The organism is Amycolatopsis sp. NPDC041971 (assembly GCF_055588925.1).
On record NZ_JBVJCE010000032.1, the window covers coordinates 1 to 53,116 of the forward strand.

Annotated in this window: 56 protein-coding genes; 29 read left to right on the forward strand and 27 right to left on the reverse strand. The window is 66.7% G+C overall.

What is annotated here, in order from left to right; translation table 11 throughout:
• Positions 1–264 (forward strand): hypothetical protein (locus ACZ6DT_RS39015; RefSeq protein ID WP_465604733.1); only part of this gene is annotated, 264 nt, incomplete at its 5' end.
• A 365-nt stretch (positions 265–629) separates the two neighbouring features.
• Positions 630–938: a hypothetical protein gene (locus ACZ6DT_RS39020; protein WP_465604736.1), complete on the forward strand. Its 309-nt coding sequence runs from the start codon at positions 630–632 to the stop codon at positions 936–938.
• A 293-nt stretch (positions 939–1,231) separates the two neighbouring features.
• On the opposite strand, the gene ACZ6DT_RS39025 is transcribed toward ACZ6DT_RS39020, so the two are convergent.
• On the reverse strand, positions 1,232–1,399 hold the full coding sequence (locus ACZ6DT_RS39025; protein ID WP_465604739.1) for a hypothetical protein: 168 nt from the start codon (positions 1,397–1,399) through the stop codon (positions 1,232–1,234).
• A 325-nt stretch (positions 1,400–1,724) separates the two neighbouring features.
• Here ACZ6DT_RS39025 and ACZ6DT_RS39030 point away from each other — a divergent pair, with 325 nt between their 5' ends.
• Positions 1,725–2,225 carry a hypothetical protein gene (locus ACZ6DT_RS39030; protein ID WP_465604741.1) on the forward strand — a complete coding sequence of 167 codons (501 nt, stop codon included), beginning with the start codon at positions 1,725–1,727 and terminating at the stop codon, positions 2,223–2,225.
• A 32-nt stretch (positions 2,226–2,257) separates the two neighbouring features.
• On the opposite strand, the gene ACZ6DT_RS39035 is transcribed toward ACZ6DT_RS39030, so the two are convergent.
• Positions 2,258–2,419 carry a hypothetical protein gene (locus ACZ6DT_RS39035; RefSeq protein ID WP_465604884.1) on the reverse strand — a complete coding sequence of 54 codons (162 nt, stop codon included), beginning with the start codon at positions 2,417–2,419 and terminating at the stop codon, positions 2,258–2,260.
• Between the two features lie 59 nt (positions 2,420–2,478).
• Here ACZ6DT_RS39035 and ACZ6DT_RS39040 point away from each other — a divergent pair, with 59 nt between their 5' ends.
• Complete coding sequence (locus ACZ6DT_RS39040) at positions 2,479–2,895, forward strand: recombinase family protein (protein WP_465604881.1); 417 nt, start codon at positions 2,479–2,481, stop codon at positions 2,893–2,895.
• Between the two features lie 42 nt (positions 2,896–2,937).
• Here the strand turns inward: ACZ6DT_RS39040 and ACZ6DT_RS39045 are convergent, their stop codons facing one another.
• Positions 2,938–3,570, reverse strand: a complete 633-nt coding sequence (locus tag ACZ6DT_RS39045; protein ID WP_465604744.1) for a hypothetical protein — start codon at positions 3,568–3,570, stop codon at positions 2,938–2,940.
• Positions 3,571–4,722: 1,152 nt separating this feature from the next.
• Here ACZ6DT_RS39045 and ACZ6DT_RS39050 point away from each other — a divergent pair.
• On the forward strand, positions 4,723–5,067 hold the full coding sequence (locus ACZ6DT_RS39050; protein ID WP_465604747.1) for a hypothetical protein: 345 nt from the start codon (positions 4,723–4,725) through the stop codon (positions 5,065–5,067).
• A gap of 573 nt (positions 5,068–5,640) precedes the next feature.
• On the opposite strand, the gene ACZ6DT_RS39055 is transcribed toward ACZ6DT_RS39050, so the two are convergent.
• The 4 genes from ACZ6DT_RS39055 to ACZ6DT_RS39070 all read right to left on the reverse strand — a co-directional run bounded on the left by ACZ6DT_RS39055 (position 5,641) and on the right by ACZ6DT_RS39070 (position 7,432).
• A complete protein-coding gene (locus ACZ6DT_RS39055; RefSeq protein WP_465604749.1) occupies positions 5,641–5,895 on the reverse strand; it encodes a hypothetical protein in 255 nt (84 codons plus the stop codon).
• A gap of 1 nt (position 5,896) precedes the next feature.
• Positions 5,897–6,244 (reverse strand): DUF6247 family protein, encoded by a 348-nt coding sequence (locus ACZ6DT_RS39060; RefSeq protein ID WP_465604751.1) that lies wholly within the window; start codon positions 6,242–6,244, stop codon positions 5,897–5,899.
• Between the two features lie 97 nt (positions 6,245–6,341).
• Positions 6,342–6,578 (reverse strand): DUF397 domain-containing protein, encoded by a 237-nt coding sequence (locus ACZ6DT_RS39065; protein ID WP_465604754.1) that lies wholly within the window; start codon positions 6,576–6,578, stop codon positions 6,342–6,344.
• Complete coding sequence (locus ACZ6DT_RS39070; protein WP_465604756.1) at positions 6,578–7,432, reverse strand: helix-turn-helix domain-containing protein; 855 nt, start codon at positions 7,430–7,432, stop codon at positions 6,578–6,580. The genes ACZ6DT_RS39065 and ACZ6DT_RS39070 overlap by 1 nt, the downstream gene beginning before the upstream one ends.
• Positions 7,433–7,985: 553 nt before the next feature.
• On the opposite strand from ACZ6DT_RS39070, the gene ACZ6DT_RS39075 reads away from it, so the two are divergent.
• From ACZ6DT_RS39075 to ACZ6DT_RS39090, 4 genes are read left to right on the forward strand one after another with little or no spacing between them, the layout of a single operon-like run.
• Positions 7,986–8,273, forward strand: coding sequence for a hypothetical protein (locus ACZ6DT_RS39075; protein WP_465604759.1), 288 nt, complete (start codon positions 7,986–7,988; stop codon positions 8,271–8,273).
• Between the two features lie 11 nt (positions 8,274–8,284).
• Positions 8,285–8,458: a hypothetical protein gene (locus tag ACZ6DT_RS39080; RefSeq protein ID WP_465604762.1), complete on the forward strand. Its 174-nt coding sequence runs from the start codon at positions 8,285–8,287 to the stop codon at positions 8,456–8,458.
• Positions 8,455–8,787, forward strand: a complete 333-nt coding sequence (locus ACZ6DT_RS39085; protein WP_465604764.1) for a hypothetical protein — start codon at positions 8,455–8,457, stop codon at positions 8,785–8,787. Before ACZ6DT_RS39080 ends, ACZ6DT_RS39085 begins: the two co-directional genes overlap by 4 nt.
• 47 nt (positions 8,788–8,834) lie before the next feature.
• Positions 8,835–9,269 carry a helix-turn-helix domain-containing protein gene (locus tag ACZ6DT_RS39090; protein WP_465604767.1) on the forward strand — a complete coding sequence of 145 codons (435 nt, stop codon included), beginning with the start codon at positions 8,835–8,837 and terminating at the stop codon, positions 9,267–9,269.
• Positions 9,270–9,649: 380 nt separating this feature from the next.
• On the opposite strand, the gene ACZ6DT_RS39095 is transcribed toward ACZ6DT_RS39090, so the two are convergent.
• The gene (locus ACZ6DT_RS39095; protein WP_465604770.1) at positions 9,650–10,813 is read right to left on the reverse strand and encodes a hypothetical protein; all 1,164 of its coding nucleotides are present in this window, start codon (positions 10,811–10,813) and stop codon (positions 9,650–9,652) included.
• A gap of 8 nt (positions 10,814–10,821) precedes the next feature.
• On the reverse strand, positions 10,822–11,016 hold the full coding sequence (locus tag ACZ6DT_RS39100) for a hypothetical protein (RefSeq protein ID WP_465604772.1): 195 nt from the start codon (positions 11,014–11,016) through the stop codon (positions 10,822–10,824).
• Positions 11,017–11,785: 769 nt separating this feature from the next.
• Between ACZ6DT_RS39100 and ACZ6DT_RS39105 the strand changes: the two genes are divergently transcribed.
• Both ACZ6DT_RS39105 and ACZ6DT_RS39110 read left to right on the forward strand, forming a co-directional pair.
• The gene (locus ACZ6DT_RS39105) at positions 11,786–13,174 is read left to right on the forward strand and encodes a pentapeptide repeat-containing protein (RefSeq protein WP_465604775.1); all 1,389 of its coding nucleotides are present in this window, start codon (positions 11,786–11,788) and stop codon (positions 13,172–13,174) included.
• 503 nt (positions 13,175–13,677) lie between these two features.
• Positions 13,678–14,163, forward strand: a complete 486-nt coding sequence (locus ACZ6DT_RS39110) for a hypothetical protein (protein WP_465604778.1) — start codon at positions 13,678–13,680, stop codon at positions 14,161–14,163.
• A gap of 78 nt (positions 14,164–14,241) precedes the next feature.
• Here the strand turns inward: ACZ6DT_RS39110 and ACZ6DT_RS39115 are convergent, their stop codons facing one another.
• Together ACZ6DT_RS39115 and ACZ6DT_RS39120 are read right to left on the reverse strand one after the other, a co-directional pair.
• A complete protein-coding gene (locus ACZ6DT_RS39115; RefSeq protein WP_465604781.1) occupies positions 14,242–15,201 on the reverse strand; it encodes a sigma-70 family RNA polymerase sigma factor in 960 nt (319 codons plus the stop codon).
• A 1-nt stretch (position 15,202) separates the two neighbouring features.
• Positions 15,203–15,706, reverse strand: a complete 504-nt coding sequence (locus tag ACZ6DT_RS39120; RefSeq protein ID WP_465604784.1) for a sigma-70 family RNA polymerase sigma factor — start codon at positions 15,704–15,706, stop codon at positions 15,203–15,205.
• 632 nt (positions 15,707–16,338) lie between these two features.
• Here ACZ6DT_RS39120 and ACZ6DT_RS39125 point away from each other — a divergent pair.
• Together ACZ6DT_RS39125 and ACZ6DT_RS39130 are read left to right on the forward strand one after the other, a co-directional pair.
• Positions 16,339–16,491 (forward strand): hypothetical protein, encoded by a 153-nt coding sequence (locus tag ACZ6DT_RS39125; protein ID WP_465604787.1) that lies wholly within the window; start codon positions 16,339–16,341, stop codon positions 16,489–16,491.
• 558 nt (positions 16,492–17,049) lie between these two features.
• On the forward strand, positions 17,050–18,018 hold the full coding sequence (locus ACZ6DT_RS39130; RefSeq protein WP_465604790.1) for a tyrosine-type recombinase/integrase: 969 nt from the start codon (positions 17,050–17,052) through the stop codon (positions 18,016–18,018).
• Positions 18,019–18,022: 4 nt separating this feature from the next.
• Here the strand turns inward: ACZ6DT_RS39130 and ACZ6DT_RS39135 are convergent, their stop codons facing one another.
• Both ACZ6DT_RS39135 and ACZ6DT_RS39140 read right to left on the reverse strand, forming a co-directional pair.
• Positions 18,023–19,153, reverse strand: coding sequence for a pentapeptide repeat-containing protein (locus tag ACZ6DT_RS39135; protein ID WP_465604793.1), 1,131 nt, complete (start codon positions 19,151–19,153; stop codon positions 18,023–18,025).
• 425 nt (positions 19,154–19,578) lie between these two features.
• Positions 19,579–19,956: a hypothetical protein gene (locus tag ACZ6DT_RS39140; protein ID WP_465604796.1), complete on the reverse strand. Its 378-nt coding sequence runs from the start codon at positions 19,954–19,956 to the stop codon at positions 19,579–19,581.
• 146 nt (positions 19,957–20,102) lie between these two features.
• On the opposite strand from ACZ6DT_RS39140, the gene ACZ6DT_RS39145 reads away from it, so the two are divergent.
• Positions 20,103–21,224 carry a hypothetical protein gene (locus tag ACZ6DT_RS39145; protein WP_465604799.1) on the forward strand — a complete coding sequence of 374 codons (1,122 nt, stop codon included), beginning with the start codon at positions 20,103–20,105 and terminating at the stop codon, positions 21,222–21,224.
• 368 nt (positions 21,225–21,592) lie between these two features.
• Here the strand turns inward: ACZ6DT_RS39145 and ACZ6DT_RS39150 are convergent, their stop codons facing one another.
• The 5 genes from ACZ6DT_RS39150 to ACZ6DT_RS39170 all read right to left on the reverse strand — a co-directional run bounded on the left by ACZ6DT_RS39150 (position 21,593) and on the right by ACZ6DT_RS39170 (position 25,097).
• Positions 21,593–22,732 (reverse strand): hypothetical protein, encoded by a 1,140-nt coding sequence (locus ACZ6DT_RS39150; RefSeq protein ID WP_465604801.1) that lies wholly within the window; start codon positions 22,730–22,732, stop codon positions 21,593–21,595.
• Positions 22,716–23,087: a hypothetical protein gene (locus ACZ6DT_RS39155; protein ID WP_465604804.1), complete on the reverse strand. Its 372-nt coding sequence runs from the start codon at positions 23,085–23,087 to the stop codon at positions 22,716–22,718. The genes ACZ6DT_RS39150 and ACZ6DT_RS39155 overlap by 17 nt, the downstream gene beginning before the upstream one ends.
• Before the next feature lie 125 nt (positions 23,088–23,212).
• Complete coding sequence (locus tag ACZ6DT_RS39160; protein ID WP_465604806.1) at positions 23,213–23,665, reverse strand: hypothetical protein; 453 nt, start codon at positions 23,663–23,665, stop codon at positions 23,213–23,215.
• A 109-nt stretch (positions 23,666–23,774) separates the two neighbouring features.
• Entirely contained in the window at positions 23,775–24,395 is a 621-nt protein-coding gene (locus tag ACZ6DT_RS39165; RefSeq protein WP_465604809.1) for a hypothetical protein, read from the reverse strand.
• A gap of 417 nt (positions 24,396–24,812) precedes the next feature.
• On the reverse strand, positions 24,813–25,097 hold the full coding sequence (locus ACZ6DT_RS39170) for a hypothetical protein (RefSeq protein WP_465604812.1): 285 nt from the start codon (positions 25,095–25,097) through the stop codon (positions 24,813–24,815).
• A 568-nt stretch (positions 25,098–25,665) separates the two neighbouring features.
• Here ACZ6DT_RS39170 and ACZ6DT_RS39175 point away from each other — a divergent pair.
• The 4 genes from ACZ6DT_RS39175 to ACZ6DT_RS39190 all read left to right on the forward strand — a co-directional run bounded on the left by ACZ6DT_RS39175 (position 25,666) and on the right by ACZ6DT_RS39190 (position 29,391).
• Positions 25,666–26,580: an NUDIX hydrolase gene (locus tag ACZ6DT_RS39175; RefSeq protein WP_465604815.1), complete on the forward strand. Its 915-nt coding sequence runs from the start codon at positions 25,666–25,668 to the stop codon at positions 26,578–26,580.
• 166 nt (positions 26,581–26,746) lie between these two features.
• Positions 26,747–27,202, forward strand: coding sequence for a hypothetical protein (locus ACZ6DT_RS39180; RefSeq protein ID WP_465604818.1), 456 nt, complete (start codon positions 26,747–26,749; stop codon positions 27,200–27,202).
• A 739-nt stretch (positions 27,203–27,941) separates the two neighbouring features.
• The gene (locus ACZ6DT_RS39185; protein WP_465604821.1) at positions 27,942–28,154 is read left to right on the forward strand and encodes a hypothetical protein; all 213 of its coding nucleotides are present in this window, start codon (positions 27,942–27,944) and stop codon (positions 28,152–28,154) included.
• A gap of 514 nt (positions 28,155–28,668) precedes the next feature.
• Positions 28,669–29,391: a hypothetical protein gene (locus tag ACZ6DT_RS39190; RefSeq protein WP_465604823.1), complete on the forward strand. Its 723-nt coding sequence runs from the start codon at positions 28,669–28,671 to the stop codon at positions 29,389–29,391.
• Here ACZ6DT_RS39190 and ACZ6DT_RS39195 read toward each other — a convergent pair.
• The 3 genes from ACZ6DT_RS39195 to ACZ6DT_RS39205 form a co-directional block, all read right to left on the reverse strand.
• Positions 29,373–29,834: a RapZ C-terminal domain-containing protein gene (locus ACZ6DT_RS39195; RefSeq protein ID WP_465604826.1), complete on the reverse strand. Its 462-nt coding sequence runs from the start codon at positions 29,832–29,834 to the stop codon at positions 29,373–29,375. The genes ACZ6DT_RS39190 and ACZ6DT_RS39195 overlap by 19 nt on opposite strands.
• A 229-nt stretch (positions 29,835–30,063) precedes the next feature.
• Positions 30,064–31,986 (reverse strand): helix-turn-helix domain-containing protein, encoded by a 1,923-nt coding sequence (locus ACZ6DT_RS39200; protein WP_465604829.1) that lies wholly within the window; start codon positions 31,984–31,986, stop codon positions 30,064–30,066.
• A gap of 1,007 nt (positions 31,987–32,993) precedes the next feature.
• Positions 32,994–33,320 (reverse strand): hypothetical protein, encoded by a 327-nt coding sequence (locus tag ACZ6DT_RS39205; protein WP_465604831.1) that lies wholly within the window; start codon positions 33,318–33,320, stop codon positions 32,994–32,996.
• A gap of 368 nt (positions 33,321–33,688) precedes the next feature.
• Between ACZ6DT_RS39205 and ACZ6DT_RS39210 the strand changes: the two genes are divergently transcribed.
• From ACZ6DT_RS39210 to ACZ6DT_RS39225, 4 genes are all read left to right on the forward strand, one after another.
• Entirely contained in the window at positions 33,689–34,513 is an 825-nt protein-coding gene (locus ACZ6DT_RS39210; RefSeq protein ID WP_465604834.1) for a ParA family protein, read from the forward strand.
• Positions 34,513–34,914, forward strand: a complete 402-nt coding sequence (locus ACZ6DT_RS39215) for a hypothetical protein (protein WP_465604836.1) — start codon at positions 34,513–34,515, stop codon at positions 34,912–34,914. Before ACZ6DT_RS39210 ends, ACZ6DT_RS39215 begins: the two co-directional genes overlap by 1 nt.
• 92 nt (positions 34,915–35,006) lie before the next feature.
• Entirely contained in the window at positions 35,007–35,288 is a 282-nt protein-coding gene (locus ACZ6DT_RS39220) for a hypothetical protein (protein ID WP_465604839.1), read from the forward strand.
• A gap of 130 nt (positions 35,289–35,418) precedes the next feature.
• Positions 35,419–36,681: a hypothetical protein gene (locus ACZ6DT_RS39225; RefSeq protein WP_465604842.1), complete on the forward strand. Its 1,263-nt coding sequence runs from the start codon at positions 35,419–35,421 to the stop codon at positions 36,679–36,681.
• Positions 36,682–36,744: 63 nt separating this feature from the next.
• On the opposite strand, the gene ACZ6DT_RS39230 is transcribed toward ACZ6DT_RS39225, so the two are convergent.
• Positions 36,745–37,674: an NAD(P)-dependent oxidoreductase gene (locus tag ACZ6DT_RS39230; protein ID WP_465604845.1), complete on the reverse strand. Its 930-nt coding sequence runs from the start codon at positions 37,672–37,674 to the stop codon at positions 36,745–36,747.
• Between the two features lie 32 nt (positions 37,675–37,706).
• The gene (locus ACZ6DT_RS39235; RefSeq protein ID WP_465604847.1) at positions 37,707–38,564 is read right to left on the reverse strand and encodes a P-loop nucleotide/nucleoside kinase family protein; all 858 of its coding nucleotides are present in this window, start codon (positions 38,562–38,564) and stop codon (positions 37,707–37,709) included.
• A gap of 197 nt (positions 38,565–38,761) precedes the next feature.
• Between ACZ6DT_RS39235 and ACZ6DT_RS39240 the strand changes: the two genes are divergently transcribed.
• From ACZ6DT_RS39240 to ACZ6DT_RS39260, 5 genes are all read left to right on the forward strand, one after another.
• On the forward strand, positions 38,762–38,965 hold the full coding sequence (locus ACZ6DT_RS39240) for a hypothetical protein (RefSeq protein ID WP_465604849.1): 204 nt from the start codon (positions 38,762–38,764) through the stop codon (positions 38,963–38,965).
• Positions 38,962–39,237: a hypothetical protein gene (locus ACZ6DT_RS39245; RefSeq protein ID WP_465604852.1), complete on the forward strand. Its 276-nt coding sequence runs from the start codon at positions 38,962–38,964 to the stop codon at positions 39,235–39,237. Before ACZ6DT_RS39240 ends, ACZ6DT_RS39245 begins: the two co-directional genes overlap by 4 nt.
• Positions 39,238–39,252: 15 nt before the next feature.
• Positions 39,253–41,001 carry a type IV secretory system conjugative DNA transfer family protein gene (locus ACZ6DT_RS39250; protein ID WP_465604855.1) on the forward strand — a complete coding sequence of 583 codons (1,749 nt, stop codon included), beginning with the start codon at positions 39,253–39,255 and terminating at the stop codon, positions 40,999–41,001.
• Positions 40,998–41,918 carry a hypothetical protein gene (locus ACZ6DT_RS39255; protein ID WP_465604858.1) on the forward strand — a complete coding sequence of 307 codons (921 nt, stop codon included), beginning with the start codon at positions 40,998–41,000 and terminating at the stop codon, positions 41,916–41,918. Before ACZ6DT_RS39250 ends, ACZ6DT_RS39255 begins: the two co-directional genes overlap by 4 nt.
• A 180-nt stretch (positions 41,919–42,098) precedes the next feature.
• Positions 42,099–42,788, forward strand: a complete 690-nt coding sequence (locus ACZ6DT_RS39260; protein ID WP_465604861.1) for a hypothetical protein — start codon at positions 42,099–42,101, stop codon at positions 42,786–42,788.
• Between the two features lie 9 nt (positions 42,789–42,797).
• On the opposite strand, the gene mobF is transcribed toward ACZ6DT_RS39260, so the two are convergent.
• The 4 genes from mobF to ACZ6DT_RS39280 all read right to left on the reverse strand — a co-directional run bounded on the left by mobF (position 42,798) and on the right by ACZ6DT_RS39280 (position 51,544).
• Positions 42,798–47,762: a MobF family relaxase gene (gene mobF / locus ACZ6DT_RS39265; RefSeq protein ID WP_465604864.1), complete on the reverse strand. Its 4,965-nt coding sequence runs from the start codon at positions 47,760–47,762 to the stop codon at positions 42,798–42,800.
• 553 nt (positions 47,763–48,315) lie between these two features.
• Positions 48,316–48,813: a hypothetical protein gene (locus tag ACZ6DT_RS39270; protein ID WP_465604867.1), complete on the reverse strand. Its 498-nt coding sequence runs from the start codon at positions 48,811–48,813 to the stop codon at positions 48,316–48,318.
• 114 nt (positions 48,814–48,927) lie between these two features.
• The gene (locus tag ACZ6DT_RS39275; protein WP_465604870.1) at positions 48,928–50,679 is read right to left on the reverse strand and encodes a UvrD-helicase domain-containing protein; all 1,752 of its coding nucleotides are present in this window, start codon (positions 50,677–50,679) and stop codon (positions 48,928–48,930) included.
• A gap of 574 nt (positions 50,680–51,253) precedes the next feature.
• Positions 51,254–51,544, reverse strand: coding sequence for a hypothetical protein (locus ACZ6DT_RS39280; RefSeq protein WP_465604873.1), 291 nt, complete (start codon positions 51,542–51,544; stop codon positions 51,254–51,256).
• Between ACZ6DT_RS39280 and ACZ6DT_RS39285 the strand changes: the two genes are divergently transcribed.
• Positions 51,452–52,558 (forward strand): recombinase family protein, encoded by a 1,107-nt coding sequence (locus ACZ6DT_RS39285; protein WP_465604876.1) that lies wholly within the window; start codon positions 51,452–51,454, stop codon positions 52,556–52,558. The genes ACZ6DT_RS39280 and ACZ6DT_RS39285 overlap by 93 nt on opposite strands.
• 1 nt (position 52,559) lies before the next feature.
• A partial coding sequence (locus ACZ6DT_RS39290; RefSeq protein WP_465604878.1) for a hypothetical protein occupies positions 52,560–53,116 on the forward strand: 557 nt, incomplete at its 3' end.

The following is a 53,116-nucleotide window of genomic DNA, read 5'->3' on the forward strand; positions in this document are numbered from 1 at the left end:
GGTGACCTCCTCGCCATCCGCGATGCAGTAGGCCTAACCGCAGAACTAGTAAGTGACGAGCTCGTGGGCGATCTCGCACCGTTTTTCGCCGCACGTAACGAGATCGCCCACGAGCTGGACTTGGTCGACCCGACGGGCCCCGGCACGCCAGCACGTCGCCAGCGTGCGATGGAAGCGGTTCGTGTGCAATGTGACGATGTTTTGACTTTTGTCGCGACGAGCATCAAGGCCACGGTGCGCGCGGTGCGGGCCAGTCGCTCCTGATCAGATGCCTGCCGGAGAGCGGGAGAACGCGCTACCCGTGCAAATCACTCTCGACATCGACACTCAGCGTTTCAGGAGAGTGGCGAAACTTCAGCGCCATAAAGCTCTGAAGATCACAACTGAGATGGTACTGGCGCTCAGTGGATAATAGTAGTTATCCGCTGAGTCTGTGCGCTCTTCGAGTATGGCTGGCCAGCTTCACCCGACAGGCGGAACCGCGGTGCGCCCGGATAGGGAGGACGCCTTCTACGGTCGCAGCGAACCCCCGTCGCTGAGCGGAAAGAGGCGGATCGATGAGCCCAGTCGACTATCACGCACAATGCGACTCTCTTGTGCGCCTGAGCCGGAAAGACCTGACCGGCCCTATGGGCTACGTCTGGGAGCTTGAGGAGAACTTCCACCCCGCCTCCGCTATCTATCCCGGAGTCAAGGTGGAGGACTGCGAACGCGCCGCGGGCCATCCGGGACCGTGCGAAGCCTTCATCGACACCACCGACATCCATCTCGGGAAGGACAGCACCAGCCACTGGCTCCGGTGGGAGCGGCATCCCGACCTAGCCGAGAACTACGAGTGGTTCACCAGCACCAGCAGTTGCATGGCCCAGAGCGCGCACGGCTACCACTGCGTCCGTCCCGGAGAACACGACGATGGACACATCTACACCTGCCAGTAGCACAGGCAATCCTGGCAACCAATCCCTTGTCGACCAGCACATCGATATCTACGCACCCGGTAGCGGCGCGGACGGGCCGAGGGTGAGGCGGGAGTTCATGTTGAGCTTGAACTCGCCGTGCATCGCCACGTGCGCCCACATCAGTGGCGTCAGCCCGCGGTAGTCCATCGGTCCGGTTGGCCCGACTCAGCAGTGCCGTACAAGACGTTATACATTCAGGTTCAGGGGCAGCGTGCCCCTGGACGCCGCGAACGACCCTCCAATGTGCTCTACGAATTCGCCTCTCACACGGGCTAGACGTCGCCGGGCGCGAGCTCGACGCGGACCTGCCGCACGCCGAGCGGTGAGTGGATCGTGAACGCGACGGCAACCTTCCCCCACCCGGAGCCGACCACGTTCCCCCGGTTCCCGCGCGGCACGTACTCGCTGGTCGCGCCGCTGACGTCGCGCAACAACACCACTTGATCCCCGGTCCTGAACCGAGGTTGCGGCGCAGGTTCGCGCTCTCGTCCGGCAACCGGTCTCGCTGGACGACGGGCGCCGGCGGCAGCGTAAGTGAAATGGCGCCGAGCGCGGCCAGGAACAGCGACATACCGAACCCGAAATCAAGGTCCTGGCCCACCAGGAACACGGCTACAGCGACCGCGGCCGCGAGAAGAACGCGCCAGTCCGGTCCTGATCGACGTCGGCTCATACGTTGATCGTTGCACGCGCAACGGCTAGGACCAGCGGTTTTCCTCGGTTAGGCTCGCTTGGCGTTGATCGCACCAGGGGAGAGGTGACGAGATGAGCGGACGACCCGAAGGCACGGCGGGCGGCTACGGGAATCCCGGGCCTGACGATTTCGACCAGGATGCGTGGCAGGAGTTCACGCCGTGGCGACCGGGAGATCCGTCAACGACGGGAGAGGCGCCCCCGAGCTACGGGGCGGCGAGCGGTCTCGAGGACGGGTTCTATCGCCCGAGCGTCGACGGCGCTTCGGCGGCCGCGAGCTCGACGTCGCCGAGCGGGGAACGTGGCACGGACGGCGGATCTGGGGAACGCCGCCGCGGTCGGTGGTGGACAGAGGACAACCCGGCGAAGTTGAAGCGCGACGCGAAAGTACGGTCGACGACCACGCTGGGCGGCGGGCTGATCTCCACCGTGCCGTCCGGGACGAAAGGGAAGATCGTCGACACCAGCCGCGGCCTGCTCGGCGGGGATCGCGCGACCGTGCAGTTCGACAACGGGTACAAAGTCGAGAACGTGCCCGTCGAAAACCTTGACCGGCTCGGCTTTTTCGACTGACCACGAGGATCCGGTCAGTCGTCGCCGCCCCACTACGGGACCCCGAGCTGGAGCCGCTCACGCTCGACGGCGACCCGCTCGACGCGATCGGCGGCGGCGCCCTGGTCGGCTACGGGCCGGGTGTCCACCGACGGCCAGAATCTCCACCACCAGGTCGACGCGCTCACCACGGCGGGCTGCATCCGGGTCTTCACCGAGAGAAGGAGTCCGGCAAGGACACCGAGCGCCCGAGCTCTGGGCATGCCTGGACTACCTGCGCGCGGGCGACACCCTCGTCGTTGTCGAGCTCGCGCGTCTCGGCCGGAATCTGCACAACCTGCTCGCGCTCGTCGCGGGCCTCCGTCCGCGCGGCATTGGGTTCCGGTCGCTGCACGAAGCACTCGACACGACCACGTCCGGCGGAAGGTTGCGCGAGCGGATCGTGCAGGGCACGAGGGAAGGGCTCGAAGCCGCTCGGGCCCGCGGTACCCGCCTCGGCCGCCCGCCGGCGCTCACCGAGGAACAGGTTCGGCACGCACGGCTCCTGCTCACCGAGCCGGAGAACACGGTCTCGTCGATCGCGAGACTGCTTGGGGCAGCCGTCAGACGATCTACAAGTATGTATCCGAACTCGCGAGCGGAGGCCGCGAAGAGATCGCGGCGGCCGCCAGCGGGTCCGTCGAGCTGCTGAGTTAGCAGGCGACGGGGACTCGAGAAGTTTGGGGGCCTGCTCCTAAGAGGCGTCCGGGGTCTTCACCTTCGGGTTCTTCTTCGCCGTTTCGGGCGCCGTCGTGTCGATGGGCAGATTGATGGGCTCCGCGCCGGCGTCGACCTTCGCGACCTTCGGCTCGCTCTGGACCTTCGGCTCGTCCTGGACCTTCGGCTCGTCCTGGACCTTCGGCTCGCTCTGGACCTTCGGCTCGCTCTGGACCTTCGGCTCGTCCTGGACCTTCGGCTCGTCCTGGACCTTCGGCTCGTCCTGGACCTTCGGCTCGTCCTGGACCTTCGGCTCGCCCTTGACCTTCGGCTCGCCCTTGATCACGCCTTCGACCACCTTCTTCTGTGTCGGGATCTTCGGTGTGAACACCAACTGCCTCGTCATGAGGTACGCGATGACCGCACTGAACATCAGCCCGACCAAGATCGATAAGACCTCGTGGACACCGAACGAGAGGCAGATCGTCATCGGGACGGAGCCGACGACCACGTAGATCGCGTAAGAGAAGGCTGTCTCGATCTTCGGACCCCACGGCGTCTGGAGTGACACGCCGCCCGAGCCGAGGAGCTTGTTGTCCCACCACCCTCCAACTGCAGCAGCCCCCGAACCGTCGAAGAGCGGTTTCGCCTCCTGGGCGTTCTCGCCCACCCAGGCTGTCGACCTGCGTTCGAGCCGCGGATCTGGGTCATCCTCGGGCAAGTTCGTCTCGATATCGTCCGACACCGAAAGCCTCATTTCTATGATCAGGTGATCTTGCTAACCGGCGGCTCCTGCCGGGCCCCGCACAAACTTCGATCGACGATCCACGTGAGCACGAGAAGAGGTCGGCCGTGCCCAATCGCAGATAATATCAGGAGTATGAACATCGTACATACACGGACCATGGGAGTGTCGTACATGATGATCACGTTGTACATACAGCGACCGCATGTAAACTTCGGCGACCGCGCTCCCCGGGCAAAGTTCACAGGGACCTCGTACCAGTCAACGCACGTGGTCCGCTCCGAGTGCCCGGAGTGACAAACTCGCTACTCGTTTACTCTCTGTTCGAAATATCCAAGATCAAAGTTGAGTCCACCTCAGGCAAGTAACGTGAACGGTGTTCACGTCATTTTGCCCCCTGCCTGCGGTGTTTGATCTGTTTGCTAGAGCGCAGGGTACTCACTTTAGGAGTACTAGTGCACCTCTCAGCTGACGCCGTGTAACACAGAGAGGGAGTACCGGCAGGTAACCAGCGCGAACGGGTAGGACCTCTGCCCCTACCGGGCACAGCTGGACCAGCAGACTTGTAGTGCAGGCCACAGCAAAGGTAGGCAGTACAGCAACAGCGATCGCGGACGCGTAACGTATGTCTCATGTTCAGCGATTGATCGTACAACTTGGTTGACATGAGGTGCTTATGAGCGGATGATTAGGCTACGGACAGTGGACTGTCCTTACAGCCACGTGCCGGTCCACTGCCCAAAAATGGGCGTGCTGAAGGCCAAATCAGCACGCCCAAAAAATGGATCGGCCGAAGATTTAGAGACCCGCGACTGACTGAGGTGGCCCATGAGCCAGGAATCCTTACCGTTTCTTCCGGGTCGAGCATTGTCGAATTGGGCGCCTTACGTACTCGCGCTGCTCTCATCAGCGCTAGGTCAGTCTTTTCAGGTCGTCGTCAGACCGAAAAGATCCAAGGTCGCCCACCACGCGGGACCTCTGCTGTCACAGGCGTCTCGCGGAATCTTTTCTCACAAGCAATAGAGCAGCTAGCTGGGGTGATTTGCTGCTCTGATAGAAAGGGTAGGCGTGACAGGGATGAAAACAGACGACGCTATCGATGAAACCGTCGCCCGCGATGCCAAGGATCCCGTTGTCGAAGAGCCTCCGTCGAGCGATACGGCCGCATTGAGGAAGCCACACGGCGTCAACGACGACAAGGGCCCCAAGGGGCCCAGCCTGGAACGACTCACGGTCAACTTGATTCCTCGCTCTTCTCGTGCCCTGGACCGCGGCACCGAGTTATCCACCGACTCGAAGACAGTGGTCGTCAACCGCGCCTTGCAGGTGTATGCCTACCTCGAAGAGGTGTGGGCGGCTGGTGGTGAAGTGATTGTCACTGAGGCTCCGGGATCCGCGCCGACGGTGCTGAAGATCTTTTAGAGATCTCGCACTATGTATCGTGCCGTATTCTCTCTCTTCTTTGTTGAAGAAGAAGATTTCTCTGGGTGAGATGGGTACAACCCGCACCTGCATTCAAAAAAGTGGCGGTGGGATTTTGTCGACCACAAAAGCCGCCAATGGCCACCTGCGGCCTAAGCGCAGTTGGCTGGCGAACTGCGGCACACCAAGAAGGGGGCTTCGCCACCTTGGCGAAACCCCCTTCGTCGCTTGCAAAGCCGCTTGCAAAGCCGGTTGCCGGACTCGAGTCATCGAAGCCTTGCTCTCCCCGCACCCCCACTGCCAGGAGCTGGCGACCGCGCCCACCCGTGGCGTGCTCTTCCGAGAGTCAGCACGAAGCGTTTTGTGGACGACCAGGTCACAACTGGACCCAAAAAAGCACCCCGAGCGTAGACACCTCGGTGCTTCTGGAAGTGCAGCTGCAAACATCAAAGCCGAGCAGTCAGCGGATCGCACGTCATCTGGTAGTGAAATGAGACTGACGGTCAAGTCACGAGCCGCCGTACGCGACGTTATACACCCCGTGTTGGTGTCGCGCGTCGTGGCCGAGCGCAGTCAGTCGTCGCCGACCCACTGCACGAGCACGACGTGCACCTGGTCGACGTGCTCGACGATGACGTAGGTGATGGTGCCGTTCCCGTCGCCGAAGACGAGTTCTCTCATGCCGTCCGGCTTGTCCTCGTTGTAGAGGCGGCCGTTGTGCGGGACGAGCTCCAGCACCTCGAAGGCCTCGGCGTAGCGGGCCAGCGCGGGAAGCGGCAAGGCCTCGATCTGCTCCATCGCCTCGGGATGGGTGATGACCTCGTACAAGCTAGCGGCCGAGCCTCTTCCGCAGCAGGGCCTTCACCTCGGCCGCCGACGCACTGCCCGCCGGCGCCTCGCCCGTCCGCTGTGCCCGCTCGGCCTGGTCCAACATCCGCCGGTGCGCCTCGGTGCCTTGGCGCTGCGTCAGCCAGGCGATCCGGTGGTAGTTCCGGAGAACGTCGAGCACGCGGGTGAGGTCGAGCGTCTGCGTGGCCTCGGTCATCGCGTCCTGATAGGCGCGCTCGAACTCGGTGCGTTCCTCGTCGACCAGTGCGTCGCGGATCACGCTCGGCGACGTGTCCGGGGGGAGCGCGGGCACTGGCGACTCAGCGAACGGGTTCGCGGCCGCAGTCATGCCGCCCACGATAGCCGGTCGTCGGAGAATCCCTCAGCGCATGAAGAAGGGCCCCCGGTCGACTCGAGGGCCCTTCGTTCCGGCTGAGGGCGATCTCTTAGCGGATCCGCCTGTCGAACTCGCCCGCTTTTACCCCGGCGATCATCGCGTCGAGCTCCGTCCTGTTGAACACCAGGACAGGCGACTCGCCGCCAAGCTTGGAATCGCTTACGCCAACCCACCCGGGCTGCGAGAAGTTGAACATCACGCACCCGTTCTGCCCGTTGGAAAAGCTGGACTTCTCCCAGCCATCACTGGTGGTGCTCAGGGCGGCTCGTGCCGCGTCCGCGTCCATCACGTGTCCTTTGCTGCTTTCTTGATCAATTCGCGGGTTTTCTCGGGCTCTGTGGCGTGATTTTTCAGGCTCTCGAAGATAAGCCGGTAGTCCTCGACCTGCCCGGGGTGCTCGTAGTACAAACCTTGCTGGCGTGTCTCGACGTACACGCTTCCGGGGTGGCCTTCGAACGCCTCCGGATAGTCCAGGATGGTGAAAGTGCCTTCGGTGCCCGCGTGCGCGCCCGACGCATCGGTCAAGAGTCGGATCTCGACGTTCGGTAGCTCGGACAGCTTCACCAGGTGGTCCAGCTGCGCGCGCATAACGGCGCGGCCGCCGACCTGCTTCCGGATGGCGTTCTCGTCAAGCACGCACGAGATCTTGGGCGCTTCGGTACGGGTGATGATCGTTTGCCGCGCAAGGCGGAGGTCGACCTTCGCCCTGATCTGCTCCTCGGTCAGTCCTCGTTCGCCTGCCCGGATGATGGCGGCGGCGTAGTCCCGGATCGAGAAGAGGCCAGGAACCCATACGTCGTAGCTGCTGATCGCGGCCGCGGCGCTCTCCAGGCCCAGGAACGGGTTGAACCAGTCCGGCACGGAGTCGGTGAAGTCGATCCACCAGTCGGTGCCTGCCTTCGCGCTGCTCACCAGCTCGCGGAAGAACGGAACCCGTTCCGGGACGCCGTACATGTTCAACAGGACTTCGAGATCGGCCAGTGCGGGCAGGTTGCGACCGGTCTCGATGTGGTTGATGACGGTCTTGGCCTTGCCGATGCGCCGTGCCGCGTCCTCGGCACGCACCTCGGACTGCTTGCGAAGCCGCTGCATCTCGCCAGCTATCCACAGTCGGATCGCGGTCGGATTCAGCTCGGCCACAGGGCTACCTCCCTCGGGCACCTCGGCGACAAAAGACGACAGGGGTTCACCCGGATAGGCCATACCTTAAATGTAGACGTTCACAATGTGACCGTCTACATTCAGAGATGGCTACCAACCTAACCAGTTACACGGTAGCCCCTGGCGGTGCGGCGAGCTGGAATGGCTTCCCCTCCTGGGCCTCGGTCTTGTATCTCTCTTGCCCCGAGTCCCGGTGTCGTGGGTTGTTCCCCCGGCCGAAGCCGCGCCGCCAGGCCAGCAACTTCCCTGGTGAGCACGTCGCGCTGAGCGCGAAATGCGCATTCGGTCCACCAGGGAGATGAGCGGCGGCGACCCGTCCGGGCTGCACACCCCTCCCCCCGAACCCGGGCGGGCCGCCGCCTTCCACCCTGGAAGGGCTCCCGGATGTGGCAGACGCTTCTCGGCCTCGCGCCGGTGACGATCCTCGCGATCGGCCTGAGCGCCTGGACCTGCTGGGACATTGCCCGGTCGTTCCGGGCGCCTCGCGAACATGGCCGTGGTCCTCGTGACTGAGCGGATCTACAGCGCTCCGATGACCAGCTCCGACGACGGCCTGGAGCACGAGGTCGCCGACGAGGACTTCGCCGCCGGTGAAGGTGAGTACAGGGCGTTGTGCGGTTCGATCGTGCGGCCCACCCCAGGTGCGGCGCCGATCGGCCGTCCCTGCGTGCGGTGCCGTCACGTGCTGGCCACGCCGCCGGCGCCGGAGCGGCGTCGCTGGTCGGTGACCGTTCCTGAGCAGACACGCGGCATGGCGCGGCATCGCCGGCGCGGACGTCTTCACGCCTTGCTCGCCGACGTCGTCCGGACGTCGCGGTGATCCCCGCGCTGATGACCGCGGACCAAGAGGTGCGCGAGTCACTGTTCCGGCTGCGCGCGCGAGCGTTCGAGCTGCGCGCGACCGGCTGGCCGGAAGCGATCGCGGCCGCTGAGACGTCCGAGCGGGTCCTGCGCAAGGCGTTCGCGGACGCCGAGGTCGTATCGAGGGGGAGGCGGCGGCCATGAACCAGCCGACGGTGGATGCCGACAAGCTGATCGAGTACGCGGTCCGCAAGCTCGGCTGGCAGGTGGTCCCGCAGATCCTCTACCGCGGCGAGGACAACGCGCTGATGCGATCCTCCGGGCCGGAGACGGATCTGGTCACCATCCCGCTGGAAGGCTGGTCGACGGCCGTTCGCCTGCGCGGCGGGCCCGTACGCGGTGACTGGCGCCAGACAGGTGTCGAAGTCTGGCGCCACACGATTCCGCTGCATCTGGCACTTCTCTGGGTCACCAGCGACTCCGGCGATGACGCCGACCTCATCCGGTGGCCAAGCGCGCCGGACGCGCGGTGAACCGCACAGAGCCTGTCACGAACACCTGCACGCCTGGAGGACCGGGGATGATCGACGTCGAGCAGTATCTCCGCGTCCTGGGGGACGAACTGCGTCGTGTTCGGCACCAGCGCGGGCTCACTCGTAAGACGCTGAAAACGTTGCTAGGCACCGATATTTCCCTGCAGACACTCGCGACCTACGAACTCGGCACACGACAGTGCTCGGTCGTGCGCCTGGTCGAGTTGTGCAGCGCACTGGGCGTCGAGCCGGCCGAACTGATCGGCCGCGTCGAGCAGCGGCTACGGCCCGGCCTCGTGGTGTCCTTGGCCGCGCTCGCCGAGCAGACCCCGCCCGAACTCGCACCGCTCCGCCGCTGGGCCAGGCTGTCCACGGACGCGTCCGGCTTCGTCCAGTTCCGGCACGACATGCTCGACCGCGCGGCCGAGCTGTGCGGGATGGAGCCGGTCGAGCTCGTCAGGCACCTGCAGGCGATTCGCTGACCTTCGCTGACCTTGGCTTTCGCTCTCGGCGTCGGCGGCAACGAGCGTTTCCACCCTGGCCACAGAAGGTGGAAACGCCGTTCTTCGCCAGAGGCAAGCTCGATCAGCTGGTGGAGAAGCTCATCGACCACGCCTGGCCGATCGTCAGCGCCTGGATCCACCCGGCGAGCTAGGCGACGGGTCCGGGCTTCGCGGTGTCGGGTCTCCTGGGCTGGGCAGCAGGACCGCAGATCTTCGACAAGTACCTCGAACGGCAGTTGCCAAGGGCGGCTGCTGCGGTTCGGAAAACGACCATGCGCTGCGCAGGTTGGGCACCCAACGCGCGCCTGGCCTGCCACCAAACGGAGGCAGGCCAGGTGCGCGCACTATCGAACGCCGGGTTAGTTGAGGGTGTCGATCCAGCGCAGGGTGGAGGTGCAGGGGTAGTCGCCGTTTCGGGTGGCGTTGTAGTTGGCGTAGTCCTGTCGGCTGGCTGTGAAGTTGAGGTGCTGGAAGTTGCCGATGTCGAGGGCGGCGACTTCGGTCGTCTGCATGCCCGTCTTCAAGATTCCCTGGGCCACGGTGCGGCCGTTGGCCCGGAACGTCCAGGACAGGATCGCCTGGTCGCAGCCCGGCTCACGGGAGAGCTTTCCGCCCAGTTGATGCTTGGCTGGGTCAGGGAGGTCGAAGGTGGTCTCGACGGTGCGAATGCCGATGTTGCTCCATATCCAGCCCCCGTACGGGGTGCAGTGCACAAGTGTGCAGGCGGCGGGCTGGTGGGAGACGGCGCTGCCGCTGGCCAGCTTCAGCCCGGAACCTGAGTAGTCGCTAGAAGACCATCGTGGCGCGACGTATAGGGTTCCGGCCCCGACAATGATCACCGCCAGTGCCACGAGCAGCAGCCGCCGCTTCGAGGCCAGGAACGTGACGGGCGACGCGGCGGGCTCGTCGGTCGGTGTCGTGTCGGTTTCCGGTGGTGGTGCGGAGCTGGCGGGTTCCGCGGTGTCGAGGGCCTGTGCGGGGGTGTCCTGGAGCCAGCTGGCGCCGGGGAAGACGCCGTGGGCGTCAATGACCAGCGGCTCGCTATCGCTGGCGGTGCGGAACGGGCCGAACCCGTCGGCCAGTTCCCGTGTTTTGCTCTCGTCGACGAGCTCGGCGTCGGCGAGGTCTGCTGTCTCGGCCCGGTGGGCGCGTTGTTTGCGGAGGCGTTCCTCTGCTTTGCGGTGGGCACGGTCGTGTATGAGCCGGACGCCGGGTTCGAGGTAGGCCGCGACGGTGCGTTCCACGGTGGGGGTGCGGTGTTCGTAGGCCTGCACGAACACGGTCAGCAGCTCTTTGAGCTGGGCGGCCTGCGAGGGGAGCTTGTCTCCTCGCAGGAGGTTGTAGACCGTGGTTCGTGAGGGGCTGGTCTTCGGGAAGGCCTTTTCCCATTTCTTATGGGTCTTGTTGATGCTGTAGCCGGTGTGAACCTGCAGCTTCCGCAGCACGCGCATGTAGTCGGCTTCGGTGGCAGCGGCGGCGAAGTCGTCGCCGTCGGGGAAGGCGGCCGTGGTGAGTTCGTCCATGGCGGGCCTCATCCGGCGATGCGGCGGCCGGCGGTGCCGAGTGCCACGGCGTAGCCGACGCTGGCGGCGCCGGGGTTGCCGAGGAGCGTCATGGCGAGCGCGAAGGCCATCAGCAACCCGAGCACGCAGAGGAGCTGCACCGGCTGGGCCGGGGGACGGGTGGGGGGAGACAGGTCGGCGGGAGAACGCCGCGACGGGCACATCGGTCGTGACCTCTTTCGGGGTTGGCCTAGGCGAATCGGGACAACAACACCGCTCCGAGCCCCCTGGTGTCCCGGCGTGGTTGCAGCCACGAACTCCGGTAAGGGGATGTGAAGCGGTTGAGACCAACACTATGGCCGCCCGCCCGGCGAGCGCGCCCCTGACACTGTGCCGTTGTGTGCACACCAAGGCACGTCGCGTCCGCTCCCGGCGCCCTTGGGATGTCCAGAAATGTGCACCACAGCGTCTGAGCGGTGTACACGATCCCGCCCGTGAAACGCGAAGTATCTGCTCCGGATGTTCGGAATAGAACGCGAGTTCCTGCACCGTAGGCCGTGCGTCACCGCTGCCAGGCCCGGTCGGGTGATGTACACCCCATGTACAGAAACTTGCTGTGAGCTGCGGTTTTGACGATAGTGAAGGAGGTTCCGCCACGGAACCGGTCTGAGAAGGCCGGTCCTCCCGCGGCGGGACTCCCGGGACGACGTCTGGCCTAGGCGAACCACCGGACTCTGCGGTACGAACCCTTCGTTGCAGCGACAGGGCCCGTACCGCAGCACTAACTCCCCCCGCTGTTGCACACTTCCGGTCCACGCCCGACCTTCGATCCCGGTCGAAGCACCTGATGCGAACCAGCTCTGTCCAACCCGCAGACGCTGGACGGCGTCAGCTCACCGGATTCGGCATGCCGCAACGATCGTGGACAGCGTCGCCGAGGTCATCGCCTCGGCCTCTGCAACGTCTCACCCGGTTTCCGCGACGATTCAGGTCATGACCGACGACGCACGCTCAACGTCCAGCGGCACCTCGGTATCCGGATCGGGTAGACGGCTGCGGGAGTTGACGCCGGCGGCGATGTGGACGACCGCCGTCGTGATCACGATCCTTACCGCGGGCGCGGTGATCGCGCTGTGGTGGCCAGCCACTGCCGGGCTCACCGGCCCGGACCTGGTCAAGGCGCGGCTGGACGCGTTGAAGATCGGGCTGAGCATCGGCGTCGGCAGCGGCGGCGTGGTCGCGCTCTACCTCGCCTGGCGCCGCCAGCACTCCACCGAAGCCGACCTCGACAACCGCGAACGCGCCCTCACCCACCAGCAAGACGTCGCCGCCACCACCCAGGCACACCAGGAACGCGTCGCCGACGACGCCCGTGCTGACGCGATCGAACGCCGGATCACCGAGCTCTACCTCAAGGCCGTCGAGCAGCTCGGCTCGGACAAGGCCCCGGTCCGTCTCGGCGGCCTCTACGCCCTGGAACGTCTCGCCCAGGACAACGAGACCCAGCGTCAGACCATCGCCCATGTCTTCTGCGCCTATCTGCGCATGCCCTACGACCTGCCGGTCGACAGCGATCGCGACGACGGTGCCAGCGCCGAGCAACGCGAGATCTACCGTGCGCGAACACAGGAACGCGAAGTTCGACTCACCGCCCAGCGCCTGCTCCGCGATCACCTCCAGCCCAAGAACAGCACTGCCTACTGGGGGCCGCTCAGGTTGGACCTCACCGGTGCCCAGCTCATTAACTTCGCCTTGAACGGTGCCCGGATCGGATTCAGCAACTTCCACGACGCCACCTTCATCGGCGACGCTTTTTTCCTCGGGACGGCCTTCACCGGCGATGCCCTCTTCACCGAGGCGTCCTTCACCGGCGGCGTCTGGTTCAACAAGACGGCTTTCACCGGCAAGGTCTGGTTCACCGAGGCGGTCTTCACCGGCAACGCCCGGTTCTCCGGCGCGACCTTTACCGACGGCGCCACGTTCACCGAGGCGGTTTTCACTGGCAACGCCTGGTTCGGCAACGCGTCCTTCGGTGGCGACGCCGGGTTCGGCGGGGCGTCCTTCACCGGCAACGTCGGGTTCCCCGAAGGGGCCTTCACCGGCAACGCCTGGTTCGGCAACGCGTCCTTCGGTGGCGACACCGACTTCCGCAAGGCGGCCTTCACCGGCAACGCCTGGTTCGGCAGGACGGCCTTCGGCGGCGACGCCTTCTTCAACGAGGCGTCCTTCGGCGACGCCGCGTTCCACGACACGACCTTCGCCGGCGGTCCTCACTTCAACGGGGCCACCTTCACCGGCAGGCACTCGTTCTACGGGGCGACGGTGGATGGCGAGCCATTCGACCTGACATCTGTCGTCGACACCAGCGATGACTCGGATTGACTTGAGTGATCGAGATGTTCGGAAAACGATCGTTGCCCGAACACGAATACCTACCGCTGGGCGCTCTGGCGTTGTCCCAGTTGGCGGTGTTCGGCAACCCGTTTGTCTGGACTTAACCGACGGCTCGGTGAACATGTTTCTCGGCGACTAGTTGCCAGAAGGTCAGTGAGGTGCGGCCGTTCGGCATGGTCAGGGGCCCAGTGAAGCGCAGCGCTGGCGACCTTCTCGGAACGTGGCCACGCGGCCATCTCGTCAGTAGTGGCATGGTTGTCCAGCTGACCGAATTTGGTCAGTGCATCCGCGATCTCACGGTCGCTCTTGAGGTAGAGGGCGGCCAGGTGTGGACGACGGTGTCGAGCCACCAGGACCAGAGACAACCTGCACTGCCGTTCGGCTAATACACACCCGGCCAGTGCTTGTGAAGTCCGTCGTGGTGCTGTATGAAGCGAAGCGGCCCCCGAAGGTCATGCCTCACCTGATCTTTCAGGTGAGGAAGGTGTTCGATGCGGGATTGGATCATCGGGGTGGCCGTTGGCTACGGCTTGCTGCTGGCCACGGCTTTCGTGGTTCGCGCGGTATTCCGCCGCGATCGCGGCGACGAGCGTTGCGCTCCCGGGTGCAATCACCCGATTGCACGTTGCAGCCTGTTCAATCCTCTTACCCGCATGAGTGAAGAGCAACCCATGAGTGGCGAGCCAGTGCTCCGGTTCCCCGCAGGTGCTGCTCCGAATGATCACCCTGGGTGGCGCTTGGCCTTCCGTCTTGTCGATCTCGGATGCAGCAGTAACGACAGTACGGGTCGCAGCCAGTACCTCAGGATCACGGTGTGGATCATCGTCGCCTTGGTCCTGATCGGACTGATCTGCTGGCTCACCGGCCCGTGGCTGGGCCTGACCGGTGCCGGCGCGTACGGGCTGGCGAAAGCCGGGAAGGCCGCGCGGCGCAAAATCGCGAACAAGAAGGAAGGCGCCGCGATCGTGGAGAGCTGAGCCCTGATCCCGCCTCGCCAGCCCGGCAGGATCAGGGCTCGTCCACTCGACCCAGCAGCAGACGGCCCCGACCCGGCCTTACTCGATTTGGTCGGGAGCGGCGATCTCGACCTTGGTTAGAACACGACGCAGTTGGTTGAGCGCTCGATGCTGCTCAACTCGAACCCAGCCCGGGCTTTTGCCGCCCAGCGCCATGCCGGTCTCCTCCGCCGACAACCCAACGAGAACTCTCAACACGATCACTTCTCGTCTGTCGGTGGATAACCGACGTAGCAACGCCGCGAATCGAGAGATGACATCGCCGCTCACCTTCTCGTGACCGGAGTCTTTCCGTTGGTAAGCCACCCACTTCACCGCGTCGGGATGGACTCGTGGCCGCGCCACAGGCCAGTCGTCCTTCCCCGCCATTTCGTGTTTGAGCACGGTGTAGGCGAAACGCAGAAAGGGCTGTTCCCGGTACTCGTAGGCAGGCAGCCTGCTGATCAACGCGAGAAGAGCGTCCTGTGCCAGGTCGTCTGCGGCTTCCAGCGGCCTGCCGTGCATGCCGAGGTAAGCACGGGCGTACCGGAACGCGAAGGGTCTGACCAGAGACACGATCCGTATCAGTGCACCCCGCTCACCCTGAGACATCGCCTCGAGTAGCTCGCAGTCCTCCAGCCCGTAGTCTTCCCAATCCGGCACGGACTGCGGAGTGGAAGTGTCGAGTATCGCCTGGATGCGGTGCTGGGCGTGGAGATGGCGTGCGGCGAGATATTCCGCCCAAGTCCGCAGGCTTGCTTGCTCGGCCAGGGTCGCGAAGTCGGCGTCGACCCGTTCCCAGCGCTCCGTCGGCCAGTCCGGCTCGGGGCTCTGCGGCGCACCGGTCCCTGCCGCGACGACCAGGCGCTCGTCGATCTCCTGCCGCGCCTCGGCGGCGGAACGATGTTTGATAGCCCGAAGAACCGCGGCGCTATCCACGCTCTCTCGCATGGTGGCGTCGAACTCCTCTTGCTGGCCGGCAAGCCAGGCGTCGAAGTCCATCTCCTCGTTGCGGTCCACCTCAGGCACCTCCTTCAGCTTGCTGGTTCTGCTGTATCCACAGCTGTTTGAGCTTGGTACGCGCATGGCGCAGATTGGATCTGACCGTGTCGGGCGCGACATCGAGCGCATTCGCGATCTCGATCGGTTCGTAGTTGTCGAACGTCCACGCCATCACCTCACGCTGCTGATCCGGCAGCGTCTTGAGCAGCTCCTGGCGCCGAAGACGGGCTTCGACGACACGGGCCGGGTCCTCCGGGCTCTGCTTCGGCGGGACCCAGCCGCCTTGCACAGCCCGCTTGATGCCGTCCTGATCTCGCATGGCTTCATGCATCGCTTCTCGTTTCGCGACCGTGCGGACCCAAGGGCCGGGATGCTCGATCGACCCCCACTCCTCGTGGGCCTTGTACATCGCCTCAGCCGCCGCGTCCTCCGCGACCGCTGGCTCATACCCCAGGCTGATCAAGAACCCTTTTAGTCGGGGGAAGTCGTCGACGAAGAACGCTTCGAAGCTGACCCCAGCCATCGTGACGTCCCCCTTCCTCAGAGTCGGCTTTAGCAGATTGACCTGCTCTTACGACTGGTAGAGGAGCGAGACGGCCGCAGCGTGCAAAGAAACTTCAAGATCTTTTCTCGGACCTAGGACTTAACCCGCAGCCAAGCCGCTGAGCTGGGCACACCCGGTCCGCTGACCCCGCGACATCGAGCAACTCGGTCCACCGTTCCTCAAGGTCAACAGCCTCCCAGCAGCAACTGGTGGCCGCTCTATGGGCCGAAAAGGAGGTCTACCTGGGTGTTCAGGTACAGACGCGGCGAATGATTGACCGCGCGGTCGGTAGTACCACCGCGGTGCTGCGCAAGAACCTGCTGGTCAGCCCGAAGAGCTCGTAGACGAGCTGCAGCGCCAGGTGAACAGAGGCGTTTGCAGGTCAAACGCCGACGAGCGTCAGCTGGATCCGTCGCAGTCTCTGGCCTCAGGCGGGTCGAGGCTGGCAGTCACAATCACGTCTCAACGGCCGTAGGCGCGTCGAAGGCGTTCTGGCTACCCTTGAGGAGCACCAGGTGCGAAGGGTTCGCCTCGGTGTGACCCACCGACGAAGGCCCTAGCTGGCGCCAGCGCAGAACGTGGAAGGGAGTTCGCATCACAGAAAGCGTGTCATGGACGAGAACGAGGCTTCTCCGGAGGAGAAGCGAGAAGCAGGTAAGTGGAACAGATGGGGTCGCCAGGTGACCGTCGTTGTAGTGGCTGCTACTCCGCCGATCATTGCCCTGGCGACTCTTGTCAAGGAAGTGGTGAGCCTCTTCTCCTGACACCATCTGCGTAGTACCTCTGGGTGGGGTTGGCCGTTCAGGCTGTCCCCGCCCTCTCTTTTACCCACACTGTCTGAGCCGTGGGGCACCCCCAGTATGTCATCGGTCGGCGATTCCGTCACATTGATCGCGCCATGCGCGCCGCGCCCACTACCTGGGAAAACAGTACTTCGTCTGTCCTTAAGGGATGAATAGGCAGTGCCCTGTGTGCTGCTATATAAGGAAAACGCGGAATGCGCTTATCGGTTACTTGTCAGTATGCGTTGTGCTGCAACATAAATCTTCTTGGCTTTAGTCGATTCGTCTGCAATCTGCTGGTCGGGACCGTGCACATAGGACTATGCGGCTAGGTCACGGGACGTGAACAGTGTTCGCTCCCGGGATGGTTCTATCCCGCTTCGAGGTGACGTAATCGGTACGGTGCCCGGTACCGTACCGACCTTGTTTCAGATAATGCCCTATTATCCGGAACAACACGTCTCCGGCCGGAAACCGACCTGGGCCGACACCGCGCACCACGCGGAGTGAACCGACGTGTTATCCGGAACAAGGAGTGCGATGGGAACCGTGACCGCGATCCGGACCGCGAACGGCGCGCCGGACGGCGCCACCGCGATCGCCGCATGGGCCGCACACCTGCCCACCGTCCGCGGCCGCTCCGGCTACCTCACCGCGCCCAACACGATCAAGGCCTACCTCTCCGCCGCGGCCGCCGTCGTCGACCCGGCCGCGCCGGTCGCCGCACTCGACACCGAACCGGGCGCGACTGCGCTGCGCGCCGCGGTCACCGCGCGGTGGGGGAGCGCGGCGCCGGCGACGTTCAACGCCAAGCGCGCCGCGATCGCCGCCTTCACCGGCTTCTGCCGCGACCGCGGCTGGATCACCACCGACCCGCTCGCCGGGCTCACCCGCACCCCGCAACCGAAACCGGTCCCGCGCGCCCGGCCGCGCGCCGACGTCGACCGGCTCCTGCGCGACACCCGCCACCCACTGCGCGACCGGGTCCTGTGGGCACTGCTCTACGAGACCACCGCCCGCGCCGACGAGATCCTCGCCCTCAACGTCGAAGACCTCGACCTGCGCAACTCCCGCGCCGGCGTCACCCGCAAAGGCTCCGCGCCGGACATCGTCACCTGGGACCGCGGCGGCCTCGCCGCCCGGCTCCTCGCCCGCTACCTCGGCACCCGCACCCGCGGCCCGCTCTTCCTCACCGTCCGCGCCGCCAAAGGCTCCGCGAAAGGCACCGTCCGCCCGGCCGACCTCGACCCGGACACCGGCCGCGGCCGCTACAGCTACGACGCCGCCCTCAAAGCACTGAAGAAGGCCACCGGCGGCTGGACCCCGCACGACCTGCGGCACTCCGGGCTGACCCACAACGCCGAAGACGGCCAGGACGTCACCCACCTCATGGTCAAATCCGGCCACCAAGACATCCGCAGCGTCGCCCGCTACGCCCGACCCTCCGCCGACGCCGCCCAACGCACCGCCGAAGAAGCCCGCGCCCGCCATGCCAGGCGAGCGCGGTAGCCCGTCAACTCACAACGTCGCGTTCTGCGACTCGGGTAGTTGCGGCTTCCTCCGTCGAGGCGAGGACAACCGGTACAGGAACCAGTCGCGTCCACTCTTGCTCCGCATCGTCCGGTAGTTCGACGGTCCATCCGACCGGCCATGAGGAACCCCCAAAGCCCGTCTGGGCGGAGCCCACTCGGATACGCGCTCCAGAAGCGACCGGTACGACATCGAACGCAGCCTTGGTGAACCCGACGCGGCTGGTGAAGGTCGCCTTCTTGAACTGGACGGTGCTGGTGAAGGTCGCCTCGACGAACCAGGCGTCGCCGGCGAAGGTCACCCCGACGAACCCGGCGCTGCTGCTGAAGGTCACCCCGACGAACCAGGCGGCGCGGGCGAAGGTCACCCCGACGAACCAGGCGCCGCTGCTGAAGGTGGCGTCGCCGAACACGGCGCCGCCGACGAAGGTCGCCTCGTCGAACGCGGCGTCGCCGGTGAAGGTCGTCCCGAGGAACACAGCGTCGCCGGTGAAGGTCACCTCGTCGAACCAGGCGGTGCCGATGAACTTGGCCTTGTTGAACTGGGCGGTGCCGATGAAGGTCGCCTTTCTGAACCTGGCTTCGTTGATCTGGCAGGCAACAAGGTCGAAGTCGATGAGTGTGGCACCGGTCAGGTCGAGGTTGATGTCTGTCCAGAAGGTCTTTGCGGGATGTTGCGGGTCGTTGCCTGGCTTCAGGTGTGTGACGACGATGCGCTGGGCGGTGAGACGGACTTCCCGTTCTTGCCGGGCGTCGTCCTCGAGTTCGGCCACCGTCGCTGGCTCGGTTTGTTCCCCGCTGGCGGCGCGCTGCCGGGACGTGCTCCGGTGGGGCGCCAAGGGGCGGTGAATTCCTGGCCGGTTACGGGGCCGGGACGCACCGGGTAGCTGGAACGGGGCGCGCAGATAGGCGCAGATCACGTCGACCACGACCTGGCGGTGATCGGGGTTGTCCTGGGCGACGCGCTCGAGCGCGTACAGCCCACCGTGGCGAACCGCGGGTTTGTCGGAGCCGAGCTGCTCGACGGCCTTGACGTACAACTCGGTGAGCCGCCGCTCGTTGGCGTCGTGCTCGGTGGACCACTGCCGGCGCCCGGTGAGCACCAGCGCGACCACGCCACCGGTCCCGGCGCCGACGGTGAGCCCGACCTTGATCAGCTCGATCTGGCTCTTCGGATCACCCCCGACGTTGACGAACATCAACAGGGCGGTCACCGCCCCGGCCGCGATCAACGCGACCGGAACCACGATCACGACGATCGCCCACCACCACGTCCCTCCACGATCCCGCCATCGCCGCGTCCAGACGGTCTTCGAGCCACTCATCCACTTCACGCCTCGTAATCGTCCGGACCACCGTCAACCGCTACGTGCACGGAGGCGGAAGGTCTGCGGTCTACGTCGGCCCGGGCATGACGTGGAAGACCGTGACGCCGTGGCGGGCGCGGAGAGCGGGGGTGATTACGGCGTAATCACCCCCGCCGTTGAGCGCCGATCAGCTCCTCCTCGAGTGCGCGGCGCGCCGGTTTACTGCCGGCTGGTTAGCAGCGGTAGCCGAACAGTCCCTGGGTTTCCCACGGCACGGCGGACAGGTTGAATCCCACGCACATTCCCTGGGCGTAATACGCCCGGATGAGCAGCTTGTGGGTCTGCACCGCGATCCAGATGAACTGGCCGAACCCGGGCGGTCCCGGTGGGGTGATGCCTTCGCCGGCGATGCGGGTCTCCTCGCGGTTGAGCAGCAGGGTGCAGCGCGGCCACGAGCAGTTGGCCTCATACGCCGAGGCCGTCGGGGTGCCCGGGGCGCCGGGCAGCGCCGCGGGGGCGATCATCAGCGCCAGCGCGGCGGCCAGCACCAGCAGAAGCCCGCGGGCTCGCCGCCTCGGGCCCGCGGTGTGCGGGGTGGTCGACTGGGACATCAGGTGCTCCTTCGCTAGGTTGTGTGTTCCTGACGAGGTCCACTGCACCCCGGCCACCTGTTCATCAACGCCGATCCGGCAACACCTTTCCGGGCTGATCAACAGCATTTTCGGCGGATCCCCGGAATCAACACTGGAGACAGCTGATGTCCGAACAGACCGCATCCGATGCCGCCACAGAACTACGGCAGCTGATCCGCGAGTTCGGCAAGGCGCTGAAAGACTTGAAGACCTGCCGGAGGCTGAGCTACCGGGCCATGGCGCTCAGGACGACGCTGCACCACAGCACGTTCTGCAAGGCCGCGAGCGGCGAAGCCCTCCCCAGCTGGGAAACCACCCAGGCGTTCGTCGAGCGCTGCAGGGGCGATCTGGGATGGTGGCGGGAGCAGTGGCTGCTCATCAACAAGAAGACCGCCGAGCTACGCGAAAGCACCTCAGCGACAACGGTGAGCAGCGGCGTCAACACTGAAACCGCGTTGATCCTCGCGCCGGCCGCCTCGCCGGCCCAGGTCGGCGCACCGGCGATCGAGGAGATGGCGAATGAACACGGCCGCCGGCACGAGCGGCTCGCGAGTCTGGTTCCGGCGAGTGCGGGACCGTTGATCCCGGTGAGTGTGGTGATCACGCGCCTGCGACGAGGGCGGCGGTTCACCGCCGCCCTCGTTGTCGTGCTGCTCGCCGTGATCGCCGTTCTCTGGCTGAGCCGCCGGACCGAACCTGCCCCGGTGACTGCGGGACCCGGCGTGAGCAGTCCCTCCGCCGAGCAACCGCCGGCGTCGTCGTTGCTCGCGGCGTTGCCGTTCACCGGCGCCCGGGACATGCAGCCCGCACCGCCTGAGCACAATCACTGGATCGGGCAGGCCCGCCCGTCGGACACCCTGGTCGTTCACGCCACCTGCGACAGCGAGCGACGTCTTCCCTGGACGGTGCAGGGCCGCGGCTTCACCCGGTTCACCGGACTGGTCGGCCCCGTCCATCGCGGACCCCGCGACCAGGGACGGATCGATTCGCTGCCCGGGTATGCGATCACCTACACCGTCACCGCGCGCGACGCCGGTGGTGTGGCACTGGCCAGCCGGTACTACACCGTGCCGGTCGGGGACTCCCAGCGCGTGAACCTTCCCCTGCCGCCAGCGACCGCGACCGTGGAGATCGCCATCGTCGTGCCACCAGCCACAGGCACCCCAGCCTGTCCGCCAGCGCCGCACCGGATCGGTGACCCCGGCGTCTACGCCGGGATCGCCGAGGCCATCGTGACCAGAAACTGACCGCTAGCCCGCGCGGGCCAACCTCATGCCTCGGACACATTCCGCAATGGAATCAACCACTCGGCTTGCTGGGTGCGGAGACGCCCGTCACGCCAGATCAGCCTCACCGCGGGCGGCCACCGAAGATTCTCCACCTTGACCAGCTCGAGCGTAATTTCCTGACCTGGAAAGCCGATCGCGCCTGCACCGCACGTCATCCCCGTCCAGGCCCGGACCGGGTGACCCCACGCCACAACACCTCGCCAGCAATCCGAGAAGGATCAATCACCGCTGGTCAAGCCATATTCGCCCAAAATGTCCCGGATACTACGGCGACCCCGCGTAGGACTACTCACGCCGCGCGGCGTGGACCAGCGGAAAAGTCAGTGTCAGGTGAAGATCGGCCATGGCAGGCCGTGGCTGGTGATGATGTTTCCGGCGATCGTGCGGGCCGCGTCGCGGGCGTTCTCGCCGACGTCGCGGCGGCCGAGCAGGCGGTCGCCGAGCTCGTCGACGGGCCAGGTGACGATGACACCGTGGCGGGCGAGCAGGAGACCGACGTGGCGCACGCGGTAGACGTCAGCGGTATCGAGCCACGCGTACAGCAGGATCTGGTGCAGCCAGCGCCCGACCTTCTCGGGGTCGCGCACGTTGATCACGGTCTTCACGTCGAGCAGCGTCGTGTCGCCCGCGCCGGTCTCGGTGTCCGGGTCGGTCGCGCCGAGCAGCAGGTCGGCGTCGGCCCACTGCGGAACGATCGTCGGCGCCGCCAGGCCGAGCGGCTCGCCGGCGGCCGGGTTCCCGGCGAGTTTCCTCAGCTCCCACAGGGCCCCGCGCGCGTGCAGCTGCCCGGCGAGCTCGACCAGCTCCGTCACCTGGTGCTCGTCGACCAGGCCGCGCAACGCCTCGGTGGTCGGGCGGCCGCCGTCGAAGACCCTCGCCAGACGGTCGTCGATCAGGCCGCTGCGGTAGACGTCCTCGCACGCGGACATCAGCCAGCACAGCCGTGCAAGACCGGCTTCGGCGCCCGGTTCGCCGAGCGTCCCGACTGGCGCGTGGCGGGCGAGATAGGCGCGGCCCCGGTCGAGCAGGTCCGCCCATGCGGCTTCGGCGGCCGTGTCGGCCGGAAGGCCTGGATCGGCTGGTCCGCCAAGGTCCAGCCACGTCGTCGTCGCGGGCCGAATGTCGAGTGCCCGCGCCCGGTACTGCGGGTCGAGCCCCTGGTGGCTCGGGTACCGCCCGGCCTGATCGTGCGCCCACGACCAGCTCGCCCACCTCGCGCGGACCATGCCCAGCAGCGCGTAGTACGGCGGCGCGGCCTGCACCAGGTCCGCCAGGCGCTGCCCGAACGCCCCGCCGATCTCCGCCCAGTGCCGGGGCGAGACCTGCCCGCCCTTCGGCCGGACCGGGCGGACGTCCCGGGCCGCAGCCGCGACCTGTTCGGCCACCACCGGTGTCCCGGCGAACACACGCCCGCACCACTCGGCCAGCGCACTGGTCGGGGTCGCAAGCTCACTGGTCAAGGACACGGTCCGTCAGCCCCTCGGTGTGTGCTGCCGGGCCAGGTCGTCCAGCATCTCCCGGACCTCGGGCAGCAGCGGCGGCACCGTGTGTGTGGTCTTCCTCCATCGTGATGGCCACCGGCCCGGCCCATCCGGTCGGGTGCTCGTAGCCGACAGCGGTCAGCACCCGGTCCGCGAGCGGATTCCGGGCCAGGCCGGTGAAGTTGTCGACGAACCACGCGCGAAGCCGTCCCATGCCCTGCGAGGACGGACCTGGGATCTCAGCACGGATCGCCTCACACGCGGCCTGGCCGTCGAACGTGCCCCAGGTCAGGCGGCCGTCCGGATGCAACACGGCGTAGTCCCCGGTCGTCTCGAGCATGGCGTCCCTCCTCGTCGAGCCCGGTCGGGCCCGGTCGTTGGTGTGGTGCAACGAAAAGCCGGTCAGGATACCGGTGGTCACCGACGTTTCCGTCTCCGTCTCCGTCTCCGTCGTCACCTTCCTGATTAGCCTTCGTCGAGCGCGGCGCGGGCGCGGGCGCCGTCGTGAAGATCGGGGATGTGTTCCTCCTGGCGCTCGATGGCGCGCTTGTACCAGTCCTGCGCGCCCTGCTTGCTCATTCCCAGCGCGCCACCGATGCTCGACCAGCTTTCGCCTGCTTCGCGCCCGTCCCGCATCACGATCCAGCGGGCGTCGGTGAGCTTCTCGATCAGCCGCGCGTTGACAGCCAGGGCGTGGATCGGGGTGACCGGTGCGAGCTCGACGAGCCGCGCGCGGCTGCGTTCTCGCATGAAGTCGCTGGCGTCGGGGTTCTGCAACGTCTGCTGCCACATCCGGCGTTGCCAGAACGTGTTCCATAGCGCGATCAACTCGCGTTCGCCGCCGTCCCGCGTGATCTTCTTCAGGTCCGCATCGGCAGTCAGCAGGCCATCGTCGTTGAGTTCTGCACGTTCCTCCATGCCGTCAAGCTAGCTTGACGGCATGGAGGTGTCAAGCTAGCTTGACGATAGTGGGTATCCGGCCGCTTCGGATGCCAGAAAAGGGAATCGTCGATGCGGCATCCGGGGTTCAGCTGTCGCGCAGGGCGTAGGCCTGGCCACAGACACCGCAGGTGATTGGGCCGAGCACCAGTTTCGCGGGAGAAACGCGGATCGGTCGCGCGGCCGCGCCGGCGCAGCCACACACGGCGACGGGCAGGTTCGTCGACGGGCTCCTGGTCGGCTCGGCGGTGAACCCGGCCAGGGCTTCCGCGAGCTCGCGACCGGGCTTGCTGTCGGCGTAGGCCTCGAAGACGTCGGGCGGCAGTGTCGTCTCCGACCAGCCCCACACGGGGACGTCCTCCCCCACGGTGTGTCCGAACTCCTCGGCCAGCTTCTTGAACCGCAGGTTGTGGTACCGGCCGTTGTTGCTGGTGTCGCTGATCCCGCGCACGTCGGCGAGTCCGTGCACGGCCTCGTGCGCCAGCGCCGCGACCAGCGACTTCGGTCCCGCGGCTGCCTGCTCGTCGGCGACCGCCAGCTCGCCGGACCAGTCGCCGGTGTGCAGGTGCAGCGCCAAGGACTTCCGCCGGCGCCCGGTCGACCAGACGAACTCGGCGGGCGGGACCTCGGGGTTTCGCTGCTGGATCTCCTGCCAGATCCCGCCCAGCGCCTCGAGGATCCGGGCCTTGGTCGCGGCCGCGGTGCTCATCGTGGCTCGCAATGGGCTTCGGGGTTCCTCATCTTGCGACCTCCCTCTTTCTCGGCACGCCACGAGTCTACCTGTTTTAACACTTAATTGTCAACACATTTTCGCAGGTCCGAGCCTTGATTCGAGCTTTCCACCGGCGTCCCGCGCGGCGTGACCCATCGCCGCCGGTTCGACGCGCCCGCGCGGCGAACCGGCCGACCTTCCAAACGAAAACGGCTGCCCGTCCGGATCTGGACAGGCAGCCGATTTCGTTCGCCCTTCACTTCCACCCGTGGGCACAGTCGCAATCCGGGTGGTCGCACGTGGCGTGTTCACCGCTCGGACACTGGCAGCCGTTCATCTTTCGACTCCTTCACTCGATGGTTTGCCGGGTCGGTCGCCGCCGTACCCCCGGAGGGGCAGGCGGCCACCTGCTTGTCAGTAGTCGTACTCGGGGTCGGCGAACATCCGGATGGCGAACAGGAGGCCGGCGCGGAAGTCCTCGGTCACGGCGCCGGCGGCCTCGAAGCGGGCCAGGGCGTCCCGGAGGCGGGTGTCGGCCACGCTCGGGGCGCCCTCGCGCAGGATGGACATGATCTCGCGGTCGCCCTGGTCGCCGAGCAGGTGCTCCTCCATGCCCTTCGGCAGGTACTTCCGGATGCTGGCCTTGGCCTGCTCCTCGGTTTCCTCGATCGCCGCGACCATCTGGTCCGCCATCTCCATGATGTTCCCTCCCGCTCTCTCCTGGTGTACCACCAGTCTACCTGATTTAACACTTAATTGTCAATGCATTCCTCCAGGTCTAGCCCACCTTTTCGTGGGGTAACATGATCCTTTGCCGTGGCATTTCCCCCTCTTTCCGCAGCGGTGTCGGGGTCCGGCGGCGGAGCCCCGGCGGGTGCGGGCTGGCCCGCACCGGACGCGTCAGCGGCCGGTTCTTCCACGCGAGTCGGGGCAGGAGCCGGGGCTCCTGGCTGGTCTCTTTCGTTGCGGCGTACCCCGAAGGGCGAGCACGGCAGGGGCAGGTCCGGAGGTCGTCCGGACGGGTGGACCGGCACGCTTTTCGCCGGTTCACCTGGCCGGATGCGCCGGAGTGGCCTGTCCCTGCCGTGCTGGGTTTGCCGTAGCCGCCACGAAAGAGACCAGCCAGTCCCGGCTCCTGCCCCGACTCGCCCACCATGCCAACCGAACCCACCGATCCCTACGTCGTCGCGCGGCTGTCATGTTTTTGGCGAGCTACTGGCATGTTTTTGTCCTGGGGTACCGGCCACGATGTGCCGATCATGAGGACATGACCACTTCGACACTCGACCTCGACGCGCGGCTCGTCCCCGATTCCGACTGCTGGGGGCCCGGTTTCGGGGACCACCGCTACCCGGCCAAGACGCTCGGCGAGATCGCGCAGTACGTCACCGAGACCGTGCAACCCGGTTACGGCCCCCGCCTGCTGGTCACCAGCCCCGACTACGTACCGGGCGACGACGCCGACCGGGCGGTCGTCCCGGCCGGACACGACGCGACAGGGCACCCAAACCGCGCCGGCGTCGACGAGAACACGATGGATCCAGAGTTCGCGACGGCGCTCGCCTCGCCGGTCCAGCTCGTCGGCGGGCTGCAGGACTACTGCCGGTCGCGCGGCTGGGTGCTGGACCAGCACGGCCGCCCGCTGCACCCGCACCACGGCCAGCTGCTCGCCGATCCCCGGATCGGCCTGCCGACCGGCCTCGGCTACGGCCACTGGTACGGCGAGACCGCGGTCGTCGACGTCGTGGTGACCGCCCGGTCGGGGCGGGTCCTGCTGACCACCCGTACCACCGACGTCGGCGTGATCCCGTCCCTGCCCGGCGGGTACAGCATCCCGGCGGACTTCGGCCGGTCGTCGGCGCAGTGGCGGGCGGGGGACCGGGCGCTGACCGTCGACGGCCTGATCGCGGCAGGCGCGCGGAAGCTGTTCGAGGAGACCGGGGTCGAGATCCCGGCCGACGCGACGGTCCGGATCGTGCGCGCCATCCGGCCGGTGTCGTCGCCGCACACCCTGCACGCGTGGACGGCCACCTACACGCTGCACGTGGTGCTGCCCGCGTCCCCGGCCCCGCTGGACCCCAGCGCGGGCGGGGCCTGGCACGACGTCGACGACCTGGTGTACGACGTGATGCCGACGATGTGGCCGGACCACCAGCGTGCCCTGCAGGCCGCGATCGTCTGACGGGGCGTTTCGACGTGGGTCGACCGTTTTTCCGACCAGGAAAGAGGAAGTGGCCCGGTCCCGGCTGAAAACCGGCGACCGGGCTCGCGTCGTCGGCGGCTTCTATCTGGCTAGATAGAATCGGTCTCGATCGCGGCCGACGGCGGCCTGGAAGGGGGAGTGGCGGGTGAAGTTCGAGATCGTCATCAGCCAGTCCAGCCGCGAGCGGCTCGACGCCCTGGCGGAGCTGCACGCCGAGCAGGCGGGGGACTGGTGGCGCGAGGCGGGGGAGGCCGCGCAGCGGCTCGGGCCTGCCGAGCGGCGGGCGGCGCTGGCCGAGCTCCACGAAGAACGTCGTCGCCGGCGGAAGGCCGGTGAGTACTTCGACACCCGGTCCGCGTTGGTGGCCTTCTACGTGCAGCGGGAGCTGGACCAGCGGGGATGGTCCGGGCGGCGCTGGCGCCGGGTGCCCGCGGGGGAGGCCTCGATGCCCGGCCGCCGCTGGGGCGTGCCGAACGACGGCCTCCTGACCGCCGAGCTGTCGGTCTCGCTGCCGGACGCCGTCGCCCAGGTCGTCCTCGCATCCCTGGAGGACCGGGGCGATCAGGCCTTCGACCTGAAACTGGTCGACCCCCGTGCGTAGAAGCTGCCGAGCGCGGACCAGCGGCCGCGACGCTCATCCGCGCCGGTCGGCACTGGGGATCGCCTCCGCGATGGCGTCGTCCACATCGCGGTCTGGGGTGGCGAGGATAAGCAGCAGGATCTGGTCGGCGACGCCGAGGCACTCCTCTCGGGTCCGCGCGGTCCTGGACGCTGCAGCTGCCGCGAAAGCCCGCTCTGATCGTCGTGGCCGCGGCGACCGACCTTGGGCAGGACTCGATCCCTCGTGGTCAGCGCACCAAGCCACAGCCTCGCGACTTCTACTGACGGGACCGTCGTCGGCGGTGAAGCGTGACGACCGCGGTGGTTCTGAGTTGGTGCACAAAGGTCCAGAAGGTCCGCCTGGACAACGCGGATATGATGCCCGCCAGATTCGAGTTAGCCGACAAGTCAGCCCTTGGTTTTCGATAACACTATCGTCACTATCCCTGGACTATCTCGCGCAGGACACAACAAGGTAACGGCCCTGAACTGCGGAAACACCCGTTTTTCGCAGGGTTTCCACCCTCGTTGTGATCCAGGTCACTCGCTGGAAGATTTCCGTTCCGGCTGTTTCTTACGTACCGTCGCTAATCGCAAGCGGGGCCGTGCTATCGGTTCAGCTTCCCGGAGTTCCGTCCTCGTTCGAGGATCGACCGGCTTCGGAAGTTCTCCCCCTGACGGGCTGGCTCGACCAGTCTCGGCCGGATGGTCGAGTGCACCGTCCGAGATTGGAGAACTCCATGCCCGATCCGCACGACGAAGACTGTTGCCTTCCGGAGCGGGAAGACGGCGACGGGGCGACTGAGCCCTCGAAGCCAATTCCGGCCGAGGAGGGCAACGAACTCCAGGGCGAAGAACGCCGGGCCAAGAAGGCCCGGCGTGTAGTCACCTTCGCGCAGGTCGTGGTCGCCGTCGCTCAGGCGGTGGACGCGGTGATCCGGCTCTTCGCCTGATCGCGGGTCGGCCCAGATCTTGCACATCTGGGTCGGCCCACCGGCCTACCACCACAACGACCGTCACTGCCAACGTTCCCGTCACTTTACCCATCTGGGTAATCAGGAACGGTCGTCATTATGGACATAAACGGCCAGAAAATAAAAGTGCCCCCCGTAGATACTGACGGAATGCGTGACGCAAAGTACAGCATAGCTCCTGGTCAGGGGCCTCCAGGGGTAACCTTTTTGAGTAGCAGACCACTCGCCAAAACGGGTAGATGCGACCCTATTGCCGTTCAGTCACTGGGCACTTGACCTAATCGCGCGTTGATCTTGCCCCTACCGCGACCGTTCCGGCACTACCGAGGCACCCCTGTTTGAGCTGATCACTCCCTGTCGACCGCGTTGACGCTCGCTCGGGGGTTCGCCCGTTCGGCGGGCAACCCTCCGAGGGGGCCTGTGCGTGAATGGTCGGCTACACCACGTCGCGGTGAAGACGTGGTTTCGGTCCGACAGCGAGGGGATTCGCAGGGTGGCGGAACGATGGGTGACGCTCAAGAACGGCCAGAAGGTCCTGATCAAAAGCAAGGCGGGGCCTGCGGCGGCGGCCGTCGCCGCGGCGGTGGTGATCGCCGGCGGCGGGGGAGCGGCGGGCCTCGGCGCGTTCGGCGGCGCCTCGAGTCAGGCCGGTGCCGGTGCGGCATCGGAAGCGCTGGCGGGCAACACCGGCGGTGTGGCGGATTCGCTACCGGGCCGGTCGATGAAGACCCGGCGCGCGGAAGGACGCGAGTCCGCGAAGCGCGGCCGGACCGATGAGGCGCTGAGCCGTCTTCGGCTCAAGAAGCTGCGGCGGGAGGTCGAGCGCGGAACGAACTGCGTCGCGGCGGCCACGGACCGGGTGCGGGACTTCCTGGTCCGGACGCCGTGCACGTCGATGGAGCGGATGCTGCTCGCCGTCGGCGACGGCCAGGGCAACGCCGCAGTCGTCAGCGTGGTGCGCGTCGGGTTCAAGACGACGAAGGACGCGGCCGCGTTCAAGCGCGTGGAGGACGTGCACGGCAGTGGCGACGTCCGGCCGCTCGACGTCGCCGCGGTCCTCGGCATCTCCGGGGTGAAGATGACTGGCCTGCACTACCACGCCCGTCCGGACCGGACCGCGATCGTCGTCGCCGAGGCCGACACCGCGCGCGGCCGTGTCGACCGGGAAACCCTCGACGCGCTCGCCGACGTCGGCGCTCATTTGCCGACCACCTGAGCCGAGTCGGCCGCGCGGGTCGGACGGCGCCCGGTGAGCACCGGCTTGTCGACGTCGCGGTGGTGGACCTCGGCCGTCCACCCGGTCGAGCGGGCTCGATAGCAGAGCTGAGCAGCTATTACGGCACTACGGTGACGGCCTCCGACACAGCCCGCCGCAACGGTGACCGTGCCGATCCCGAGGTCAACGAGCGCGGCGACTGCGGCGAATATTCGATCGAGGAACAGGCCGACGCCCGGCGTTCTGAGGACGGCCGCGATCACCTGCGGGTCGCGGCCGGTCAGCTGGCGAAGCTCCGGCGAGACGTGCGGGTCGCGGAACCATTCGCGCAGGTCCAGGACGACGTCGGCGGCCGGTGCGGGAGCGTGTCCGAATCCGAAGGACACGATCCGGAGCTGAGGTTCGGCGCCGTGGTGGTGAGTGCCGCTCGAATCCGTTGCCATGACTCCACGATCGGGCCTAGAACCGTTGTGGGACAGGCGTTCCCCGTGCTCTGTGGTGATGGGAAACGGGAAACGGTGCCCAGGCTGACACCGATCGAGAAGCGGACTACAGCACCGCGTACGCGGTGGCACGGAAGTCGTCGAACTCCTGGTGATAGGTCCAGCTGCCCCGCACCGCCCAGCGGTGCTCACGCAGGAACGCAGTGGCCTTCCCCTGAACCTTTCTGTTTCAGCGGGAACGGCGACGGCGAATACGACGTGTGCTCTGGTAGCTGCTGCTTCCGGTGCGCGGATATCCGTCGGCTTTGGCGCGGGCTTGCTCGTACTTCTCGCGGCGGGTGAGTGCGTCGCGCTCGGCGAGCAGCTGCGGGTCGACCGCTGTCGTCGACGGCGTGCCGGTCGCGGCCGCGAGTTCGGCGCGGGCTTGCTTGAGGTGGTCGCTGTGGCTGGCGAGGATCTGCTCGTGTCGTTGGGCGGCGGCACGGGCGCGTCGTTCCGCTGCGGTCATCTCGAAGTGCTTGCGTGCCTGGTCGCGGGTGTGCTCGCTCGCGGCCGCCGTCGCTGTGCGGGGCGCGGCGGGCCGGTTGAGTGCCTCGTCGCGGCGGAGCTGGGCGGCGACCTTGCGGCCGAACTCGGCGACGGTGTCGGCGGTGAGCTGGGCGTCGGCGGTCAGTCCGCCGTGCTGCAGGAGCTGGACGCCGGCGCGGCCGTGGCGGCGGGCGACGGCTTTGCGGATGGCGGCCTGGCGGCCGCGGTCCTGGTAGTAGCCGCGCAGGATCCGGCCGTCGGCGTCCCGCCAGGCGTCGAGCCTGGCGGTGATCCAGTTCGTCGCCGCGGCGTAGAACCGCCACGTCCGGGCCTGACCAGGAACGACGTCCCCGAGCACGGCTTCCGGGGCTCGGCCGATCGGCTTCTCGCTGCGCACGCCGAACGCGCCCGGCAGGTGGTCCATCGCGTGGACGATGTCGAGGTTCGACCACCCAGCGCCGTATAACGGCCTACACAGGGCGCGGACGGCGAATCGCGTCAACCGGGCGAAAACCGGCAGCCTCTCCTGCAACCAGGCCACCGCACACAGCATCTGAAACGACGTGGTCGGGACCGTAGATGCCCAGTTCAGGCCCTCCCTCTGGTCTGGGCGCGCCCGGAGGGCGCTCTGTTGATCGTTTCCCTCCCAACGATTGCCGAGCGGATTTCCGCAGTCATCCACAGCGAGACCCTCGCGCGCGAAACCACCCTCTATCGCAACTTTCCCTTCGGGAAAGTTGCAAGTAGGCCACCCCTTTTCTTCCCCAAGTGAAACAGTTTCTGCCTGGTCAGCGCCGGATTCCGGGTCGTTGAGCCGGTCGTGGAAGGTCTGGGCGAGCTGCTGGATGTCCCGACGCTGCAGGAAGGCATCGAACTGCGACTGCTCGATATGGGCCAGGGCGTCGTCGCGGCGCTGCTGGGCGGCTTCGATCTCCGGGTCGTCGAGCTCGGTCTCGTCGAGGCCGTACTGCTCGATCAAGGCCTGCAGCTTGTCCTCGATGAGGCGACGCTCGCCGTCGAAGGCAGTGCTGAGGGCCTTGAGCCGCAGACCACGGGCCTTCTCCACGGCGCGCGCTCGTCGACGCGCGACGTCGGCTTCAGCGGCACGAGCGGCTGCCTCAGCGGCTTCGGCCGCGAGGGTCTGCGCGGCCCAGGCGATCGCCTCGTCCGGCGAGAGCGGGATCCGCAGCGCGTAGACCGCGCGCCGGTTGCCCTCGGCGAAGGACTCGGTTCCATTCGGGAGTACGACGCTGCGGAGGGCCATCGGCCTGGTCAGGGGCGTGGAGCCGGTCTCAACCACGACGATCCAGCCGCGGACCTTCAACTCCTGCAGCCACCGCCCGATCGTCGTCTCCGACAACCCGGTCCGGCGGCACAGGGTGTCCCAGCCCGGCCACGTCTCCAGGGTGTCCCAATCCGCCGCAAGCGCGAGTACGCGGGCGATCGCGAGCAGGTGGTTCCGGCCGTCGACACGGATGTCCTCGACCCACTCGGCCCGCTTGAGGGCGGCGAGATACCCGCGCTGGCCCTTCGGGTAGCGCAACGGAGCGGTGAACGCCGGCGCCGCGGCGATCTCCCCCGCGTCCGGCTTTCCACCGTGAGCAGCCCAACAGGGCCCGCACACAGTCGCGAAAAGCCTGGTCAGACGACGTCGGCCCGGAGAAACATGACAGGTAACACAAGGTCCGTCGAACAACACACCAGCCTGCTGCTGGTGCGTTCGGGACCCAGGACTTATCCTGGGCAAGCGAAAGGCCTCCTTTCGTGGAAGGGCATGCAAGAGCCCTTAGGTCCGTGTTGGGACTAACCCGGTGGTGAACCGGGCTTGCTGTTCAGCTAGTTGGGGTGGTGCCCGACAACGGCTGACCAGCGCAAACGGCGATCTGTGGCGGATCGCCCTCAACGTTGATCGAGGCGGTTCCGTGGGTAGCGGAACCGCCTCGCTTCGTTAGATGGCCATCAGGGCCTCCTGAGCCGAGGAAGCGTTAGCGGTGGCCGTACGCGCAGCGCGTCGTGCCTCAGCGCGTAGTGCTTTCAGTCCGAGTTCGATGACACGGTCGGTCATGGCACTGCACGACATTTGCCGCGCTTCAGCTTCCGCGTCGACCTGTTCCAAGAGAGTCTTCGCCACGCGAACGGGAGTTGCTTCCCCGCGAATCGTCCGATGACGTCGTCCTGATCTTGCTGCCATGCGAGGCATTTTGTAACCAAACAAGGGTGAAGGCGGGGAGGCGCGCCGTGCGGCGCCGAGCGTTTTCGGGAAAAAGTCACTGAGACACGCGTGATGCTTTCGAGTCTGGCCCTCAGGAACGTCTGCGCAGGTCAGCCGGGATGCGTGCGCATATGACCTGACCTGCGTCAGCCAGATTGACGTGTACACGTCTACGCGTCGATGGGCCATCAAAGACAGGCAGCTCAACGACGGAGCGGGCCGGAAATCTCCGGCCCGCTCCGTCGTCTGGAAGACGTCTTCACTTCCCGAGGATCTTCTTCACCTCGGTCCAGCCGACGGCGTCGTCATCGTTGGGAGTCGAGGGGTGGGACTTGATCGAGAACATGTCAGGTGGCTCCTTCGGAGTAGAGCTTCGCCCCGTGGCAAATTCAGCTGGTCAGGGCACGTTTCGCGGATGATCAGGGGCGCGGTTCGACACCAGCGCGGTCAGCCGCGGTCAGCGTTCGCGGAAGGTCGCCCTCTACAGCGGCCTGGCTCCTACGCCAACGCGCTTCCGCGACCAGCCAGCAGCTCATGGCGTAGAAGCGCTCGACCCGCAGCGTGCGGTACACGTGCCGACCGATGAGCGACGCAGGGATAAGGGCGAGTAGGTAGACCCACCACTGCCCCGTCGCGGTGCCGGCGGCGGCGAGACCGACGAACGCAAGTCCGTTCGGCAGGCTTTCGATACACAGATTCCGCGCGGTGCGCGGACGAAGATCCTGGTCAGGGGCGATACTGCTCACGAGCGTCCTCGATTCAGGTAGGGGTGGACGTTCACGCCTCGGAGTTGTGTTCACAGCACGACTCCGGGGCACCGCTTACTCAATTTTCCAACCTGAGTCAGGTTATATTGAATGATCGCTAAGCCGCAACCCCTGATCCAAATGTGCTTTGACCTGCATCAGCCAGATAGTCGTGTTCACGTCTACGCGTCATGACGTATGCGCGGTGATGCGTTTGGACGTGCTTGGACTAAAGCGTGTTCACGCCGATACGGCCTTGCGTCTTGGCGTATTAACGCGTATGCGCCATGCTGTGCGCGCGTGCACACGCTCCGGCTGGTCAGCGCGTCGACGTGCAGGCGAGCAAACGCAGGGGAAGGGATTCGTCGATGACGAGACGCACACTGACGCGTGCTCGGGTTGTCGCTGCGGCGATGCAGAAGGGCGGCGTCGGCAAGACGACCACCATCATCAATCTCGCGCGGGCTGCGTGTGTGCGCGGACTGCGGGTTCTGGTCGTGGACTTCGACCCACAGGGCAATACCACCACGTCGCTCGCTGTCGATGCGCTCAAGCCAAAGCAGTTGACGATCGCGGATGCGATCCTGCCCGAGGACGATGAGCCGGTTCCCATCGACGAGGTCATCATCGACACGATCTGGCCAGGCGTGGACCTCGCGCCGGCGAAAGTGACTCCGCTGACGAAGGCGGAGAAGCTGATCAGCGCCTCGGATCATGGTCGTGAGCACCGGCTCAGGGCGGCGCTGGCGCCGGTACTGGGGAAGTACGACCTGATTCTCATCGACAACGCGCCAGCGCTGGGCATTCTGCTCATGAACGCGCTCGCGGCGGCCGACGAGGTCTTCGCCGTTGCTGAAGCGGACGAGTGGTCCGCTGACGGCCTCGCCGAACTCGCCAAGACAGTGAAGCTCGCGAAGGAGTACTACAACGCGAATCTGTCCTGGTCAGGAGTGCTTATCAGCAAGTGGCGCGCAACGAACATCGAAGAACACTGGCTGCAGACGATGAGGGACAAGTTCAGAGTCGCACCCGTGTGGGACCAGGACAAAATTCCACTGTGGAATTCGATCAAGACGACGCTGTCGTCAGGCAAGGGCCTTGATGAGTCTCGCGAAGCGCGGCTCCGCGTGCTTGCGCTCAGCTTCCGCCGGATCGTCGCGCACTGGGTTGTGGACGAGGAGCTGACGATCTGATGACCCTGTTGCCGCGGCGCGAGTCCAAGCTCGGCGAGGAGGACCTGTTCGTACCGCCGGACGAGAAGGCCGAGAAGGTTGAGGAGCCGGAGGTTCCGGCTGACCAGGAAGAAAAGCGCGAGGAGAAGAAACCCGCTGTGTCGCGTCGGCGACGCAGCAAGGGAATGCCGCCGCCGCCAATCACCCGCAATGCCCGACGGGTGATCGCACGAGGCCCGGTGTCCGACAACGACCTGGTCTCGTTCAACTGCAAGATGACCCGCGGTCTTCGTAGGTCGGTGAAGAAGTATGCGGCGGACGTCGAGGTCGACATCCAAGACGTTGTCGCGGCCGCGCTCGAGGACTACCTGGCCGATCGCGGAGTCGACTTTCCTGGCTCTGACCAGGCAAAGCCAGATTGACGTGTTCACGTCTAGACGTCCATACGACTCGTGAAACCGGTTGCACGGAACCTGACGAGAATATAACCTGAGTCAGGTTAGATGGAGGATTGATGGCTGAGACGACAACCGGCGATGGGGTGGCCAAGAGGGCTGAGCAAGCGCTGATCGAGCGCTTGGCGACTCCCGAACCGGGAGAGCCGTCCTGGCAAGCGATCGCGCGCATGCGACGTCTGGGCAAGCTCCTGGACGAGATCGTCCGGCGCGAGACACCGCGGGCGATCGTCGAGTCCCGTGCCGCCAATGTGCCGACGAATGAGCTGGTCAGCGCATGGGGCGTGACGGATACGTGGGTTTACAAGCTCGTGCCAGCGCGTCCACGGAAGTCAAAGTGAAGTGCTCCGGGCCGGTGCAGGCACACCGAACCCGGAGCGATGGACAGAATGAAGGGTGCTCCACATGTCCGTAACTGATGATAGGCCCTTGGTTACCAGCGGAAACACGCAAGCGGGCGGTCGCCACTGGATGCGACTTCGACGAGCTCCTCAGCAGGCCGAACAGTCTTTCGTCCCGCTTGCCGACCGTGTCGCGGCCGCCGAGCAGCGGCTGCGTGACCAGCGGAGCGACGCGCTGTTCGAGGCGCTGTCGGACGCCGAGATCGACGCGAAGATCGCAGCGGGTCGGCGTCTGCGCGAGCTGAAACTGGCTCAGGAGGTCAGGGAAGGGGAGGCGGAGGTCGCGGCGCGGGACACCGAGCTGCGGCGGCTTCGTGCGCTCAAGGTTCGGGACGATGCCGAGGAGGATCGGCGGCGGAACGAAGAGGCGTCGATCCGTCGCTGGAAGCAGCGCGCCGGCGACAAGGCCGAGCAGCTGACCAGTAACGCGGCGCAGCTCGGGGAGACGGCGAAGCTCCTGGTCACGGGCAAGCGGGCGATCATTGCGGGGATCGTCGTCTTGCTGATCTGGAACGGGATCAACGTTCAGCAGCAGCTCGTTCCGGCGAACGATTTCACCGATCCGCTGTTCTGGATCTCGTACGGGCTCGATGTGGCCCTGGGCGGGACGCTGGTGCTGTTGATGCTGACTTCGGCCACGACGGCCAGGGCGGGGATGCACCAGCGGAAGGAACTGGTCAAGGGCTGGAAGGCGTCGCGGTATCTGCAGGAGGCGGCGATTCTGCTGGGTTCGCTGGCCCTGAACTCGGGTACGCATCTCGTGAACGGCGAGGAGATGGCGGCCGCGAAGGCGGCGATCCCGTCGGTGATGATCGGGATGCTGGTGTGGGCGTACAACCACATCACCAACCAGCTGTCGGCGACGCTGCTGAAGCTCACCGATGACCTGGAGACGCACGAAAAGCTGGTCAGCGACTTCGAGACCGCGAAGGCGGAGATCGAGGCTCAGCGGGAGCGTGAGGCGGCGCTGCAGCGGCAACTCGACGAGCACGCGGCCGCGGTCCAGGCGCTCACGGCCGAGACCGAGCGACTACAGGAGGAGCGGGACAGCCGTAAGGCGATCGTGCTGGATGAGAAGACGCTTGCGCTGCTGCCGCACGCGCTGAGGGGCTTCGAGGGCCTGGCGGCCGGGACCCTCACGGCGTCGATCATGGCTGACGGCGGTGGTGTCCCGGCCGGTAGTCAGCTGTCGTCGCGCCTCGGGCTGCCGAAGCCGGTCGCGAACGACGTCCGGGACTTGATGAAGGTGATCGCCTCGGGTGAGGTGAAGCTCGTGATCGGCGAGCTGGGCGAGGTCGAGGAGTTCGTCCCGACGCTGAGCCGGGCTCGGTAAGCAAACTGCTGGAAGAGGCCCCCACGCGAGTGCGTGGGGGCCTCTTCCGTGTTCGGGTCCTGGTCAGCGTCGTTCGGTGACGATGTTGGTCGGGATGCGGCCGTCGAGGTGCTGGCGGATCTGCTCGGCGGCGACCTGGTAGCAGAGCGCGTTGGTTCCGGGCACGGTCCGGGACATGTGCGGGCTGATGATGACGCCGGGGCTGGTCCAAAGCGGGTGGTCGCGGGGGAGTGGTTCGGGGTCGGTGACGTCGAGCGCGGCGCGGATCCGCTCGGTCTGCAGTTCGCTGACCAGGGCGTCGGTGTCGACGATGCCGCCGCGGCTGGCGTTGACCAGGACGGCGTCGTCGCGCATGGCGGCGAAGAAGGTCTTGTCGACGAGCCGGGTTGTGGCCGAGGTGAGCGGCAGCGTGAGCACGACGATGTCGTGGTCACCGATGAGCGCGGGGAGCTCGTCGGGGCCATGGACGCCAGCGCGGGCGGTGCTGGCGACCAGGGTGGTCGTGGCGTCGAAGGCGGGCATCCGGCGGGCGACGGCCCAGCCGATCGCCCCGGCCCCGACGATCAGGACGCGCTTCCCGACAAGGGTGTCGGCCGCGACTCGACGGTGAGCCCAGGTCCTGGTGTCCTGGTAGCGGGTGAGCGCCGGCCATTGCCGGTAGAGCGCGAGGATCGCGGAGAGGACCCATTCGGAGACGGGTCCGGCGACGGCTCCACGGGCGTTGACCAGGAGTTTCTCGGCGGGGACGTCGCCGGACCATTCGTCGGCGCCTGCGGTGAGCAGCTGCACGTAGCTTAGCTTCGGCAGCTGGCTGAGCAGGCGGATCGGCCGGTGGCTGCCGCGGTAGGGCGGGATCAGGACGTCCGCGCCGCGCTGGTCGTCGTCGAGTTCGGCCGCGGTGGGGTCGTAGCGGACGACGTCGACGTCGGGCAGCTGGCTGAGCAGGTCGGCGCCGACCTCGTCGTCGGGTTCGCTGCTGACGAGGATGCGCACGGTGGAGATCTCCTTCGACGGGGCCCGCCGGCCTATCGGCGGACGTTCACGCCCCACCGTTCCAGGAGGTCCTCGACCTGCCGCTGCAGGGGCGGGTCCTGGACACTGTTGTCGAGGATCGCGTGCGGCATGGCCGGGGTGTACTGGAGATCGACGCCGTCGAGGTATCGCTCCCAGTTCGCGAGCTTGGTGACGTCGCGGGCGGCGTCACGGCGCTTGAGGTAGAGCTTCATGCTGTCGGCGTCGGTGCGGACCCAGATCACGCGCAGCCTGGCCTCGTGGGCGTCGGCGTCGGCCTGGGTGCGGTGGCACCACACGGGATCGGTGAGTTCGCGGGTGAACGGCGCGGTCATGATCGCCGAGTTCCCGCAGGAGATGTTCTCGAGGACGAGGTTGCGCAGTGCCTCGTATTCGGCGGGCCGGACCTGCGTGAGGTAGGTCTCGGATTCCCGATCGTGCGGGGACTTGTCCAGTGAGCTCAGCATCGCCTCGACGACGGGCCTGGTCGAGGTGTCTTTGTCGAACATTCCCCAGCCGGTCAGGCGGGCGATGATCCGGCCGACTTCGGTCTTGCCGGATCCGGCGTACCCGCCGACGGCGACCCAGGTTGGGCGCACGTGCCGACGGTGGCCGTTGTCCTCCGCGTGGTCGGGGCCGGGGTAGTTGACGAACACGCCGACGCGGGGACGGGCGATGACCAGGCCTTCCTCGGCGAGCGCGTCGAGCGCGCGGCTGATGGTCGCGTTCGACGTCCCGAACTGTTCGGCCAGGACGCGCTGCGTCGGCAGCTTCTCCTGGTGCCGGTACCGGCCGGACTCGATGTCGGTCCTGAACGTCCGGGCGATCTCGAGGATGCCGGTTCCGCGCTGCAGTCCTCCGGGGTCGGTCACGGTGCTCTCCTCATCTCGCCGAAATGCTGTATCACAGCGTAGCAACCTGAATCAGTCTAGGACACTGTTACACCGAGTGGCATGACAAAAGCGCACCTCAGTTGACAAATTCTGGCCAGATGGGGTTGTGAAGCACTGATTCATATTGCTACGCTGTGATACAGCAAGTGTTGGTGGCCGAGACGGGGGAGAGTGCGATGACGATCGAGACGGTGATGTACCTGCTGGCGGGAGCGTTCGCGTTCGCGGCGGTCGTGAGCGTGAAGCTGCGAGGCGGATCAGGTCCGGCCGTGATCTTCACGGTCATCTCCCTGGTCCTCATGGCGCTCACGCCGGTCGGCCAGAGCGTCCTCGGCTTCTTGGGTGAGGTCGGCACGAGCGCCAAGGAGGCCAGCAAGTGATCGCCCGGATCCAGAGCGTCATCGACACGGTTGACCAGCGTCTTCACGGTGACGACGACGTGCGGGCAGCAGCGCGAGGCTGGACGGTCCGACAGTCAGGGCGGTTCGGCCTGACTCGGGTCTACACCGATTCGCGCTGGCAGGAGGCCCGTAACGGTGAAAGTTTGTCAGACCGGCGGCCTACTGTGGACAGTGCCGCCGAACTGATCTTCGCGGCAGAAATCGGACGCGGTCGGGCAGCGAATGCCATCGCTACCCGACCACTTGACTAAGGAGGGCTTCACTCCATGTCCAGCGATAAGGATGTCAGGTCCCGAAATCGAAAGATCGGGGCCACCGGGGTGGTTCTGGGCGGAGGTCTCGGCACCCTGAGCGCCATCGGCGATCCGGCCGCTGCGCTGGCCCCGCTGTATGACACCGCGGCGACGGTCGGAATTCCGCTGGGCGGCGTGCTGCTCGGCGGCGCGATCGCGCACCACAAGTGGTATTTCTCGGAGCTGCAGAGCCTGCGGCGCGAGCTCGGCGACGACGGATGGATCACCCGGAAGGATCTCGGCGACTACGCGGGAGCCAGGGCGCTGTACAAGAGCGCCGACTTCCTTCGCCCGGACCTTCAGTACCGGTCCGGAACCACCCGCCGGCGGCAGGAGCCGACGGAATACGGCTTCAACCTCGGCAAGCTGATCACCGGCGATCGCAACGTCCGGGGCAAGAAGATCTACAGCCCCTATGGCCGGAGCCTGATGCTGCTGGGCCCACAGGGCTCCGGTAAGAGCCAGGAACTGATCAACCAGATCCTGGATTTCCCCGGCGCGCAGTATGTGGCCAGCACGAAGCTGGAACTGTTCGACGCGACCGCGCAACTGCGCGCTCAGCGGGGCAGGGTGTGGCTGTTCAACCCGGCCGGGCTCGGCGGGGTCGCCTCGACGTTCTCGTGGGATCCGGTGTCCGGGTGCCGTGACCAGGCGGTCGCCGACGCTCGGGCCTGGGCGCTGGTCCGCGGCGGCGGCGGTGCCGAAGGCATCGACCGCAGCGACTTCTGGGCGCGCAAAGCCCAGGAGATCATTCGCTGCTACCTCCTGGCGGCGGCCCTGATGAACTGGGACATGGGCGCGGTGCACTACTGGTCCACTAACCCCGATGACCAGACCCCGGTCGGCATCCTGCAGGCGAACCCGTCGTTCGTCCCGGCCGGATGGGTCAACACGCTCGAATCGAGCCTGAACGCCTCGCACAACACCCGCACCGGCTACTTCGCGACCGTGGTGTCCTGCGTCGGGTTCATGGACAACCCCACGGTGGCGGCCGCGTGCCGCCCGAAGCCCGAGGACAACTTCAACATGGCCGAGTTCCTCGCCTCGGGCACGCTGTACGCGGTCGGCAGCGACACCGACAAGCGGCTGGCGCCGCTGCTGACGGCGCTGACCGAGCACCTGTTCACCAGCACGAAGCAGGCGGCCGCGTCGGTCGGCGGCAGGCTCCCGCTCGGGATGGCGATGATGCTGGACGAGATCGCCCAGCAGACCCCGGTCCCGCTCGACAAGTGGTCGGCCGACTCGCGAGGCGCCAACATCACCCTCGTCGCGGTCTTCCAGGCTCTGGCGCAGCTGCGCATGACCTGGGGCGACGATGGCGCGAAGATCATTTATGAGAACTTGCCGACCAAGGTTGTCCTCGGTGGCATCAGCGACAGCGAGGACGTGAAGAAGCTTGCCTTCACCGCCCGGAAGCACTGGGGTGCTGACGAGACGGACACCAGGACGACGCAAAGCCACGGCGGGAGCAGCGTCGGCAGCAGCAAAAGGCGGATCCTCAAGGAAACGCTGCGGCCGGAGGTGCTCGCGGGCCTGCCGATCGGCTACGCGTACGTGACCAGCGGGAACTGGATGCGGTCCGGGGTCGTGAAGTATGAGCCCGGCCGGGATCGGGTGGCGCGTGAGCTCAAGGCTCTCGGCGGCGACGCGAAGCCCGTGCACGCACCACAGGCCCAGTGGCAGCAGGAAACGGCACCGGCGGACACGAGGGTGAGGCTGTGACCAGCGGACAGGACACCGGCGGCGGGCCCTCGGCGGGCCCGCCGTCGCGGGACCGGCTCCTGATCGATCTCGGTCAGGAGCTTCGCGCTATGCGGGTCGAGCTCGGCGAGGCGACCGGCAAGTTCAACGCGGTCGTGAAGGACGTCTCGGAGATCATCGGCCCGGACGTCGCGACCCTGCGGGCGGACGTCGCGGAGCTGCGCGGCGTCGTCGACGCCCTCGTCGGCGACGAGGACACGGAGATCGAGGAGGAAGAAAGCCGTCTGCACTGGCCGGACCTCTCGACCGAGGTCGCGAAAGAAGAGTGGGACGAGCTCGGGACGTGGGTCCACACGACGCTCGGCTACTGGTACCAGGTCACGCGGGGACAGCTGCCGGATTGCTGGCCGCTGCATCGTCCGGCGTTCCTGCAGGTGTGGTGGCTGCGCCTGACCTACGGCGACGCTCACACGGGTAACCGGGCGTCCTCGGTCAACATGGCCGAGTGGAACACGCGGTGGCTCGACGCGGCGCTGGGCCGGATCGCTGAGGCGATTCCGGCGACCATGTGCCGGGCGGTGCCCGGTGGTCCGGGGCAGCATCTGGTGCCCGCGCACGAGGCCCACCAGCGGGCGGCCGCCGGGCAGGCCGCACCTCAGCCGGTCGGCGGAACCCCGCGGCCGCAGGGCCAGTACTCGCTGCCGCAGTACGTACAGGCGACGCAGCAGGCCCAAGCGGTGATCAATCCGGGTTCGACGCCGGCGGCGGCGGAGCCGGAGCCGGTCGGTGCTGACAAGACGAAGTCGGCGTCGTCGGAAGTGACCGATCCGAAGTACTGGGGAGACTTCTTCACGCGGGCACGCGAAGAGGACCTCCGATGGCGGCGCGAACGGGACGCTGCCGCGGCCGCCGAGGAACAACCGAAGCAAGGGCAGTGACCAGGCGGAAAGTGGCCCCGACCGAAAGGTCGGGGCCACTTTTTGTCATGGATCTGTCCAGTTCCGTGGCACTCTGTCCAGGCATTTCGCAGGATTGACCTTCGGCGGTGTCGGCGTCTGGCCGTACCATCGGTAACTGGCCTGTGAACCCGCACTGGCCGTGCCAGGAGGTTCGTCCCGATGTTCGGCGACACTCGCGTGGATCCTGCGCCGTTGTTCGACCTGCAGACCGGCCGCCCGCCGGCTGACGCGTTCGACGTTCACTTCTCGGTGCCGACGAGCCTGTCGCTGTTCGGCGACGCCCTCGCACAGACCCCCTCGATGGAACATCTGCTCCCGCAGCTGGCGGACGTCTATCACCACGTCCTGGGCCAGGCGCTCACGACGCTGCAGCGGTTCGGCGGCTACGTCGAGCACCCGTCGACAGGCTCGTCGACGCCGGCGCGCCTCGAGCTCACCGCGCGCAGCGAGAACCAGGTCCCGGGCGAGCCGATCATGCGGATTCACGGGCACGTCTACGTCGGCCGGACCGCCGTGGCGCTCAGTGACGGCGCCCGGTACCCGGTGAACCTCCGGCGGCTGCGCCGCGCGGCCGACAACGCGTGGCGGTCGTACCTGCAGCTTCTGCAGAGCACGACGTCGGCCGAGTTCGGGTTGGTGTGGGAGGAACTGCCCGGACACCACCCGGCCGACAAGGAGATCGTCGAGCCGCCGTTCGCGCCGCACGTCCAGCTGCACCGTTCCCCTGACCAGGCGGTATGCCCTGGCGTGTACGGGCCGCTGGAAAGGATCGCCGCGGACTACCAGTGGCGTTCGGGCATCGCGGCGTCCGACGAGCGGGTCGCCGCCGAACGTCGGCACGCGGGCTGACGGCTTGTTCTACCAGCCCCGGCCGGGCTGGTGACCAGGGCCGTCGCGACGGGCGCGGTCGAGGTACGAGCGCCCTGCGGCGGCGTCGCGGTCCTTGAGCTGGCGGTTGATCCGTTCGGCGGCCGCGCGCGGATCGCGCTGCGGCGTCCGTTCGATGACCGGCTCGTCCCGGTCGGGAACGGTCACCTTCTCCTGCTGGACGTCGGCGGACTTCTCCGGCTTCACCGGGTCGATGCCGCGGTCGCGGCGGGTCCGCTCAGCGGTCTCCTTCTCGACGTCCTGCTCGGCGGCGGCGGCGCGTTCGGCACGGGCATGACGTGCGCTCTCGGCCGCTTCCCGACGGATCCGCTGAGCCTCCGCCGCGCGGGCCTCGCGGCGTGCTTCGGCGAGGGTGACCCGTTCGTCGAAGTCCTTGGCGGGCTCGGTGGTGGCGGCCTCGACCTCGTGGTCGTCGACGGGCTCGGCGACCATGCCGCGCACGGGCTGCTGCTCCACACGGTGTTCGACGCGCGGTTCGATGTCGAACATCTGCAGCTGGTCCGGGTCGGGTTCGACCGGCAGTTCCCGCTCGTCCTCGACGACGTCGACGGCGGGCGCGGGCGCGGGCGCGGCGGCATCCCGCTCGGCCGACGGCTCACGCTGCTGGTCAGCGGCGAGTTCCTCGGCTGCCTCCCGCTCGATCGTCTCGGCGCGCTCGTCCTCGGCGACCGGCTCGACGTTGAACAGCTTCAGCTGCGCCGGATCCTCGACGTCGATCTGGCGCTCGTCGAGCTCGGCATCGACGGCCTTCGGCAGGGTCTCCGGCGGTCCGGCGTCGAACAGCGGAATCTGGTTGCGGTCGACGCCATCGGGCAGGTCGACGCCGGCGGCAGTGAGCTGGTCGGCCCAGCGCTGCCACCACAGCACGTGCTCGACCGGCTCGGCGGCGGGCGCGGGCTGGTTGGCCGGGTCAAGCTCCCAGGCACGCGGTGCGGGCTCAACGTCCGGCTCCGGAGCAGCGCCGACCTCCTGCTCGGTGACGATGTCGAACAGCGACGTCTGTTCCGGCTGCGGCGTCGGCTGCAGCCGGGCCGGAAGTCCGCGGCGCTCGAGTTCCTCGGCCGCGAGCTGATCGGCCACCCTCGCCGGTTCGGTGCTGGCATACCAGCCCTGGCGGGCGTGGTGAATCTCGTCGAGCTGGCGGGCAGCCTCGGCCCAGTCCTGGCTCATCCGCTCCGCGCGCTGGACTTCCAGCCGTGTCCGGTCGTACTCGGGCGTGCCCTCGGTCAGCGTGTGCAGGCGCGCGGCGAACAGCACCGCGTCCTGGTGGTAGTCCTGCGCGTGCTGGTTCGCCGTTTGCAGCTCGTCGCCGACGAACTGCGGCGCCCAGAGCTGCTCACGCTGCCACCGGTCACGCATTTCACGAAGCTCGCCTTCGGATGCGCTCTCGTAGTCGAGGGTGTCGGCGGGGTTGCCGAGCGCCCGGTGTGCGGCCTTCCAGAGCGCGCGATGGAACTCGTTCTCCGGCGACGGAGCCGGGCCGATCGAGATCTGGTCGTCCGGAACGGCGTGCAGCTCGCGGTAGGCGGCGACAACGCCGGCGCGGTGCAGCCACTCGACCCGCTGCGCGGGATCTTCCGGCGGTGCGCCGAGATACTGCTGGGCCCACGGGGGCATGTCGGCTGCGGCCTCGGCGGCGAGAACGTTCTGCCGGTCGCTGGACAGAACCGCCATCTCGTGCAGGAACTGCCCGACCGGGCCCTCGATCGGGGCCTGGAAGGTAGTCCAGTCCCGCGCGTCGACTCGCTGCTCGCGCGGGCGGCCGTCGATCTCCTTCAGCACCCGGTGACGCAGTACCGCGGACACGCTGTCGGCACCGTCGAGGGCTCGCTTCGCCACGACCTCGGCGAGTACGGCGTCCACGTTGTGGCCGCCGAGCTCAGCGCTGCGGATGCTTCGCATGAGGGCCGGGAACGCCTCTTCCTTCCGGATCGCCGCGACCTTGTCGGCACCGAGCAGCATGCCAAGAACCTGGGTGTAGCGGTCGGTGCTGTAGTCCTTGGCGACGAGGTCCCACTGCGTCCCGATCCAGGCGAGGCTGCGTCCCTCTTCCTGGCTCGCGCGGAACTGCAGTTCGGCGGCGGTGGCCGCGCCGGAGCGTTCAAGCACGCCGGCCATCAGCTCGGCCGGGGTGACGTCGAGACCTTGTTCGTGGGAGTCCGCCGGTCGGCTGGTGGTCAGGTACGCGGTGTTGCGCAGCGCACCGCGGGTGAGCGCGACATAGGCGTCTTCGCGCTGGGACTCTTCGCTGAGCAGGGCGTGCGAAGTCTTCACCGTGCGGCCCTGGGCGGCGTGGACGGTCGAGGCGTAGGCGAGGGTGACGTTGTTGCGCACGTAGGAGTCGGGCAGGTGGGCTTCGATGCCGTTCTGGTCTTCGACCAGGAGGCGGCCCTGGTCGTCGCGGCCGACCACGGTGTAGGTGAGCCGGTTGGTGACAAGGCCTTCACCGTCGACCTGGATTGACCAGTCGTTGCGTCGGGCCTGAATGACATCCCCGACGCTGATCGACGTCTCATCCTTGAGTTCACCGATCGGCTCTTCGTGAACGCGGCCGAGCTCGATCAGTTCATCACGAATCGCGCGGGACAGCTCTGCGGCCGTTGCGTTGTCTCCGACGATCAACAGCGACTCCATCCCGGCGAGCGTGTCGGCGAGGTAGGCCCGCGTCGCGGCCTCCTGCATCTCGTCGACCGTGCCGCCGACCAGGCGGCCACGAGTGTCGTACTCACCGATGACCGACTGATCACCAGCGCGCAGCCGCAAACTGGCGGGACCTTCCCACGGAGACACGACGTTCTTGAAGCCGCTCGCCTCATGCCAATCGGGCTCAAGAATCCGGAACCGGTGGACTTCTTCGAGCTCGAAGGCGCCGTTGTCGGTGGCCAGCAGCTGCAACATGCCGCCCGCGCCGATCGCCGACAGCTGACCGTGGTCACCGGTGTAGACGAGCTTCCCGCCTCCGGCCTCGACGATGGAGCTGATCTTCGCCAGTTCGTCGCGGTTGGACATGCCGGCCTCGTCGACAACGAACATGTCGCTCTTGCGGACGAAGTCGTTCACGGTCCCGTGCTCGTCCGGAGTGAATCGTGCGAGGAACTGGGTGGTGTTGATCGCCTCCAAGCCCTCGTCGGACAGGACCTGTGTGGCGCGCTGGGAGGTCGCGAGGCCCATGACGCGACCGCCGAACCGTTCCTCCCACACCTTCGACACGACCCCGATGACGGTGGACTTTCCGGCCCCGGCCGGGCCGATCAGGGTGTCACCAGCGCGCCCGGACGAGACGATTCCGAGGATCGCCTCAACCTGGTCAGCGCCGATCGGCTTGTCACCGATCTTGATCGCGGAGACCTCGACGCGCAGCAGTTCCAGCTCCGGTCCTTCGATCTTCGGCGCGGTCAGCTGCGCGGCGCCGGCGACGATGCGCCGCTCGGTCGACAGGGCCGCTTCGGTCACATAGACCTCGTCGATGTGCGGCCGGTACAGGCTGCGGCCGTCCTCTTTGCGGCACAGTTCCTTGGGGACCTGAACCAGGTCCGGCGTGGTGAGGGTGAGCACGCCGAACTGGTTGCCGGGAGCGAGCACTTCCCGCGCCATCGCCTCGACGACCTGCGGCCGGCTCTCGGCCGGGCCGTCGACCCGCAAAAGTCGCTTGTCGATGGCCGCGGTGAGGTTCCCGATCGTCCAAGTCGGATACTGACGCTCGACGTCGCGCAGCGCGGCACGCTGGATCGCTTCCCTGTCGGTCTGATCGGGAAGGAACTGCAGATCGGGGTGCTGACCGTTGCGGATCTGGAACGCGGCCTCGGCGACGTTCTCCAGCTGCGCGGTGAGCGCGTCGGTGTGGCGCTCGCCCCATGAGGCGACAGCGGTCGGGCCTTGTTCGCCGGACTTGCGATCGCGGGTCTCGAGTGTCGCGGCCTGGTAGATCTTCTTCTCTGCGGCCGCGGAAGGGGCGTGGCCGTGGCGATCGACGTAGGCCTCGATCAGTTCCTCGGCGCGCTCGACAACCTGTTCGCGGCGGCTGCTGGCAGCCTTCGCGAGGTCCAGGTCGGCGCCGGCGATCTCCCGCGCTTTGCCGTCCGGGCGTGTGACCCACTCGAAGCCCAGATACTCCCGCGAGAGGTCCTCGATCGCACGCTCGTACACGGACGCGGTGGCTTCTTTGATGGGGCGTGATGCTTTGCTGTCGACGGTGCGGATCTTGCCGTCCGAGCTGGTGACCATGCGGTTCAAGACGCCGACGTGAGTATGGATCTGCGGGTCACCGTTACGGTTCGTCGAGTGCGGCCAGACGGTCATGATGAACCCGTCGGCCTTCTCGTACTTGCCAACACTGCGGCCGTTCACTGTGCGGCCGTGGTACCCGGTCCGGGTGTAAGCGGCGTGCTTCTCGGCGAAGCTCATGGCCATCGCGACGGCTTCGCGCTGGACGCGCAGCATCGTCTCCGCCTCCTGAAGACGACCAGCCGCGAGGTACGCGGCGTACTGCGTGCTGAACGTCTTCGACGGGCTGAACGTCCAGTCGTAGTAGGCGACCGCCTTGGTCTTCACGGCGCGGACTTCGTCGGCGATCTCCTGATGACGGTCCGGCGTGGCGTCCGGTTCCTTCTCCAGCGCGGCAGCCAGGCGCTCCTCGTAGTTCTTGAAGGTCATCGGCTTGCGACCCAGGAACTCGTCGGTCTCCGGGTCCTTCAGTTCACCGAAGATCTTGCGGACCATGTCCTCGTCGACCTGCTCACCCTCCCGCACCCCGAACAGGCTCAAGCCCTTGCCCATCCACCGGCCCGGCGCCTCGCCGTGTGCCGTGGCGGAGAGGTAGTAGTCGGTCGAATCGTGCTCGACCCCGACCTCGGGAGAGTGCTCGTGCTCAGCACAACCGGACCCCTTGACGAGGTAGTCCACGGCGTTGACGCCGACCGGCGTGATACGGAGCACGAGAACGATCTTACCCCAGAACCGACCATGATCATTAATAATGCCTAGGTGTGTGGGTTGAAGGGCAGTGAGTAGTGCAGGGGTGAGGTGAGAACGGGTGAGCGGGCAGGGAGAAGAAGGGAGATGGAGAAGGTGATGAGGCTGGGAGTAAGGAGGTGGCGAGAAGGGGAAGGTGAGAGGTGATGAGAAAGTGACGACGTGGGATCGGTGAACCGTCAGGAAAGTGGGCGTGGTGCCACACCGTCAGGTCACGAACTTGCGGCGGGCTCGCCGGTGAGGCGGGCCCTTCAACGCGACCAGCAACGATAGAGGGGGTCTGGGGGAGATGGGCTCCCCCAGAAATCTCCGGCGACACGACAGTCAGGCGCCGAACAGCGGGAAGCGCGCGAAGGCGCTGACCACAACTTCACGCACTTTGAGGGACGGGACATCCCGACCCGACCACGGAAGACATCATCGATGCCTACGCAACCGGGCAGCTCCGCGACCACAGGAACAGCAAAGCCCGGTGCCGCGAGCTGACACCGGGCTTTGCATCACACTGCCGTCACGCTCACGTACTTGCGGTCGGCTGGTCCTCCGCAGGCGGCGACGAATCGGCGCCACGCTCCGCCTTGTTCGGGCCTGGTGACGCGCCCCGCGCAGCCTTTGCCCCCTCAGCATCGCGCGCCGCGCGAACCATTGCCCGGACCTTCTTCACGGGAACGTCGGTCATCTGCGCAACCTGATCGGCGTTCCTGCCCAGCTCGGTCAGCTCTAGCAGGATCGTGCCAGTCCGAGCGTCGATCTCGTCGAGCTTCGGCACCGCCTGCTCGGTGATCTCGGCCTTCCGCTTCTCCAGCTTTGCCAGCTGAGCATCACGGTTCTTGATGACAGTCTCGCGTTCGAGATTCACCTGCGCGAAGTCGGCGAGCACGGCTTCTTCCCGCTCGCGGAGGCTGACCGTTTCAGCATCGACTTTGTCTCGCGCCTCAAGCAGTTTGTTCAGCGCAGCTCGCGTCGCGGACGCATAGTGCTTGTGCACTGGCGCGGTCTTCTCTGTTTCCGCCATCCCCCGAAACCTTCCTCGTCATGTGCCTTCCTCCTGGTCAGGATAGCTGCCAAGTGGTCATGACCTCGTGGCCGATTGCGTCACCGATCGTCGTGTGACGCAATCCGGGCCAGGTCATGCCCAGTAGGCGGAAGCGTCGTCGGTCATCCGCGTCGGCTGGCGACGGGGAAACGGCGCAGGAATACCGGCGAGATGGTCGTCGATCCATGCCAGGCCGCCGCGGTCGAGGACGTGCTGGGCGCGGGTGACCGACACGTAGGCGAGCATCGCCTCGGAACGAGACAGCTTCCCGGGTTTGCCGTTCTCGTCGGCCTTCGGCTGGCGGAAGTCGTCGGCGACCTGGACGCGATGCCACTCGCGCCCTTTGGCCTTGTGTGCCGTCGAGATCGTCAGCTGAGCCGTGTCCTCGTTGACCAGGCGGTTCGTTGCACGGATCAGCTCAGCGGGGCCGTGCTCGTCGACCAGGCGGACGAAGACGCCCAGATCAGCCCCGGCTTCGTCGTGCTCGATGTAGTCCTGGACCTCGCCCCAAGTCGTGAAAGCACACAGCTCAGGGTCAGACGTGCTACGCCCTGCCTGCAGGTCCTGGGCGGCTTCGGCGAGGCTCTTGATCCGGCCGCCACCACCGACCAGCGCGACCCGGCTGCCGTTGTCCATCGCCGCCATGGCGCGGCCCATCGCCATGGCGTTGGTCCGGCACAGGACGGCATCCGGCGAGGTCAGCGGGGCGAGGGACGAGGTCACGGACTCAGTGCCGGTGAGCCGGAGGTCGGATTCGAGTGCGGTGAGCCACTTGTTGGCCTCGTCGGCGACGGCCGGGCCGAATCGCCAGGACTGGGACAGCCGGAGCCGAGCGTCGGCGGGCCAGTGTTTCAGCGCGTCGATGGCTCCGCGCCATCCGTAGATCGCCTGGTTGCTGTCGCCGACGGCGACGAGCTGGGCTTGCTGTGCCTGTACGACCTTGGCCATCGCGGGGTTCGCGTCCTGCGCCTCGTCGAAGAACACGACGTCGGTCCCGAGGTTCGGGTTCGTCAGGGCCCACATCTTGAGGTAGTGGTCGTGGGCGAACCGGAGCTTGCCGCTCTTCTGGTGCAGCTCCGCCCACATCTCGACGGCCTTGGGCACGATGTACTCGCGCAGGGTGAGTTCGGCGTAGCTGTCGATCCCGTTCACCGGCGGAACGTGGTGAGCGCCGATCTCAAGGTCGGCGGACCGGCAAAACCGGTCGACGGTGTTCGCGGCGATCCGTGCGAGCGCGGCCGGGTCGAGGATCCGGGCGGCGGCGCTGGTCCTCACCTCCAGGCCCCTGGTGATCTTCATGATCTTCGCAGCCGTTTCGGCAGGAACCCGCGGACCGTTCAGGCGCGACTTGTACGCGTAACCCAGAGCGCGATAGGCGAGCGAGTGGGCGGTGGTGCACATGACGGTGCTGGGGAACTTCGCCTTGGCCTCGGCGGCGACGGTCTTGTTGAACGCTACGTAGATGCCCCGTCGGCCGCGGGGGAGCGAGAGCGCTGCCATCCGCAAGGTGGAGGTCTTGCCGGTTCCGGCACCGGCTTCGATTACCAGGTTCCGGCCAGAGACGCAGCCCTCGATGATGTCGGCCTGCTCGGCGGTGGGGCGGATGCCTCCGACAAGCGCGACCGGAGCAGCGGGGACAGCCATCGCCGCTTCCGTCACGGCGGCGTCTGTGACGGTTTCGGAGTCGCCGCTCCTACCAGTGGCCGGGTTCTCGGTGACCTCGACTACCTCGTCACGGTCACGAGATGACGGCCCCATGGCGCTCGTGTCGGTCACCAGACTGATCGCCGAGGCAGTGGTTTCCGATGACTCGATGTCCGGCAGAAGATCGAGCAGAGTGCACACGTGACGGAAGATGGTGGACAACTGGTCTTCGTCGATATCGCTTGCGCCAAGGGCACTGATCCGTGACCCCAGCTTGCGCATCGCGACCTCAGATTTGCACCTGAGGTCATCGATCGACTCGGCGTTTCGCTGGCGGTAGCTCGCCTGCTGACAGGCACGCGAGCAGTACTTCATCGTCCGTCCTGGGCCGGACGGACGCACATGGAAGTCTTTCCCGCACTGGCTGCACTGCCGCTTGATCGGCGCCCCGGCGGCGACTGTCGCTCTTTCCGTCACATTGGTTAGCGTGACGAAAACTTTCGGTGGTAGCAAGGTTCATCCGAGTGACCTGATGACCAACATCGCGGGGCACCGGCTCATGACCATTCTGGGCCACAGACGAACCGTCAAGGATGTGGAACGACCGGTCAGAGCAAGTCGAAGCGCCCTCTCAACCGGCAGGGAACTTGCGGCACCCTGCCCCAAAGGCACTACCGGTAGGCAGACGTGCCAGCGGACATCCCTGCCTGACCACGGGCATTGGGCCGGGCGGCGTCGCGTCGGTAGATCAGGTCGAACACCTCCTGGTAGCGCTTCACCCCGTCCTGCCCGAGGGTCCGCAACCCCGGATCGATCGCGGCGACGACCGCGTACACCGTGCTGTAGGAGGGCACCGGCCAGCCCAGTGTCGGTGCCAGCTCGGCGACGTGGCGGTGGATGGTCGCAGTGCTCGGCGGCGGCCGGCGCAGCGCGAGCCCCTCGATGAGCAACATCTGCTGCTCGGCATCTTCCGGTGGCCGCGGTCGATCCGGTCCGCGCGTGCGAGACCGGCCAGTCCGTGTTCGCGGTAGCGGGCGAGCCATCGCTGCGCGGTGCGCAGCGGCACACCAGCCGACCGGGCCGCACCCGAGAGAGACACGTCGTCCTCAAGATGCGGGCGCAGCACCGCGAAGCGCGCCATCGCGTGCTCGCGCTGGGCTCCGCTCAACGCGGCCAGTCCGGGCGAGACGGTGCCGACCCGGTTCGATGCGGTCGTCATGGTGATGTCATCGGCATCCGCCGCGATCGGCTCCAGCGGCCGTCCGGGGGTCCGTTCCACTTCCTTGGAAGTGGAACGGACACCCGGATGCCCTGCCGGAATTTCGCGACCACGGGAGATGGGTCGCTTGATCGTTCCGGAAATCGTTCCACAAGATGTGTTCCGAAACTAGAGTACGAAGATGACTTCCGGTACGGTTTGGCCATGAAAGCTAGCGAGCAACCCACAGTCGCGCACGAAGGCGCACAATCTGCCCGGCGGCAGGGACTCGACCTCGGCTACGCCCGGGTGTCGACGACCAAGCAGAACCTCGAGCGCCAGCTCGCCTCGCTGGGCAACGCTGGCATCTCCGACGACCGGCTCTACGTGGACAAGAAAACCGGCGCCACCGTCCACCGCCCCGGCCTGACCGCGTTGCTCACCTACGCCCGCGACGGCGACACCATCGTCGTGCACACCCTCGACCGGCTCGGCCGCAACCTGCGCGAGGTCCTCAACCTCGTCCACGACCTCGCCGAGAAAGGCATCGGCGTCCGTTCCCTGGCCGACCCGTTGCCTATCGACACCGCCGACGAGGGCATGGGCCGCATCGCGTTCCTGCTGCTCGCACTGTTCGCCGAGATGGAACGCACCTTCACCACCGAACGCGCTGCCCACGCCCGCGCCGTCGCCGAAGCCGCCGGCCGCCAAATCGGCCGGCCCGTTGCCCATCCCGCCGAGAAAATCGAGTACGCCCGGCTGCTACACCTGCAGGGCAACAGCCTTGGCCAGATCGCTGCGAAGACCGGAATCCCCAAGACGTCACTGCACCGCTACCTCGAGCGCATCCCATCCTCCGCCCCCACAAGCCAGGAGGCGTGAGATGCCGCTGACTGAACTGAAACTCACGCCGTTGCCGGGCGCGCCGTACGGAGGCCTCGAGATCACCACCTCGTGGAAGTACCTCAGCGCCACCCACCAGAGCGTCAGCGGGCTCTTCGACGCCCTGCACGTTCTCCGACTAAAGGGACAGCAGGGCAAGGAGGAGACCAGGGGCAAGCTGTCGGCCGACCAGCAAGACCTGCTCCGGGCAGCGCTGGTGTTCACCTCAAGCGGTTTGGACGCCTGCCTTACCAGGCTGCTGCGCGATACCCTGCCGGTACTGGTCGCTACGAACACGGCCGCCGAGAAACAGTTCAAGAAGTGGGTCGGTACCCGGCTGGACGCAACGGCGACCGGCAAGGTGGTCGGCGAGCTACGGCAGGCCATCCTCGACGACGATCCTCGTGCTCGCCTGGTGGAACTGTATGTAAAAGCGATTTCCGCCCCAAGTCTGCAGGCCACAGGTGACCTCCTCGCCATCCGCGATGCAGTAGGCCTAACCGCAGAACTAGTAAGTGACGAGCTCGTGGGCGATCTCGCACCGTTTTTCGCCGCACG

Bases quoted from the DNA above. Each gene is read 5' to 3' on its own strand.
- ACZ6DT_RS39175 (WP_465604815.1), top strand. From the start codon at position 25,666: ATGACCACTTCGACACTCGACCTCGACGCGCGGCTCGTCCCCGATTCC.
- ACZ6DT_RS39145 (WP_465604799.1), top strand. From the start codon at position 20,103: ATGTCCGAACAGACCGCATCCGATGCCGCCACAGAACTACGGCAGCTG.
- ACZ6DT_RS39060 (WP_465604751.1), bottom strand. From the start codon at position 6,244: ATGACTGCGGCCGCGAACCCGTTCGCTGAGTCGCCAGTGCCCGCGCTC.
- ACZ6DT_RS39195 (WP_465604826.1), bottom strand. From the start codon at position 29,834: ATGGCAACGGATTCGAGCGGCACTCACCACCACGGCGCCGAACCTCAG.
- ACZ6DT_RS39185 (WP_465604821.1), top strand. From the start codon at position 27,942: ATGCCCGATCCGCACGACGAAGACTGTTGCCTTCCGGAGCGGGAAGAC.
- ACZ6DT_RS39125 (WP_465604787.1), top strand. From the start codon at position 16,339: ATGGACGAGAACGAGGCTTCTCCGGAGGAGAAGCGAGAAGCAGGTAAG.
- ACZ6DT_RS39240 (WP_465604849.1), top strand. From the start codon at position 38,762: ATGACGATCGAGACGGTGATGTACCTGCTGGCGGGAGCGTTCGCGTTC.
- ACZ6DT_RS39140 (WP_465604796.1), bottom strand. From the start codon at position 19,956: ATGTCCCAGTCGACCACCCCGCACACCGCGGGCCCGAGGCGGCGAGCC.
- ACZ6DT_RS39215 (WP_465604836.1), top strand. From the start codon at position 34,513: ATGACCCTGTTGCCGCGGCGCGAGTCCAAGCTCGGCGAGGAGGACCTG.
- ACZ6DT_RS39095 (WP_465604770.1), bottom strand. From the start codon at position 10,813: ATGGACGAACTCACCACGGCCGCCTTCCCCGACGGCGACGACTTCGCC.
- ACZ6DT_RS39250 (WP_465604855.1), top strand. From the start codon at position 39,253: ATGTCCAGCGATAAGGATGTCAGGTCCCGAAATCGAAAGATCGGGGCC.
- ACZ6DT_RS39120 (WP_465604784.1), bottom strand. From the start codon at position 15,706: ATGGCTGGGGTCAGCTTCGAAGCGTTCTTCGTCGACGACTTCCCCCGA.
- ACZ6DT_RS39130 (WP_465604790.1), top strand. From the start codon at position 17,050: ATGGGAACCGTGACCGCGATCCGGACCGCGAACGGCGCGCCGGACGGC.
- ACZ6DT_RS39160 (WP_465604806.1), bottom strand. From the start codon at position 23,665: ATGGAGGAACGTGCAGAACTCAACGACGATGGCCTGCTGACTGCCGAT.
- ACZ6DT_RS39100 (WP_465604772.1), bottom strand. From the start codon at position 11,016: ATGTGCCCGTCGCGGCGTTCTCCCGCCGACCTGTCTCCCCCCACCCGT.
- ACZ6DT_RS39170 (WP_465604812.1), bottom strand. From the start codon at position 25,097: ATGGAGATGGCGGACCAGATGGTCGCGGCGATCGAGGAAACCGAGGAG.
- ACZ6DT_RS39050 (WP_465604747.1), top strand. From the start codon at position 4,723: ATGAAAACAGACGACGCTATCGATGAAACCGTCGCCCGCGATGCCAAG.
- ACZ6DT_RS39090 (WP_465604767.1), top strand. From the start codon at position 8,835: ATGATCGACGTCGAGCAGTATCTCCGCGTCCTGGGGGACGAACTGCGT.
- ACZ6DT_RS39165 (WP_465604809.1), bottom strand. From the start codon at position 24,395: ATGAGCACCGCGGCCGCGACCAAGGCCCGGATCCTCGAGGCGCTGGGC.
- ACZ6DT_RS39080 (WP_465604762.1), top strand. From the start codon at position 8,285: ATGACCGCGGACCAAGAGGTGCGCGAGTCACTGTTCCGGCTGCGCGCG.
- ACZ6DT_RS39155 (WP_465604804.1), bottom strand. From the start codon at position 23,087: ATGCTCGAGACGACCGGGGACTACGCCGTGTTGCATCCGGACGGCCGC.
- ACZ6DT_RS39075 (WP_465604759.1), top strand. From the start codon at position 7,986: ATGACCAGCTCCGACGACGGCCTGGAGCACGAGGTCGCCGACGAGGAC.
- ACZ6DT_RS39220 (WP_465604839.1), top strand. From the start codon at position 35,007: ATGGCTGAGACGACAACCGGCGATGGGGTGGCCAAGAGGGCTGAGCAA.
- ACZ6DT_RS39110 (WP_465604778.1), top strand. From the start codon at position 13,678: ATGCGGGATTGGATCATCGGGGTGGCCGTTGGCTACGGCTTGCTGCTG.
- ACZ6DT_RS39270 (WP_465604867.1), bottom strand. From the start codon at position 48,813: ATGGCGGAAACAGAGAAGACCGCGCCAGTGCACAAGCACTATGCGTCC.
- ACZ6DT_RS39225 (WP_465604842.1), top strand. From the start codon at position 35,419: ATGCGACTTCGACGAGCTCCTCAGCAGGCCGAACAGTCTTTCGTCCCG.
- ACZ6DT_RS39030 (WP_465604741.1), top strand. From the start codon at position 1,725: ATGAGCGGACGACCCGAAGGCACGGCGGGCGGCTACGGGAATCCCGGG.
- ACZ6DT_RS39260 (WP_465604861.1), top strand. From the start codon at position 42,099: ATGTTCGGCGACACTCGCGTGGATCCTGCGCCGTTGTTCGACCTGCAG.
- ACZ6DT_RS39020 (WP_465604736.1), top strand. From the start codon at position 630: ATGGGCTACGTCTGGGAGCTTGAGGAGAACTTCCACCCCGCCTCCGCT.
- ACZ6DT_RS39085 (WP_465604764.1), top strand. From the start codon at position 8,455: ATGAACCAGCCGACGGTGGATGCCGACAAGCTGATCGAGTACGCGGTC.
- ACZ6DT_RS39105 (WP_465604775.1), top strand. From the start codon at position 11,786: ATGACCGACGACGCACGCTCAACGTCCAGCGGCACCTCGGTATCCGGA.
- ACZ6DT_RS39065 (WP_465604754.1), bottom strand. From the start codon at position 6,578: ATGGACGCGGACGCGGCACGAGCCGCCCTGAGCACCACCAGTGATGGC.
- ACZ6DT_RS39210 (WP_465604834.1), top strand. From the start codon at position 33,689: ATGACGAGACGCACACTGACGCGTGCTCGGGTTGTCGCTGCGGCGATG.